The organism is Sphingobacterium pedocola (assembly GCF_015209965.1).
In the GTDB taxonomy this organism is placed as follows: domain Bacteria; phylum Bacteroidota; class Bacteroidia; order Sphingobacteriales; family Sphingobacteriaceae; genus Sphingobacterium; species Sphingobacterium pedocola.
The window spans coordinates 247,824-305,494 of the sequence record NZ_MU158691.1 but is presented as its reverse complement, the minus strand read 5'-3'; the positions used below and the strand labels follow the sequence as shown (position 1 = coordinate 305,494).

Genomic DNA, 57,671 nt, shown 5'->3' with positions numbered 1-57,671 from the left:
TCGACATTGATTAGCCCGATCAAGAATTTATTGAACTCAGTATTCTTCGTATTGGCATACAAAACCCCTCGTGCTGTTCCCGTAGCAACCATGGCTAAATGCTTTCCAAAACCGCAAGGCAAAATCAACTTATTTTTTTGCAGCAAAGTACCGAACGCTTCTTCTTTAATTTCAAAATAACAGGTTATCTCTTGTTTTATTAAGGGGAGCTCATCTTTATTCAATAGAAACTCCATCGATACCGCAATCACTTTGTTGTCCGTATCGCCACCGAAGCCAAAGCCAACTTGTTGTTGAATGAGTGCATCGACCGTGAGCGTATCTTCAAAGACAGAAAACTGATTTTCCTCTATTTTTACAATTTTGAAAGGAATAGGTAATTTCTTTTTACTCATATTAATTGGCTATAGCGTACGGGTTTTCATAAACTCTATTCTCGTTCATTGTGATACGAGGCACTAAGCGCTTTTGGGTAACGGAAACATCATACACTTCTGAATATGTAAACCTCACCTCTTCAACAAGCTTTTGATCTTTCTTAGTGGCAACAGCAATTAATTCCACACCCAATACCTCACTTAAATTCACCAGGGTCTCAATTGTAAAATTCTCATTTCCTTTGACCCATTTGTTCACCTGCTGGGGAGATACGCCCATTTTTTCTGCTAAATCTTTTTGTTTCCACCCCAACGCATCCAATCGTTCTAAAATCTCAAAAGCGATCAGGTTAGACAGCTTGCTATACTTTTTATTCGTAAGTCTTGCCTTGGCTCTTTCTACCGTTTTGGTCTCTTCTTTAGAAACCAAAGTCAGAAATTTTTCTTTGTTGGTCATCTTAATCTTCGTTTAGAAATTCAAAAAATGAATCCTCATCAAAAATGTCATTATTTTTCAAATAGTCCTTCGCACGGTTCAATTTATTCAATTCTTCTCTCGTGTGCGCTCTATCTTCCATCAAATGATGTAATGGTAATTTTATCGCTCCTCCCGTGATTACAAACGTACCTTCTTCTATTTTGACCGCATATAGGCGTAGACTATGCTGCCTACCCTTTTGCAGTGACAAAACTTTTAATTGAAACTCGCTATTATGTAATGGCCGAAAGAAATTTGATAAAGACTCATCATCAGATTCTGTTATTTTTATAAGTTGTTCATCGATATGGATCGCATCCTCACGAATATATTCGACAAATTGCCTCTTATTTCTGTTTGTCGGGATATCAGCTTCATTTTCAATTAAAAAACCCCTTATATATTCTGTATCCGTCCATAAGTTCAATAACCTATCATACTCATTATCCTCCTCTCCATCATACTGGAAGGCGAATAATCGATATGCAAATATATTGACAATTTTCATTAAATCAACTTATAGGCTTATTTTTTATTAAATCTTTACAATTCCGAGATATTAAACATTTGCTTTAAAAGTTTTTTCAAAGGCTATTGATTTGTTTCCGAATCCATACGGGTGCATATACTACTTGATTTTGCATCACTTTCTCATCTAGCTTTTTTACGGCTTGCTTGACGGTCTCTAAAAAATCTTCTGTAACATCCTGTTGTCCTTTCTCCTTAAAGGCCTGCACAATAAGATGCAATAACTCGTCCTTTATGGCAAAGCTTTTGGGAACAGTTCGTTTAAATTTGATGGTTCGATTTCCTATTTTCACTTCACGTTGCGAGCCATCAGTAAGAAAAACCGCCTTTAATGGTACTTGTGTCGTAAGCCCCAGTAAATACAGCGTCATTACACCTGTTGGAGCGATACGAGCTTTATCTCTTTTAGTAATTTCCTTTGCAACCTCTCCTATATTAGGATGTATCGTACCGAGCAAAGGATCTTTTTTTGGTTTGATGTAAATACCATGAGCCAGTCTTTCAATAACACCATCATTCTCTAGACGGAAAAGCGTCAGCCGGATATTTTCCGGTGTAGCAAAATCTTAAAGTCGTCAGCGAAAAATAACTCACCACGAACGATTTTAAAATTTTGTTTTCTATCTTATTTTTAGCTATTTCCGGCATTTATAAAGTCATGATGTTGTAACAAATTTAGCAAATATTTGTTACAACAAAAATGGTATTGGAGATTAAAGTTGTTAAGTGAAATTATTTCATGAGCTCGTTGCACTCGGTTTGGATACTCGTCAAGCACACTTATCTTTGTAGATGTGCACATCTGCAAAGATAAGTGTGCTTTATTTGACATACATCTGCAACTGACCAATGTCTTGATGCGTGAGTTTATGGGTTTTGATTTCAACAAAAGACGTTCGTACAAACTACTGTAAATCTGCCTTTCCAATTGACGTACTGTCCAATTATTTTTTATTGTTTCAGCAATATAAAACTCTCTTTTGTCCTGATTATCAAGCCTGATGAGTAATTTATATTGGCTCCAGTTCAATTGCGAATACAGTGTATTCGCAATTGGAAAAACACGATAGAATTGTCGGAACAACTCAATTTGCCGCCTCGAATATCCACTTCCAAACTCGGGCTGCAGTTGTTCTGAAAGGTATTTGATAAGAACATATTTAGTATGTATTAGTTTTTATAGATGCCCTATTTTCACGAAGCTCTTGCAGAATCAAAGCGTCCAATGTGATACGATAATATTCGGCGAGCTTGGCCAACAATACTATGGAAGGCTCTGCAAGACCATATTCATACTTAGAATAGCGGGAACGCGTAATACCAAGATCGTTCGCAAGCTCCTGTTGGGATCTCCCTTTGCGTGCGCGCAGATACTTCATATTTTCAGACAGATACAACATTGTTCCAATTTTGAACTACAATATTACTAATTAATTTAGTATTTAAACCTAGCTTTGATAAAATTTAACACGGGAGGCTATAGATGGAACGCGCAATTGTACATATGGACCTGGATACATTTTTCGTATCCTGCGAACGGCTCAACAACGATAAACTGAAGGGGATACCCGTCATCGTGGGCGGTGGGGAACGTGGCGTGGTGGCTTCCTGCTCGTATGAGGCACGCTTCTACGGGGTACGCTCGGCCATGCCCATCAAGATGGCGCTGCGCCTATGCCCCGAAGCCCGCGTGGTAAAGGGCGATATGGAGATGTACTCCCGCCTGTCGCAGACTGTAACGCAGGTGATCGAAGAAAAGGCACCTGTAGTCGAGAAGGCTAGCATCGATGAGCATTACCTCGACATCTCCGGAATGGACAAATTCTTCGGCGCTTACAAATGGACGGAGGAACTTTCGCAGTCCATCACCCACCATACGGGCCTGCCGATCAGCTTTGCCCTCTCCGTAAACAAGACCGTGGCCAAGATCGGTACGGGTGAGGCCAAGCCAACGGGCAGGAAAGAGATCCGGCAGGAGATGGTGAAACCTTTCCTGAGCCCCCTATCGATCAAAAAGATACCCATGCTGGGCGATACGACCTTTCAGCTGCTCTCGCGCATCGGGATCCGCCAGATCTATACCCTCGCGGAGATGCCCGTGGAGGTGCTGCAGCAGATGATCGGCAAGAACGGCATCGATATCTGGAAGAAGGCTAACGGCATAGACCATAGCCCGGTGGAACCTTATACGGAGCGTAAATCGATCTCGACCGAACATACCTTCGGACAGGATACGATCGATATGGCCAAACTGCGTGGACTGATAACGGGGATGGTGGAGAAGCTGGCCTACCAGCTCCGCAGCGAGCAGTGGCTGACCTGCACGGTGGTGCTCAAGATACGCTATTCGAACTTTGACACCGAGAGCCGGCAGTGCCGTATTCCCTACACCTCGGCCGACCATACGCTCTCGCGCAGCGTAATGGAGCTTTTCGACAAACTGTACAACCGCCGCATGCGAATACGGCTGGTGGGTGTGCGCTTTACCAACCTGGTGCGGGGCAGCCTGCAGATCAACCTGTTTGAGGATACGCAGGAAATGGTATCGCTGTACCAGGCGATGGACCGTATCAAAAACCGCTTCGGATACGATAAGGTGGGCAAAGCGTCGGGATTCAGGCTTTCACCGAAAAAGGAGAAATAGCCCATGTACCTGAACTGCCACTCGTTTCATAGCCTGCGCTACGGCACCCTATCACTGGAGACACTTGTTGCCCGCGCGCGGGCGCTGGATATCGCCGCGCTCGCCCTGACGGATATCAATACGGTAACGGGAATATACGACTTTACACGGGCCTGCCTCAAAGCGGGGATAAAACCGATCGTGGGCATGGAGATCCGCAACGATGACCGCCTGCTGTACATCGGCCTGGCGAAAAAGCAATCGGGTATCGGCGAACTGTGCAGGCTGCTTACCGCCCGTAACTGCGACGGTATAGCGCTGCCTACCATAGCGCCCGACTTTGCGGAGGTAACGGTGATCTATCCGCTCCCTAATGTGCCGCCGGAGCTGAAAGCGCACGAGTATGTGGGGGTACGCCCCTCGGAGGTAAACCTGCTGATACGGCCGGAATGGAAGCGGTACTTGGAGCGGATGCTGATCCTGAGTCCAGTGACGATTTCCAATAAAACAGAGCACAACCTGCACCGCATTCTGCGGGCCATAGACCGCAATGTGATCCTCTCCAGACTTGAACCGCAGGACGTATGTGCTATAGGGGAAACGATGGAACCGGTCGACAAACTGCTGGAGGTATACCGCGATTATCCGCAGCTGATCGCCAATACGGTGATGGTGATGGAGGGCTGTAATTTTGAATTTGACTTTACCACGCCCAAAAACAAAAAATACTATACGGATAGCCGGCAGGGGGACGCTACATTCCTGACGGGCCTCGCAAGGGCGGGACTGAAAAAGCGCTACGGCGAAAACCATGTGGCCGCCCGCGAGCGGATGGAAAAGGAACTGAAGGTGATCGATGAGCTGGGATTCAGCGGTTATTTTCTGATTACCTGGGACATCATCCGCTACAGCAACAGCATGGGTTTTATGCATATCGGCCGCGGCAGTGGTGCCAACAGCATCATCGCCTACTGCCTGGGGATTACGGATATCTGCCCGCTGGAACTGGACCTCTACTTTGAACGCTTCCTGAACCTGAACCGCAAGACACCGCCGGACTTTGACATCGACTGGAGCTGGCAGGACCGGGATACCATACTGGAGTATATCTTTGACCGCTACGGCAGGGACCACGTGGCGTTCTGTGGTACGAATGTGGAATTTAAGTACCGCTCGATATTCCGCGAGGTAGGCAAGGTATTCGGACTGCCCAAGGAGGAGCTGGATGCTCTGGCGACGCAGTCGGTCGATATGCACGACGACAGCGCGGTAGTGAAGCTGGTGCACAAATACGGCAGGATGCTGGAGAAATATCCGAACCAGCGGAGCATGCACTCCTGCGGGATCCTGATCTCGGAGGAGCCGATTACGGATTACTCGGCGCTGGAGATGCCGCCAAAGGGATTCCCGATCGTGCAGTTTGACATGCATGTTGCCGAGGAGATCGGACTGGAGAAATTTGATATCCTGAGCCAGCGCGGTATCGGCAGCATCAACGATGCAGCGAAGCTGATCCGTAAGAACCGGGGCATACAGGTGGATATACGGGATACGGCCCTATCCAAGAATGAGGCTCGCTGCAATGAATTTCTGAGCCGTGGGCAGACGATCGGCTGCTTCTACATCGAATCGCCGGCGATGCGCGGCCTGCTGCGCCGCCTGAAATGTGCGGACTACCCGACGCTGGTGGCGGCTTCTTCGATCATCCGCCCGGGGGTTGCCCAGTCGGGCATGATGAAGGAGTACATCTTCCGCCACAACTGCCCCGACAGCTTTGAATATTTTCATGAGGTGTTTGAGGAGCACCTGGGGGATACGTACGGCATCATGGTGTACCAGGAGGATGTGATCAAGATTGCCATGCACTTCGGTGGCCTCTCTGCTGCCGACGGGGATGTGCTGCGCCGAGCGATGAGTGGCAAGGGACGCTCGCTGGCGGCCCTGCAGCGGGTGAAGGATAATTTCTTTGCTTCCTGCGCGGCTATTGGACATCCCGAGGGGCTGAGCCGTGAGGTGTACCGGCAGATTGAATCGTTTGCGGGCTATTCGTTCTGCAAGGCGCACTCGGCTTCCTATGCCGTGGAAAGCTACCAGAGCTTGTACCTCAAGGTACACTACCCGATTGAATTTATGGTGGCGGTGATCAATAACCAGGGTGGATTTTACCGCACGGAGGTGTATGTGCACGAGGCGCGGATGTCGGGGGCCAGGGTTACGACGCCCTGTGTGAATAACAGCGACTACGAGACGACGGTAGACGGGGATGAGGTTTTTCTGGGCTTTATGCACCTGCAGAGCCTGGAATCGCGCCTGGCACGGCTTATCCCGGAGGAACGGGCGCAACATGGTGCTTTCTGCTCGCTGGAGGATTTCATACAGCGGATCCCCATCGGTATCGAGGGGGTGCAGATCCTGATCTTTATCGGTGCCTTCCGCTTTACGGGAAAAAGCAAAAATGAACTGCTGGTGCAGGCACGGCTACTGCTTGTGAATTTTAGGCCGCAGGACAGAAACCTGATGCTGATACGGGAGCCGGCAAAGGAGTATAAGCTGCCTGTGCTGGAGCGGTCGGCTTTTGAAGATGCCTTTGACGAGATCGAACTGCTCAGCTTTCCGGTGTCGTGCAGTCCGTTTGACCTGCTGCAGACGCGGTACCGCGGTGATGTGATGGCACGGGACCTGACGGCGCACCACAAACGGCAGGTGAAGATGCTGGCCTATCTGATATCGCGCAAACACGTGCCCACCAAAAGGGGTACGATGTTCTTCGGTACGTGGATCGACGTAAATGGCGACTACTTTGATACGGCACACTTCCCCGACTCGCTCCAACATTCTCCTTTTAAGGGCGGTGGCTGCTACCTGCTGCTGGGTACCGTGGAGGTGGACTACCACTTCCCTACCCTTACCATCCATAAGATGGCGAAGCTGCCGTTTATCCCCGACCCGCGCTATGCGCACGATAAGAAGCATGCCTTTGATGTACACCGGCAGATCCGCGAGGATGTAAGCATGACCGACCGCGCCCCCTACCCCCAGGAGCACGAGATCGGATTGCCGAGAAGGAAAATGGGTGGGTGAAACTTATTGGCATGAATTGATGTTAGTTATGTACTAAAGATGGATTATAATTTACAACGCTTTCTGGATGCGCAAAACCAGATGTATATGAGGGCTTTGTCCGAAATAAAAAGGGGCAGAAAGGAATCGCACTGGATGTGGTTTATATTTCCACAGCTCAAAGGTCTTGGGCAGAGTGATACGGCGAAATACTATGCCATATCGGGCTTGCGTGAAGCGGCAGCCTTCCTGAAACACCCCGTGCTGGGAAAGCACCTTATTGAAAGCTCTGAATTACTGCTCACTCTCCGTGGTAAATCGGCTATTGAAATATTTGGACATCCTGATGATCTTAAACTCTGTTCGTCGATGACATTATTTGCCAACGTGGAAAACAGCCCTATAGTTTTTGATTCGGTAATCGACCGTTATTTTGGTGGTGTACAGGATGAGGCGACGCTGAGGCTGTTGAAAAAACTGTGAAAGGTGCTCTTTAATATGGATCATACTCTATAAGCCCCTATTCTGCTTGCAAAAAAGCGTCCTGAAAAATCAAAAAGCAGACGATGGAACAGTATCATAAAAAAGGAAACGCTAGTGGATATAATTTCCATAGATTTCTACCCGAAACAATTTGTATTGTTTATTCTGATCTCTGACAAAAAGGAGTTCATAAGTTTTACCAGGTCTTCGTGTAGTCAGTTCTAAAACGGGGAATCTCCTGAAAAACTGATCTGAAGAAACCAACTCCTGAAAGTCCTTCAGAAAAGTATTGGTCAGATCACGGGGAAAACGATCATATCTGATGTCAAGACTATCCAAATTTATCGCTTTCGTAATCAGCTCCCTCATGGAAGAATACGCTGAAGAGGAAAGAAACTCGGTTTTGCCTATGCTCATATCATCTACCCATAAAGTATCCAACAACAATTTTCCGAGTTGGCCATTCTTTTTCAAATACGATTTAAATTCCTCTTTTAAATTAATGAACGATAAATATTTTCCATCTACCGTTTTTATGTTCACACGATGAGGCAAAGGGACTTCGGCTTCTATTTTTGAGTAGAAGTCGATATCCTGATTTATTTTTTTTATTTCAAGTAGATCGTCCACCAATACGACTCCATTGGTATCCAACAGGAACTTTTTACCACCAACCCAATTCCAATATTCCGAACCTGGCTGTATAGGTTCGCTTTTCGCATCCTTCTTTCCGATCAACATGCCATTTTTAACGGATGACAATTGATTATACTCGCTGGGTACCCGTATATTTCCTTTCCAGTCGTATAGACCTTCCCGTTCCGTATTACGGTCAGGATATCCACCTACCGAAAACCGAATAAACCCATCCGACTCTACATCATATGAGAAATCAAATGCCCATAAACTATCCCGACCAAATTTTTTACCATTTTTGTTTAAATAGAACATTCCTATAGCTGTATCCAGACTACTTACAGCGCCAACAGTATAAATCACTGGAGGACAAAAGATCGGATTGTATACAGGCGGCAAAACGGTATCTCCACTTTCATCGATATAGCCTATTCTTTCCCCATCATCTGACGAGAAACTTCGAATATATTCATTCCACGTTATGGGGAGTTCCTTAACTGGAGTGCCACAACCTAACAAAAGTAATAATAAGCTTAATAAAAGTAGTTTAGAAAAGTTCATCATATATAATTGTACTAAATATAAGGTAAAAAAAAACAAATATTCCGTATCTTTTAAGAATTTACAGCTCAACATGCTCAAGAAACGAACTGCCATAATACTTATAGGACCGAATCGTATTGCTAGCGTAACACGGCGCGGTTAGCTTTATTTCAAAGGCTTTAAGTATTCTTTCGCTATTCATTCTCGTATAACAGCCGCATCACTATAATTACTTCGCTATTCATAACAAAAAACACAGCTAATCAACATCATTTCAGAACATTACAAAAATATAAAAACACAAAAAACGAAACACGTCTATAGGGATGGTTTAGCGAACCCACGGTAAGGAGCTCAGCGAAGCTAAATATTCTGTATATTAGTTCGCTATTACAGCTGCTACAAGCAAGCCTAAAAGACGACACTACAAGAAATGGAAATTTGGCAATACATAGAAATTTTAAGACGACCTAACAAGACTTGGCTTTTTTCAAAGGACAATACGGACGAGAAGATTAACGCCTTGACAAAAATTGCCAATAATGGTTATCCAGGCCTTATATACAGTATAACAGAATTTCTAAAAGACAACAACAAAGAAATAAGGGGAACTACTTGCAGGACAATTATTCACTTATTTAAAAAAATTGACAGCAGAAAGGGATATTACGACACTCTCAAACATTGTAGTATTTCAAAAAGTGACATTGACTTTTATGAAGCAAATTTTCCGAAGGAACAATATATAGAGTTGTTAGCAATTAGTTCATTAAACGGAAGTGGATACGTAAGAGAAAAAGCAGTTAAAAAACTTTCACAAGTTGACAGTTCAAGAGCTGTACAATTCCTAATATATCGTTTAGCTGATTGGGTTTTGCCAGTTCGACAAGCTGCACGAAATGGAATTGACAACTACAAGAAAACCAACTACATTGACAGCTTAATCGAAAATTTACCAATTTTTGAGTGGCTCCAAAAAGTTGAGCGGACAGACCTACGTCCAATTTACCAAGATATTGTTAACTTCATTGCTTTTACAAACAGGGCATATGTAATTGAAAACTTCAAAAAATACCCAGATAAACTTAGAATTTTATTAGCAAAACATATTTCAAGTTCGCTCGCCGACAATTCACAAGAATTAAAACTGTTATTAAACGACAAACATTTTTTGATTAGGAACTTAACAATAAACCATTTTGACAAACTTGGACAAGCGCAAATAGAACAATTATTGAATGACAAATCAGCGAATGTTCGACTTCAAACACTTTATTGCTTAAAAGAGCAAAACGGTTTTGAAACAACTGCAAAGAAATTTTTAGCGGACAATTCAGCTACAATAAGACATTTTGCAAGGTTCACGCTCAAACAATCAAACAGTGACTTTGCTAAATTTTACAATGACAACTTACATGAAAACAAACAAATCATTGGGTCATTAAGCGGACTTGCTGAAACTGACGGTAAAAATTATTCGGAAACAGTTAAGTCATATCTGAAAGATAATAAAATAAGAATTAAAAAGACAGCGTTTTTAGCTCTTTGCAAACTTGATGAAGAAGATGCTTATGACTTTGCATTTGCGAACCTTGACAGCAAATATCTTGGTCTTAGAAACGTAATCATTGAATTTCTATCGAACATTCCGCGACAAGAGGTATTGACTAAGGCAAAAAGCATATACGAAACAGGCAATTATGACTTGAAAAAATCAATGCTCAAACTCTTTAACAAAGTTGGCGGTTGGACAGCAATTCCCGACTTAATGATTGGAACTATTGACGAAAATGAAAATATAAGACAATTGGCATTTGGCTATTTACAAATTTGGAGAACAAGAGCAGTAAGACTATTTTCTACACCGAAACAAGTTGAAATTGAAAGAGCAAAACAGATTTTCAATTTCGTAAACGAGATACAGGAAGACAAACAATATTTTAAAACAAACCCAGTAGATGGACTTGATTTTTATTTCAAATGACATCGAGCCAGCTTGTAACAGCCGTTTTGCAAAAGCCGGCGGGTCGTGCCTCTATGACAGTGAAGTGCTGAAAATCCCCGCATTCGGCAAACCCCGAACCGGTTATGTGTAACCGTAAGACGATCCAGTAGACAATGACATTAAAACAAAATCAAATATTATGAGCTTTTTTAAAAGATTATTTGGCAAACACGACAAACCTACACCAAGAGAATTTACAGAACAAGAACACGAGCTTGATTATGAACAAAAATCAAAGGGACTTGAAAATGTGCTTGGAAAAATGCACGACTTGGTCGGCCACGCAATAATTCCCTTTGCAGTTGGTGGAGCAGTAGATATGTATTATTTTCCAAACCATATCAAAGGAACAGGTTTTGCAACAATGGAACTTTTAGAACCTGATGGGACAGGGCCATTACCCAACAGACTCGGGACATATGAACTTATAGCATTCACAAAACACCACTACCACAACAGTGAAGAAAGTCAGACACCATTCAATCTGATAGAAAGGAAAATTTGTGGCATTTTCACAACAATTGGTTTTTTTTCAAAGGAAGCAGTTTTAAATCCTAATGAGACTTGTGAAGTTCCAAACGGTATAGGTGAAGAAAATTCTTGTTTAGTATTTGACCTTTATCAACCAGACGATAAAGAATTTAGAATTGGCGACAGAAAGCATCACTTGTTATTGTGCTTGCAGATTTTCAGAAGTGAAATGGATTTTGCGAGAGAAAACGGAAGTGAAGAACTTTTCAAAAAACTAAAACAAGCAGGATACTATCCGTACAGTGACTTAGACAGGCAATCAGTTGCATAAATAAGATGAATAGAACGACCCCACGATGAAAGAACTTATTCCGACAATAAATGAAATTGTTAAGTATGGACTTCAACCAAACTTGACAGTAACTGACAAAGAAAAATTGTTGGAACGACACATAGTTAAAATTTACAACCTATATTTTGACATAGACTATAATTTTGACGAAGCAGAATATCCAGACTTTGACAAATCAAAACTTCCTGACATTCGACTTAATGTTTCAAGTAATTTTAAAGACTTCGGTTTCTACAAAACTATAATTGCCATTTACGATATTGACAACTTAAAAAACAATGCAATCGGTGACGCAATTGACGATCTGTCTGACATTATTATCGACTTATTAGAAATTAAATGGAGAATTGAAAACAACAGTTTAGCGGACGGACTTTGGTATTTCCAACTTATTTTTTACGGACATACTCAACAACACATTCTTGATTTGTTGAACTATTTGAAACAGAAGAATGGATAAAATGCCGCACATAATAAGCGCCTTGCCTAAATAGCTACGCTTTTGTATCTTCGGTACAGCTACGCTAGTTAGCTTCGCTGATTCTTTCGGAATTTGCAAAGTCGCCCGAGCGTCACCACCAATAGTAAAAGACAGTACAAAAAATGAGATTACAACGATACATAGTTTTACTGACCTTATTCGCATTTACATCTTGCATGACCAACAGATTAATATTTGAAGGTAAAGAGTTTAATGGATTTGACAAACTAGACATTAAAACGGCAATAAAGTTAGAAAAACAGAAACATTCAAAAGACATTACTACTGACTATTTAATTGGAATTGGAGAAGGAATTTATCCCAACAAAAACAAATATATTTTAGCGATACCAAAAACATATGAAAACAAAGAGAAACCGAATTTTAAACTTGAAACAGAATATTTTTATGCCGTAAATGACAGTTTGGTAAAAGTAATCCTTTATCAATGGGACGACTTACAAAAAATGAATGCTGACATTCTTATAGAAGAAAATTACACAAAAAAGTTCAAAGCGTTTCAGACCAAATTTGATAATTTAATATCTAGACTGACTAAGGAATTTGGAAAACCTATCTCAAAAAATATTGAACAAGGAAAAATCAATGACAAGACTTTCAGAGATGACTTAAAATTTAAACGGGCGGACGGAATGAATGCGTATTTATTTATGTTTGGGAACGACAACAACGGATACAGACAAATAAGACTTGCAATTTATAAAGACTAAAAAACTATGATAACAAGAAGCACTTGCGTCAGGCGGGCTGACGTCCAAACTTTGGGCTTTATGCTACCAATGAACTTTCGTAATAAATTAAAACTTTGTGCTCCGAAACGCGCCCGAACGCAAAGCCCCAAAACGTTATGCTACAGCTTAAAACGACACCGAATATGAATTGGGAAGAATTGAAAGTTTACAGACCTTTGAAAAAGGAAGAATTAAAAACAGCCTATAAAGACTTTACGAAAATTATAGCTTTTAGTTAAAAAAAAGCGTTCCGATTCAGAACGCTTATATATTTTGGAGGACATAGCTATTTCAGCAACGGATTTCCCCGAGACACTTAAAAACTATTTCAAGTTCCCGACCTCCTCGATAGTAAGTGCCTAGAGTTTCTCGATTTCTTCCGCAGAAAGTTCCGTAAAACGGATTATCTGCTCTAGAGGAAGTCCATCATTCTTCATTGTTCGAGCAGATTCAATAGCTTTTTTGCGCTCGCCTTCAGCAAGTGCTTCCTTTTTAGCCTGGGCTAAATTTAACACATGCGCCTCTTCTAATGCCCGCTGCTTCTCTTCTAATGCTTGCCTTTGTACCTCCAGTGCCTGCCTATCTTCCTCTTGTGCCTGCCGGACGGCTTCAGCATCCCATTTGCGCTTTAAACTGATATCATACATATATCGCTCCTCCTTTGTCAATTTTGCGTAGCTCGCCAGCTGGAAAAACCGCTGGAAAACGCCCGAATTCAGTATCCGGGGTAGCGTCTTTAACCTGGACATATTCTTGAGCATAAAGAATACCTTGTCCAGCTCGCTCTCCAACTCTGCTTCGCCTTTTACAAAGTTAATGAGTTCCATGTAAATAAACCCTAATCCTTCGTAAAATATTTCCCCCGAGTCTCTATCGCACAGGCAGATATCGTGTAAATGACCCCTACTGCTGCTATCGGGCATATGGAAACCGTCCATCAGTACAATGGTGTACACTTCTGGAAGGGAGTATGCCCAGCCTCTGCGGTCGCCATGGGGCGCTTTGTCCGAAATAACCTTGCTCGCATAATATAGCATCCGCTTCTTGAGATTCGAATGCCGGCTGGTCTGCATTTCGATAATGATCTCCTGCCCCGCACTGGTCTCGACCATCAGATCGAAGATAACTGTACCGATATCTTCTGCCGAGCCGACCCGCTCGGTATCACGGTAGGTAAGGTCGACAATGACCTTGCGGCCCCGGAAGATGATATTGAGAAAATTGATAAGATTAATCTTATCGCCAAACAACCGTTTGAACCCCTCATCGGTAGTAGGATCAATGAACACGGGATTTTCTAGCTCTTTCATAATTAAATAGTGTTTACGTTAACATAAATAAATGATAAAGCAAACATCTAAAAAACTAAAAATATTAGCCGTATTATAAACGACTATAGTCGTTTATAAGCGTTTGAAAACGGGTATAACGTATCTACGGCTTAAAAAAGTGTAAAGATAGGTATGAATTAAGATCAGGGTGCGCCTAAATAATTTTATTCTTAAACTTTAATTATTTATAATAAAACATTAAAATTTAGTTCTTTTATTATAAATATTAATATATATTTGTGTGGTAGTAATATATATTGACATGAAACTTTCAGACATCAAAGTCATAAAATGGCTTAACCGCTTGGCGACAGTAGTCGCCGTATTTTATTTAATTTTTTTGGCTGTGCATGTGTTTACATCGAATGCTCCCCGAGCTAGCAACAGTCTTAAAGGTTATAACATGTATAACGTTAGTGCCGAGTATAAGGATAGCAAATCCCCAAATACGCTGAAAAAATGGTTTAATGACAGGGTCGTAGTGCAGCCCACCAGCAAAGCCTTAGTTCATTTGAGATTCAAATCTATGAGCGAATTAATCTCAGGATCTGCTATATTATATCAACTTGCTCAATTGACTTATTGGCTCATTATCGGATTTTTAATCTTGTGTATAAAAATGCTTTTTAGCTCCTTTAGCAAAGACAAGGTATTTACGAAAAGAAACGCGTCATTAATCTTATGGGGATCGACTGCATTGATCGCATTACCGATGGTAAGATGGATGGCCCAAGAGCTTTTTATTAATTGTATTAAAACAATGAATCTCAACGATTCGGGATATGCACTGACAAATGGCGCAAGTGTAATTGCTGCGGAAACTCTGATCGGACTGGCCCTACTAGCATTTGGATTAACCTTCAAAGCCGGTGTAGACATGAAGAAGGAAAATGAATCTTTTATTTAACTGATATGCCGATAATTATCAATTTGGACGTCATGTTAGCCAAACGTAAAATGTCGTTAACTGAATTATCCGACAAAGTAGGGCTAACTATAGTCAACCTTTCAATTTTGAAAACAGGAAAGGCCAAGGGAGTTAGATTTGATACCTTAGAAGCGATATGCAGAGTTTTAGATTGCAAACCGGGTGATATTCTTGACATAGATTAGCTGTAAAAATTATGCACCGGCATGGTCTGTGCGCACAAGCAAGTAGACAGAATCAAGAAAATTTACCTTAACTGCCTACTTCGCCAAGCAGCAAAACGTAATATCAGCTTAAAAGATGACACCGATAAAAATGACAGATACGCAAAGACACAAAATTGAAATCGCCAAAGATGGCTTTACGACAGTTGACGACGTCTATTCTGACAAAGAGATAGAACACATCTTGTCGATGATCGACCAAGCCGACAATAATAAACGGACTTTTAGAAAATCGACTGAACTTTTTGCAATAAGACAGCTCCTAAAAGAAATTCCCGAGATAACAAATTCGGTGTTCAACGACAGTTTAAAAAATGTAGTTAGCCAGATATTTGGAGACAATTACTTTGTTGTTAAGAGCATATATTTTGATAAACCAGAAACTTCAAATTGGTATGTTTCTTACCATCAAGACCTGACAATTTCGGTTGACAAAAAAGTAGAACTCGAAAATTTTGGACCTTGGACAACAAAACAGGGCCAATATGCTGTGCAACCACCAATAGACGTAATAGAGAACATCTACACAATCCGGATCCATCTTGACGATACGGACGAAAATAACGGTGCATTAAGAGTAATTCCGAGATCTCATTTAAAGAAAATTTACAGACCTGAAAATATAGACTGGGATACAGAAACGGAAACGGCTTGCAACGTAAAAAGAGGTGGTATAATGATTATGAAACCATTAATTTTACATAGCTCAAGCAGGACAACGAATAACAGGAAGAGACGTGTAATACATATAGAATTTTCAAATCAGGAATTACCAACAGAACTGAAATGGTCTGAGCGGATGAACTTTAAATGAAATCACAGAAGATAAACTAGTATTATATAAAGATGAATCCGGTTATCATTGGACAGATGATATGGAAAAGAAGAAACAACCAAATACTATTTTTTTCAGTTGGAAATAAAATGTAAATTTATGATCAGCAGCGTATGAAAATATTCTATACTATTTGTATCCTTATCATCTCTGTTTCCTGCCATCAGGATAGCAGAGAAACTAGATTTAACCAAACTGAGCCATCAAATGTGGAAAAGAAAATGTTGCCGGCAGATAAATTAGAGAATCCGCAAACTGATCTCGAAGATCTTCATGATTGGCAGCAGGGATTTGGGCTGACTCACGACCCCGACATAGATTCTATTTGGTTTAAGCCGGTTAGCTATTACCTGAATGATATAAACTGCGCTGACTTGGCCAAACAATTTTACTACGGGAAGCTCCGGCCAATGGATAATCAAGTTACAGAGGAGCTTTTACATCTAGTAACTTCTAACAATAATAAATTAAGACCCTTTTACCGGTGGTGTTTGAATAAGACAATCGTTATACAGGACGGTGCATTGGGAGAATATACCGGCCAACCTGCCCGTAAATATGCTGAAAGGTTTCCGAAGGAATTTTTCGAATATATGGATATTGATGTAACAGGCGAAAAATACCACATGTGGGTTGCAGCAATTGGATATAGCGGCTTCTATAGAGGTGACGATTTTGAAAATCCGGGCGAAGTAGCAAAAGACCTAATTAACACAATGAACGGAAGTTGCAGAAATTGTAGTACAGAACTACTAAACCGAATTAAAAAAATTGGACATGACTGCTTCATGGACCGGCAGCACGACACCCGATAAATGAACTTCTGTATCTTCAATTCGGAGCCGGTACGCTATAATTACCCACGAAATCATTGAGATAAGAATGTTCATATTTGTCGGTCATTTTAAACGATAGCACGTAACACAAAATAATAATGAATGCACCGAAATTAGAAAAAGGTAAATGTTCAATCCTCATCGCTGAATATGCCACAGGTCACGTTTTTAAAAAGGACTTAACACTATTCCGAAAAGGCGATAGCGCAGGAGATATTTATCAATTGTTTGACAATTTTTATGATGCAGAAAATTTTGTCCTAAACTTTATAAAGAGTAAACCCGAATTTGAATGTTCAATCTATGACCATGACGGAGAACATTTGAAAACTTACGACATTACAGGAGAACGAAAATTTACTAAAAATGGTTAGGAATAATGCAGAATTAGTAGACAAATGGACCTTACGGTTTGACGAGGTTTCAAATAATGTGTATAAAATTGAACTTACCATAAAACATTCAATTCCCCCTAGTACCTATTGATTTCAAAGTTTCAAATATCTTTTCTCGCTGTAGAAGCCACATGCCTAACTTCTCTTCGGCTACGCCTGAAACTAATTGATAAGTAAACTTGATATTACTTTCATCGTTCGTTTCGGTATTCAAATACCTTAATTCGACGCGATCTTTATGTATGGCTGAACTAAGCTCTGTAATATGAGATGATATAAAAAATATAGAACTCTTCATGTTTTCAAAATGTTCAATAAGTGTAAGTGTTGCCTGATACGCATCGTTATAGTTAGTTCCCTTAAACGCTTCGTCTAAAATAATGACCATCCGCTGCTTTTCTGACAGGGTATCCGCTATTTTCTTAATACGCAGTACTTCACTAAAAAAATGACTATGACCAGCGATTATATCATCTGCAAGGTTAATCGTTGTCAACAAACCATCAAAAAATTGCGTATTCATTCTCGATGCGGGCACGGGGAAGCCAAGGTGGGCCAGATACACGCAGGTGCCTACTGTTTTTAAAAGGGTAGATTTTCCGGTCATATTTGCTCCTGTCAAGAACCAGATATTTTTTTCCCGCCGTATGGCTATATCATTTTTTATTGGGTTATCGATAAAGAGATTATAGAGCCCTTCTATTTGCAACATCATATCCGGTTCATTCTCATGGTGGAAGGTCGGAAAAATCATTTGCCGTTGTATAAAAGATATCGAAATCCCTCTCAGTGCATCCAATTCGTAAAGAATGGCAAAAATTGATTTTACTTGGCTCTTTTTTAAATTCCTAAATTTATAATCATATTTTATGAGAGAACTAAGCGGAATGTCTTCGATGGATATCTTTTTTAACTCGTCGAAATCGAGGCCTTCCGTTAACCTGAGAACATCTTCTCTGAATTGGTTGAGCATACCAACGGGCCTCGCCTGTTTGACCGCAGATTCAAGAAGTTCTGATAAATATCTGATCAACATGGCGATCTCGCACACAGAACGTCTAATTGTCTGACGTATTCTTTTGTTACTGAGCGAAAACATATTTGCAGACAACTTTTCTAAGTAATACGAGAAATAGTTTTCTGAATAGGGTTCATTAGGTAGACTTAGGTATCGTTCCAGGTCATCCATCATAAATTTATCAAAAGGAAAGTCTACATCTGCTTCGGCCAGATATATTATGGCTTCCTGACGATTCCGGATTTCTTCAATGCTCTTTAACGGGTTGAGAAAATATCTATACACGGTATACCGTCCTTCCACTGTTACTGTATGGTCAAAAAAATTCCACAGTCCGTTATCGCTGCGCTCAATAGCATTTAAATCGGAGAGTGTTTGTTGATCAATTAGAAACATATTCCAACGGAAGTATCGGATTATAAATCAGTTTTTTTAATTTTCGATCTAATTTAAGTATTATTTCTTAACCTACAAATGCGCTCTTCTTTACCTGATGATCCGGCCTTTCTTTTATAACTTGGTCGACAATTTTTGACGTTCTCTCCAAGGTCTTGTAAATGCTTTTATCTGCTTCCGAATAGTTTTCCGTTGAATGTGTGGGTACAACAGCTGCAAAAAGGTTTCATATGTACTGCTTCCAGGTTCGGATTTGTTATTTGTAAAAATCCTTCTCGATCTACATATAATCCAGAAAAATAGGTAGACTCTTCGGTACGGACGTAATCTTCTCCTCCTCGCGCCAGTATATGCAAATCGCTGGCGCGTGGACTTTGTCCCGCGCCTAATTAATATAGAAGGTTATTGAACAACAACAGCCACCTGAAAAAATCCAGATGGCTGTATTAAAATATAATGTCTAACCAACTATTTTAGGTTTTCAATTTCCTCAATGGACAGCTTTGTAAAATTCGCAATCTGCTCGATAGGGACACCCTCTTTTTTCATCTCAAGTGCTGTTTCAATAGCCTTTTCGCGCTCACATTTGGCAATACCTTCGGCAAGAGCCTTCTTCTTTGAGTAGGCAATCGCTAAAAATTACTACTTAAAGCTCCTGCGCTGTAGGACGGAAAATAACTTCGTTAATATCTACATCTTCTGGCTGGCTGATTGCAAAAGCAACCACTCGAGCAAAGGATTCGGGACTGATACCTACTTCTCCCACGTAATCTTTGTTTGCCTGCTGAATATCTACCTCGGAAATATGTTCCAGCAATTCTGTTTTTACAGCACCCGGAGATACAATCGTAGTACGAATATTATAAGGTTTCACTTCCATACGCAAACCTTCTGTGAGTGCGCGTACAGCAAATTTTGTTGCAGAATAAACTGCAGAACCACCAAATATTTTATGGCCTGCAACGGAAGAGGTGTTGATGATTTGACCAAACTTCTGCTCTTTCATATATGGTAGCACAGCGGCAATACCATTGAGTACGCCTTTAATATTTACATCAATCATCGTATTCCATTCCTCCACATTAATTCTATCCATTGGCGACAAAGGCATTATACCCGCGTTATTAAGTATTACATCTACACGTCCAAATTGCTGAACAGCGGTATCAACGAGTTTCTTTATCTGCTCAAGATTGGTTACATCTGCTGTCACCGCAAGTGCTTTCCCGCCTGCTTCCTGAATATCTTTTGCTAGCTTTTCAATTCTGTCGGATCTTCTTGCGCCAAGCACAACTGTTGCTCCGAGTGTTGCCAGATGTTTCGCGGCTGCTTCACCCATACCACTGCTTGCGCCTGTAATGATTATAACTTTATCTTTGATATTATTTTCCATTTATTTTATTTTAATTATTTTCAAATTTTACAAATACATTTCCTTTACCCAAAGCAGCAGCAAGTCCCGATGGATTATCAACAGATCCCAGTTTTGTATAGTGGTATGTGGTGTTGAAATTTTTATAAAAAACTACCAGTGTATTGTTTCCGTAAAGCATTAAATCGCCCACTTTAATATCTCCGCCAACCGACGCCTTTGTTGGTAACGGACTTGGTAAATCATAATACTTTTCATTTCCATTCAGCTCTGTCATATCAATGGTAAGCGGCAGCATTCCTTTGAACGCATTTGCACTAGGGTTATCGTATAAAGTTGCTGTAAAAACTGCTGTGCCGATGGTGATTTTCATTTTGGTTGCTGTTGGGTTATTATTTCTACTGCCATTATTTTGAGGCGGTGTTGTTTCATTGCCTTTACCACAACTTGCTGTACAACAAGAAAAAGTAAATAGAATAGCAATAAGTATTATTAAAGATTTCATACTATTTGGTTTTAAAAATTAAAATGTGGAGGCATCAATTACATATCGGTACCTCGCTTCTTTATTGACTACTTTGTCCCAAGCATCATTTATTTGCGAAGCATTGATGATTTCTATTTGCGGATAGATTTTGTTTTCGGCACAATAATCCATCACTTCCTGTGTTTCGGGAATACCACCAATCAAAGAGCCGTTAAAATTCACTCTATTGAAAATCATATTGAAATTATTGATGGTCAATTCGCCGTTAATTGGTTGTCCCACTTGGGTAAAGTATCCGTATTTTTTCACGCAATCAATGTAAGGCGACATTTCATAAGCATAAGGAACTGTGGATATCATAAAATCGAGTTTTCCTTTGTACGGCTTTAAATCTTCAGCCGATTTTATCACGATTGCCTCTTTCGCACCAAAACCTTTGATATCCTTTATTTTTGATGGCGAAGTGGTAAAGGCATACACTTCCGCACCTTTAAAAACGGCTAATTTCACAGCCATATGTCCTAAACCACCAATGCCAATTACACCAATCTTATCACCTTTTTTGAAATTAACCTTCATCATTGGCGAATAGGTGGTAATTCCCGCACAAAGCAATGGTGCCGCATATTTCAACTCAATATTTTTCGGTATTTTAATGGCAAAATGTTCGGTTACCACGATGTTGTTGGAATAACCACCTTGCGTAATTCCGCTTGGCGATGAGGCTTCCGGCGTGCCGTAAGTGCCAACCATTCCGCCAGTTTCGCAGTGATGTTCCTCACCACTTTTACAACTATCGCATTGCATGCAGCTGTTCACCATGCAGCCAACACCAGCCTGATCGCCCACTTTAAATTTGGTAACATTTTTACCAACGGCGGTAATTATACCGGCAATTTCGTGTCCGGCAACCTGCGGATATTTTTGCTGACCCCAATGTCCTTTTATGGTATGGATGTCGGAATGGCAAATACCCGAATATTTTATTTCGATTAAAACATCGTTATCCCCCACAGGTCTTCTCTCAAAGTTCCAGGGAACCATTTGTCCTGCAACATCTTTTCCGGCATATCCTCTTGATTTTATATTTTTGCTCATAACTGTTTTATTATTTGTTAGTGCGAAAATTTGCAATGGTCTGGCTAGCACAAAACCGGCACCTGCAATTGCCGTTTGCTGAATAAATTTTCTTCTGGATCTATTGTTATCATTTGACATTTTATCGATGATTTAGGAGTGAATTTCTTTAATAATTTTCGCAGGAATTCCACCAACAATTGTATTGTCGGGAACATCTTTGGAAACGACTGCTCCCGCTGCGACTACTGCATTTTCACCAATGGTTACACCTTGTAAAATGGTTACATTGGCACCAATCCATGCATTATTCTTTATGCGGATAGGTTTTGGAATTAAAGAATGTCGATCTTCAATTGAGGTTGGATGTCCTTCGGATAATAAACTAACTTTCGGAGCAATAAAAACATTGTCTTCAATGGTAATTCCGCCCAAATCCAAAAACACACAATCGAAGTTGATGAATACATTTTTACCAATTTTGGTATGCTTACCGTAATTGATGTGCAAAGGTGTAAATAGGTTAACAGTTCCGTCAATTTCTGAACCTATAATTTGGCTTAAAAGGCTTCTGATTTCTTCTGGTTCCGTTGCATTATTCATTTGGACCAAAAGCTTTTTTGTTGCAAAAGAAGCTTCCATCATTTGATGGGCGTCCGGATCGTTTGGTGAAACGGTTTCCCCTTTGCGTAACCTCTCGAATATATCTTCTGTGTTCATTCCCATAATTTTATAAGAACAAAGATAAAAGGATTAAAAAGGTGTTATATTACATTTATTTCGCAAGTAATGTCAAATATTACTTATTATCAATTAATTGTTCTATTTTTACTTGATATGGCAGCAAATCAAAAATGATATGGCAGAAAATCAAAAAGTTATACTCTACAAAACGGCTTCAAGGGCTCAGTTTCCTAAAGATTTTCAAAGCCGGTTTCATACCCATATTTATTGTCAAAGTGGAAGTGTGAAATTTACCTTCAATGGTCAGCAACATCAAAGTAAGAAAGGAGAATTTATCTTTTGGTTGGCAGGTCTTATTGTTTCGGAATTGTCTTTTTCAGCGAATTTCAAAGCAACAATTTTGTTTGTGGAAAGCAATTTATTGACAATGAATTTACCGAGTGCCACGACGAGCATAGACAGCATTATACATTCTAAAGAATATCCCATCTTGCATCCGGATAAAAAAGACAAAGAGAAAATCCTGAAAAATTTTAAGTTGCTATACGATATGTCGCAGGAAACCAACCATCGGTTTTATGAGGAAGCACTTAAACTCCAAATGCAACTTTTTCTTTTGGAGATGTGGCACATTTTTGAAGACGAGCTCGACAGAAAAAAAAGAAGTTTGCAAAGCGGAACCTTGTACGAACAGTTTATACAATTGGTACAGGAACATTGCATGACACAGCGGGAAGTCCGGTTTTACAGTGATAAGCTGAATATTACACCTAAATACCTTAATTATATTTGCAAGGTCAATACTGCAATAACAGCATCTGAATGGATACAGCGTAACTCAAAAGAGCGGATCATTATACTATTGCAAAATAAGAACCTTAATATCTCCGAAATAGCCGATGAAATGGATTTTTCGAGCCGTTCGTTCTTTACCCGCTATGTGAAAAAATTGCTTGGCGTAACACCAAAGGAATATCGGGAGCGAATTTGATAAATTCGTTATAACTTAATCTGTTAGTTCAACTTACATAGACGCCTTCAGCAATAATACTTTGAACAAGAGCGACAAGAGCGAGTTAGATTTGAAGATCGATGTATAGCCTAAGCAGGAATACTTAGAACTGTACGTTACACCGAAATTGAACCCTGTCAATACATCTTCATCGAATTGAAAACCTTTATCATGTTCTTCACCCGAAATATTAATATCCCATTCTACAAAAACCGAGAACCTGCATAACACTATTCTACTGGTATATGCAAAAGCCGCATCGTGCTATATCACAAGTTTTTATTACATTTACTGGTACTTTTTTACACGATGCAGATATTGAGAGTGTTTGGCGAACCGAAGGCCGAAAGCCGAGATCTATGGAGTAGAACGAATTGCGTGAGAGAAGTAGTTACCGGCAATGTTAGACGACTCTACACGACCAATAGACCTAACAATTATAATAACATTTTGAATGAATAAAATCATAAACAATCTAATAAATCATTCATCAGAAAAACCAAAGACGCTTTTCCTTACAGACAGTTTAGGAGCAATTTTGACAGCATTTTTCCTGTTTGTAATAATGCGACTGTTTAACGAATATTTTGGAATGCCTAAAACAGTATTGACTTACCTTTCTGTAATAGTAATTTGGTTTTGTATTTATTCCTCCGCTTGTTTTTTATTTTTAAAAGGGCGTTGGACACCGTTCATTAGACTCATTGGTATTGCAAACTTGGTTTATTGCGTGCTGACAGTCGGACTACTAATTAAGCACTACCCGTTACTGACAATAATTGGGACAACATATTTTTTGATTGAAATAGTAATTATTTGCTGACTTAGCTATGTTGAACTTAATGTGGCAACCAAAATAAAAAGAAGGGCCTTCTCTCCCCTTCTACTTTCGTCTACGCTTCCTAAAACAATTTCGTGATTATGAGACAAATTGAAATTAGCAGATCTTTTGATGCTGTGCGCTTAGTTTTCAGTCTTACCTGCCCAATACATCACTGAGTTTTTTTAAAAGAGTTGTATGTTTTTCAGGTTTTTTCCCCTTCAGATCTAACAATAGCTGAACCTTTCTTTTTATCGATGGAAATTCACCAAATGGATACCGATCCCAGATTGGAGATGTATCCTTGAATGCGAGAAGGAAATCTCTATCGCTGTCATCAAGTACAGCGGTTATTTGTTTCACAAGCTGGGCCTTTACCGATTCATAGTCCTCATAGCTGAACCCTTCTTCCGTCATCCCTAGAAATTGCTTTTCCAATGCGGATTTTTGATCGATGAAATTTGGAGCGAGCAATTCCGATATCGGTCTTTTTGCTCCCAGCAGACAGAATATGAATCCCGTCTTGATCTCTTCGGTAAATCCCTCGTTGGCCAGCAGATACTTAACGTCAAAAAGGTCTCTAGGATGCTGACGGTCCAATGCGGCACAGATCTTCCCACCATATAACTGACCCAATGGAACAACGGCAATCTCGCAAAAGGCATTGTACTCTTCTTGTGCCTTTTCACAAAGCACCCGGACTTCTGGCGGAGCATAAGCTCCCCGACCCATTTTGCTCACCTCTACCTTGATACTTGCCGATGCTGTAGCGATGTCGAGTTTAGAGGCTTCTTCCCTTAAAGTAGCCTTGGTTCCCGGTATACTTTTTTCGATATCTACACCTATCCTTTTCAATGCCGCGTTGATATTTCCAAGGGAGGTATCCCAATCCTCGATAGGGAGATAGGTAAGATCAATATCTACCGACAGTCGCGGCATATTCCTGATGAACAGATTGATTGCAGTTCCTCCGTGTAACGCAAAGCACTGTTCTTTTGATACCAGCGGAAGCACATCTAATAACAGCTTGACCTGACTTTTATATATTTTCTCCATTGTCCATTAGTTCTTTTGGTACGGTGATATCATATTTTTGTACATAGGATCCTTTTTTTACCAAACTTCTGGTTCCCGAGCCAAGGTCGATTACCTCCAAGTTTAGATATTTTAGCCATGCATGTCCAGCTTTTTCGGCCATAAAAAGGAATAGGCGCTTCACCTTTACCGAACTGCAGTTTTCCAGTAGCGACTGTACAAGTTTTGGTCTAAGTCCGCTCATGCCTTCCAGCAGTTCATAACATTCGACAAGATCGTGGCCGTCTGAAACATATAGACATTCCAGTAGTGCCCGGGCAAGTCCCGATATTTTTATCGTGAAATTTCCTTTGGAAAAATCCTCCATTCCCATATCCTTCGGCAAAAAGCCCGATGCACGGTAATCGATCTTTACTCCCCAATCAAACTCGCTAAACCACTTTGGAAGCCTCTCATCCTGCATCCCGAATAATATCAACTCGCTGATACCCATCTGTAGATAGTGCGACCTTCCCAAAAGCGCGATTGCTGACTTTCCCCCGATGTGTACCGATAGCCCTAGCTGGTTTTGCAGCGTATAGACTGCACCTTCTACCGACACTTGATCGCCAATACGTTTGACGGCTCCATTACCTACCGACTCCAGCCACCCGTTTTCCCGATAGCGTTGCTGTAGCGCATAGCTATATCCGTTACGTATGAGCCATACGCTGGTGAAGATAGTCCCATAAGGCTGTGAATGCAGAAGTAAATTTATTTTTGACGAATTTTTAATACTCACAGTATCAAAAATACGAAAAATATAAAGAAAAACAATATGATATTTAAAAAACATTAAATAACTATACTGTAAGTATATGAAAGTATAAAATTTTAAAATTACAAATTCGTAAGGGAAATCAGAAACCATCAAGGTGGAGGTTCTTCATAACATGAAAATGATCGCTGATATTGAAGAAATAGATGGTATTAAATTGGTATCCGAACTTGATATTGCGCTATTCAAAATGATGTCGGCCTCGAATCGCGCTACCCAGAAAGATATATATGATCTGGATCTCCTATCTGAAAATTTCTCTTTGCCATATCTATTTGAACAACTCGATAAAAAACGTTCTTTGTTCTCAGAAAAGGAGCATCAAAATATTTTTGACCTCGATGGAGAAATTAATCCATTAGACGAAGCCGATAACGACATTGCAGAAAAAATTCACATTTTGCCATGTTTTTGCTTTTAGCAGTAACATGTTCCCGTTACATTCCTGTTGAAATAGAGATAAGATAATGCTCCGATTACTATGGTTTGTGCAAATCGCTGGCGCGTGGACTTTGTCCCGCGCCCTTTCTTTTTGCCACTAGGTAACACTCCGAAGAGGACCTATATTGCTCGGTCTGGTACCAGTATAATTGCGCCTATAAAGATAAATTCATCCAAGGCCTGACTATCCGCAATACCGATATTGAACTTTTGACAGCTTCCAACTGTAAAATTTTCAGCGAAAGTGAAATTTTGTCCCTTCACGGGCCGTGTATTTGCTCTGGCATGCCTGTTGCTGTGCAATTAACGAGCATATGTTCATTGGTTTAATTAATATTAAAAGTTTATTCATCAAATTTTAGGAGGAAACACTATGACATTAGTTAAATTTAATCCCGAGAAAAAGAACAACGCATTAATGCCAGGCTTTAATGATGTTTTGGATTCCATCTTTAATGACACCTTTTTTTCAGACCGCATGGTAACACGGGTGCCCGCTGCAAATATCAGTGAAACAGCAGACCATTACCTTGTGGAAATGGCCGCTCCGGGTCTAAAAAAAGAAGATTTCCAACTCAATCTGGAAAGGAATTTACTAAGCATTTCTGCAGAAAAACGTAATGAAGACAGAGAGGAACGTGGGAATTTTACCAAGCGCGAGTATAGCTACAGTTCTTTTGTGCGCTCTTTTACCTTGCCAGAAAGCGCCGATGAAAACGGCATACAGGCGACTTATAATGATGGTATATTAGCTATCCTTATCCCAAAAAGAGAAGAAGCGAAGACAATACGCCGTCAAATTGAGATCAAATAATCTGTAAAAATGTTAGTCGCTAAGAGCTACCTAGGGGTAGCTCTATTTTTTTAATTCTGATGTATGGAAACTCATTTTGAAATCTCATTGAATAAAGACGCTCAAAGGTTTAGAAACCTATGCCAGTTTCTATTTGGGAACCGACCAACGTTTCGCCGCACGCCTTTTTAATATGATGCAGGGAGAACGTGAAATCATAGTAAAACGCTTGAAAAATTTGTGCTTGAACAACAATTAGACAATATCACGCTCATAGTTCACGACTTTGGCGGCTCTACCGGATTGAATTTTGCCATTCAACATCCCGAAAAAGTTACCTCAATTTTTCACCCAAGTTTATTTGCCAAAATCATTTGGCGAACAAAAACTTTCAAATCGTTTACTAAAACAATATACCAAGCCGTTTGCCGACAACACAGCGAAACGGTGCGTTAGCGTTTGCTTAATCATTGATGAAGGACCAAGACTGCTTCCAGGAGCTTTGGAACAAAAAACAAACCATTTCAACTAAGCCGACATTATTTATGTGGGGAATGAAAGACCTGGTGATTAAACCACATTATTTAGATAAATTTGTTTCAGGGTTTAAAAATTCAGAGATAGTCAGACTTGAAACAAGTGGACATTTTCCTCAAGAAGAACAACCAAAAGTGATAACTACACTGATAATTAACTTACTGACAGACAGAAATACAAATTGAATGGGATGAGATTTGATTGACAAAATCACCCTCACAAATCCCCCAAACGACAATAAATAAGAATATGGACAAAACAGAAATTACCAGAGAAAATGTCATTGAAGCGGAAAACAAACTTTTTTCGGCTCAACTTGTAAGTAATGTGGACATTCTTGACCAACTATTGCACGATGATTTGCTTGCAGTTGCACCGACAGGACAAATTGTAACTAAAGAAATGGACTTGAACTCGCATAAAACGAAAACAATGATTATTGAAGACGCTTCAACAGAAATTGACGACATTAAAATAACGGGCGACACCGCACTTTCAATCGTTACAATGACAGCGAAAGGAAAAGTGATGGGAGCACCATTAGAAGGAAAATTTAGATATTTTAGAGTTTGGAAACGCTTTGACGACACATTGAAAGTTATTGGAGCAAGTTTTATGCAATTACCTTGATTAAAAGTGGACAAACAACACGGCCGCTAATAACTAGGTTTCGTTGGGCTCGAAGAGCCAAGCTGCAGCCCCAGTTCCTGAAGCATCCGGTTATAGTTATTCATAAAGTACTTGGTTAACCTGTACTGCTCGGTATCTTCATAGCCGACCTGCTGTAATCCATCTTCGGTAACCTGATAGATGTCGGCATTGGGATAAGCCAGCAGGATCGGCGAGTGCGTAGCGATGATAAATTGTGACCTGGCGTTAACCAGTTCCCGGATCCGCGTGAGCATATTCATCTGGCTGACGATCGACAGTGCAGACTCCGGCTCATCAAAGATACCCGTGAATTCGCTGATTTTTCGTTTCAAGCTTCCGGCTCCGTAGCCGATCCCCGTAAATACTTTTGGCGCAATTCGAGTATAATTAATGCGTCAAAAGGAAGCTAGAAAAGTTGTCATTCTGAGACTTGTCGAATAAAATTTATAATGCAAACACCTGAAACTAGGTGATCGATATACGATATTCCAGCGGTGTAATTTGTGTATTTTTTTTAAATAGCCGATTTAATGATTGTGGCTGAGAAAAGCCTAAACGTTCTGCTATTTCTGCTACAGAAAGGTTTGTACTTGCTAAAAGTTGTTTCGCAACATCGATGACTTTAACTTCAATTCTTTCCTGTGCGGTCTGGCCGGAAACTATTTGGGAAATATCGTTGAGATAGCAACTTGTTAGCTGAAGTTTTCGAGCAAAAACAGGTAGACTCGGTAATCTACCGGTGTTTTTTTCATTTGGTTTAAAGGTGTGGATTAGTAACTCCTGATATTCGCGATCTATTGCACGGATCTCCTCTAACCTGTCATTGAACCAGCGTTGATAAAACCTATTCATATGCTGTAGAAGCAATTCGACATAGGAAAATAAAATATCGGCACTCATGCCGTCGGCATCATTTTTTGACTCTTCAGCAATTAAATGGATTAGAGCTTTTACTATATCCTGTTCTTCGTCTTTCAACAACAATGATTCCGTTGTCGAATAATCGAGAAATCCAAAACGTTTAAATCGGCTTTTTAGATTGTTACCTTTGAATAGCACCGGATGGAATGAAAAATATTGACCATGGTCTATGATATCTTTACATCCTTCTAGCCTTGAGTCATTCTGATTAAAAAATAACAACATACTTTTGTTGTATGGCGTATTTTCTTTCACAGCTCCAAAAAGTACCACAACAAATCCGTTATTCAATAACATTCGCGCATCTTGTAAAAAAAAATCCATCTGGCTAAAAGTCGCAAAACAGAAAGATTTATGTTGCGTTTCGCTAGGGAGCACTTTAGGTTCTAAATCATTCTTTGTATTGTTGTTGATATTTTGGTATATATTTTTTCGCATAGTTGAAAGGTAGATTACTATCTAAACTCGTATCTACTCCAAAAGTTTTATGTTTCTGGTAAAAATATCGTTAACAACTGGCGTAAATATACAGATAATGATACCAATACGAATCTAAAGATGGATCAACTATAAGTGGTATACAATCCGTTCTTGAGATTCGAATGCTGGTGGGTCTCGACCATCAGATCACTGTCCATACTCGGCATAAGATAGCTGTTTGGAAGCCCTAATAACATCTCCTATTTTTATAACGCATCGGGTGTTTTTATGTTAATAAATTATTAATCAGATTAACAAATCATTATATCTGATAATTGGAATAGCAAAATCTTTCATTTGGGTTACTATACTCATAGAGGACGACAAATCGTGTCTTCGATGCATATGGAAAAGAAACTATCGGATATACTAAACAAGTATCACAGCAATAAATGTACCCCAGAAGAAATCCAAAGTTTGGAGACTTGGTTTGAAGAAATTGCAAGAGGCCAACCGGGGGAGGAACCCGATCAGCAGACGATAGAAAACATGCTGGCTAAAATAAAGCGTTCGCCTCGATTCAATGCGTCAGCACAGGCAAAACCAGCATTGTTGAAAACCTTGGCACGCCGGTATAGGGTTGCTGCCGCTTCATTGGTTTTCCTATTGGTCTCCGTTGCTGTCGTATACCAGCACAGCAGAAGGTCCTCCGAACACACTGACAGGGTAACCAGCAACGACATTCTGCCGGGAGGCGACAAGGCAATTCTAACACTGGCCGATGGGACCAGCATTGAACTGAATGACCAACAGGAGGGATTGATATCCAAACAGGATGGTATCGCGATATCAAAAAATGGACAGGGTATGCTTGTGTATGTGACCGAAGCTCCTGAGCGCACTGCTCGATATGCGACCAACACCTTAACTACGCCTAGGGGCGGGAGTTATCAAATTATCCTACCAGATGGATCCAAAGCCTGGCTAAATGCTGCTTCTTCTCTCTCCTACCCATTGGTTTTCAGTAAACACGAGCGCCGGGTGAGGATGACCGGTGAGGTCTATTTTGAGATTGCCAAGTCTTCCATCAAACAGTCTGATGGAGAAAAAGAACCGGTGCCATTCTTAGTGGAAACAGACAAACAGACCATACAGGTACTGGGTACTCAATTTAACGTAAATAGCTACACCAGCTACCCTACCGAGCGAACGACATTGGTAGAAGGCAAAGTAAAGGTAATATACCGCGCGACGGGGGAATACAAATTCTTAAGCCCCAATATGCAAGCGCAGGTTGCAGACAAAATCCAGGTCGTGAAGACCGATGTAACCCGAAACGTGGCGTGGAAAAACGGCGACTTCATATTCCGTAATGAACCGTTGGCCGACATCCTTCAGGAAGTGATGCGTTGGTATGATGTGGATATCGTCTGCCCAGAACACTTGGGTAAAATACGATTCAACGGCATGGTATCCCGCGAAAAGCCCCTTTCGGCCATCATCCAAATGATCGCATCTACGGACAAAGTGGAATTGGAAGTAAAAGAAAGGAGGATAACGGTGAGGTAATAAAACGAAAGATAACCCAAATGAGTAGACTTTATTAAAAAAGCAGAGGATGTTAGAGCACCCCCTGCCACTGTGTCAAAAGTTTACTAAAACACTGTTCAATCAATATTTCAATCTTTTAACGATAACAAAAATATGAATTTTTATCAAATCATGCGTGTTATGAAAATAACGATGCTATTGACCTTGTTTTGCCTGATACATGTGAGTGCCGCGACATATGGGCAACACCTGTCTATCAAGAAAAACAACGTATCCATACAGGAGATTCTCGAGGATGTGCGCCGCCAAGCAAACTATGATTTCTTCTACGATGCAAATTTATTTGCCGATGCCAAGGTAATCAGCCTGGATATCGAGAATGCAGATATCAACCAAGTATTGACTCGATGCTTCCATGGATTGCCGTACACCTACACAATTTCAAACAAAATCGTAACCATTAAAAAAGATAACAGCAAACGGCATCATAAAACTGTAACGGCAGTAACGCCTCCAAAACAAACGGCACGTATATCCGGAAAGATCGCCGATGAAAAAGGAACCCCATTGGAGGGGGCTACCATCACGGTGTTGGAGACAAAAAAAACCGTGCAGTCTGACCGTCGTGGCGAATACGAAATACTGGTGGCTCCAGGTACATACACCATCCGTGTCAGTTACATTTCGTACGAAATCCAACAAATCGACCGCGTGAAGGTTACAGGCAGCGATCAACGCAAGGTAGTCGATGTTACCCTCAAAAACACAATGGACGCCTTGGAAGAGGTAGTCGTCACATCGTTGGGACTGACGAGCAAAAAGCGACGGATAGGCACATCGATCCAAGAGATTAAAGGGGAAGACATAAACACAGCAAAAAGTGGAAATGCATTGACGGCACTGCAGGGAAAGGTAGCTGGTATGAATATGACTATGACATCGGGCGGTATGGCCAGTTCATCACGCATTGTATTGCGTGGCGAATCCTCGCTGAATATTAACAGAAACACGGCGTTGGTAGTCGTTGATGGTGTACCAATAAACAACAACATCGGCACCGGCAGTAGCAGTGATCTCTCGGTGGACTATGGAAGCGGAGGCGCCGAAATCAATCCCGACGATATCGAATCGATTAGCGTACTCAAGGGAGCTAATGCAGCTGCATTATATGGATCCAGGGCTGCAAATGGCGCAATCATCATCACAACAAAAAGCGCATCCTCTTCGAAAGCCATGGGTGTAAGCGTTAATTCTAATACGGCATTCGATCAAGTGCTCAAACTTCCAGACTTCCAAAATAGCTATGGCGGCGGAACCGGTAGCGGGCTGGATTATTATTCCTATGGAGATGGACCGGACGGGCCCAATACCAGCAATTCAGGACATAACTGGGGTGCCCCCTTCGACGGGCAGCACTTCATCCAGTTTGGCTCACCTATGGATGAGAACGGCAATAGGACTCCGATCCCTTGGCAAGCCCGGCCGAATAACGTGCGGGATTTCTACCAACTGGGCCGGACGCTTATCAATAGCGTATCGGTATCCAAATCGGGAGAGTTGGGTCACTTTCGTGCCTCTTACAACAACTACGACCAAACGGGGATCATGCCCAATACCGAGCTAAAACGTAACCAATTTAATTTGAACTCCAATGTCAACATCTCTTCCAAGGTGTCGGTAAAGGCAAACATGAACTACATCAATAGCCATAGCGACAATTTGCCTATCGTCGGATATGGCGGGTCATCGCCCACTTACAATTTTATTTGGTTTGAGCGAAATGCGGATATCAATTGGTTTAGGAACTATTGGATACCGGGACAAGAAGACGTGAAGCAAGACTACTACTTCACCTGGGGAGACAATCCGTACTTCACGATGTATGAACAGTTAAACGGGATGAAACGCAATCGCCTTTTTGGCAACGCAGCCGTAGATTACCAAATCCTACCGCAGCTCAAAGCGATGGTTCGTACCGGCATCGACTACTCCGGCGAAATGCGTAGCTCCCAGCGCCCCTTCAGTTCGGCAGTCAATACTAAAGGGTTGTACCGTCGGCAAGACCTGATGTACTTTGAGCGCAATTCGGATTTCTTACTCACGTACCAAGGCAACGAAATAGGAGGATTCAATTGGTCTGCTAATGCCGGGGGAAACAATCTTCAGATCAACACCGGGCAAAATACGGCGACAGCCAATGGCCTGATCATACCGGGTGTATACAACTTGGGCAATGCCAGCAACAGGCCTGCATTAAGCGAGGCAAACACAGTAAAAAATATCAACAGCTTGTATGCCTTTGCCGACCTGGACTATAAAAACCAGATATTCGTGCAGTTGACCGGACGAAACGACTGGTCGAGCACACTGCCTGCAGGAAACAACTCCTATTTCTATCCGTCGATATCGGCAAGTGGTATACTGTCGGATATGCTGGGCATCGAATCCCGATGGATGAACTTCTGGAAACTAAGGAGTTCATTTGCCCAGGTAGGCAGTGATACCGACCCCTACCAGACGGCTGCCTATTACGAATACAGCACGCTGCCTGGTGCGGTAGGCCTCCCGGCAACCATGCCCAATACCAATCTCAAACCCGAAATAACCTCTTCTTTTGAGGTGGGCACCGAATTCAGGATGTTTGCCAACAGGCTGCATGTGGATTTTACCTGGTATACCTCACAAAGTAAAAACCAAATCTTGCGCAGTCCGCTATCCGTCAGCACTGGGTATACGGACAAGATCATGAATGCCGGGAAGATAAACAACCGCGGGTGGGAAGCGTTGATGACCGTGACCCCCGTCAAAAACAAGCTCATTTGGGACATTACCCTGACTGCCTCCTCAAACCGAAGCAAAGTAATTGAACTTGCCGATGGCGTGGAAAGTTATATCATGGCGTCTGCTCAGGGTGCTACCGTGGAAGCTCGCGTTGGTGGCAGGATGGGTGACATCTATGGCATCGGGCTTCAGCGCAATGAAGCAGGCCAGATCATATACCGGGGAGGTGTACCCGTATTCACCAGCAACACGATGAAGATCGGAAATTATAATCCCGACCTTATTGCCGGCATAAAGAATAATCTAGCCTACAAAACCTGGTCTTTGGGCTTTCTGTTTGACGGACGATTGGGTGGTACGATCTATTCTTTTACCCACGTAACGGGAACGGAAGCAGGCAGTTTATCTAATACGCTACCGGGCCGCGAGGAAGGCATCGTTGGAGACGGCGTCGTCCTTAATAGCGATGGCACGTACTCGCCCAATACCGAGCGGGTATCAGCCTATACCTACTACCGGGGCTATTATCGGCGGCCCAATGTGGAATCCAATTCATTCGACGCTTCCTTCATCAAATTGCGTGAATTGACGCTTGGCTACACACTGCCTACCGAAGTAGTCAAAAAAACACCATTCAAATCGGTGCAACTGAACCTAGTAGGCAGAAACTTGCTTTTATTTTCGAAAGCTCCCCATATCGATCCCGAAACCTCATTCGTATCCGGTGGCACGATTGTACCTGGCGTAGAAAACGCACAGATCCCATCGACACGGAGTTTCGGACTGGACATCAAAATAGCACTCTAAAAAAAAAGACATGAACATTAAAATAGCCTTTATATGCGGGATCATCCTCTTATTCACCGGGGGGTGCCAAAAAATTGACAATACAAACCCCAATGTCCCGTCAAAGGTCAACCCGGGTGTCGTATTACCGCAAGTCATGTACAGCATCTCGAACACGCTTACCCACAGCGCTTTTGAAATCAACAACGAGTTGATCCAATACACTTGTATGAACAATACATTCACAGAGGTACAGCGATTCAAGTTACAACCATCTAATTCAAATCAGCTTTGGAACCTATACAACAGACTGCGGGATCTCAATGACATCAACAGGATGGTCGAGAACGGCACGGGACACAGCAACTACCGGGCAATTTCAGGCTTGATCAGGGTCTTCATCCTATCGATGATTACCGATACCTTTGGCCATGTACCTTACACCGAGGCGGGTAAAGCGGCTACCGATAATACCTTCACCCCGAAGTATGATTCGCAGGAAGACATTTACCTCGGACTGATCGAAGAGATACTGCAATATACGCAACTCATCGATGTCAATGCGACACTGGATTTCGGGGGAGACCTCATCTACGGCGGCGACATGATGAAATGGAAAAAATTTGGCAATAGTCTACTTCTCCGTATGCTTATGCGAACTGTGGAGAAACAAACGTCAAAATCCAGCGAGCTGATCGGCCTTATTTTATCTGATCCGGCGCAGTACCCCGTCATGGAAGGTAATGGAGACAACTTCATCTACCGCTACTCGGGCAGCTTTCCCGACGTATTCCCGCTCGCACCGAGCTTTGTCCGTGATTTTGACTTTAAGTACAAGTCGGTAAGTGCGTTTGTCGTGGATTCATTGACTAAATTTGGTGATACCAGACTTTTCCAATTTGCACGGCCAACCAACGCATCGGCTAATACGGCCTTCCCGGTATACGTAGGCCTACCCAATGCGCTCCCCGTTACCGAATCTGCAAACTACAACGGCGGATATAATTTTCAATCCTATCTAGGGACGCGCTTCCAGACAGATGATGAGCCGGCCATCTGGATGACTTGTGCAGAAGTATTTTTCCTGAAGGCCGAAGCTGCTGCCAGGGGCTTTTATACCGGAGACGCCAAACAGTCCTATGACGAGGGTATCAAAAGCTCATTCGACTATTGGGGCGCCCCATTTGAGACGGACTATCTGGCGCATCCGAGCGTCGCTTATGACGGAGGATTGGAAAAGATCTACCTGCAGAAGTACTTTAGCCTGTTCTTTACCGGTATCGAAGCATGGTGTGAATACAGAAGGACTGGCCATCCCCGCCTGGTACCCGGACCCACCAATGTCAACGATGGGAAAATACCATCCAGATTGCCCTACCCGATATCGGAACAATCACTCAACCAACAACAGTACCAGGAAGCCTCGCAGCGTATGGGAGGAGACAACATGAACAGTAAAATGTGGTGGCAAAAATAAAAATTAGCATGATGAATATGAGAAAAATAGGATTGAGCATCATCGGCACTTGCTGGTTGATGATCACTTACGGACAGACTGCAATGGACAGTCTGTCCATTGCCAACAGCGTCTTGCCCCACTTCACAAATTGGTCTGTACAGGAGGTGGTGCCGGGCGGAAGGATCGACGCGATACGGCAACTGGATGAACACACGATCGCCTTAGCTACCCGAGGTGCACAAAAAGGCAAGCTTTACATCAGTGACGACCAAGGGCAACATTGGCGTTTTCTAGCCAAGCCGACCGAAAACGACATCACCTGCATTGCCGAAACGGGCGACAAACAAGCGTTTTATATCTTGACGAGTCAGGCAGAGGTATACAGAACCCTGGATGGTGGGCAATCTTGGAAGCTATTGAAACAGCTGACGACCAATAAAAATACGGAAAACTACGCGGCCGCCTATGCGATCATGTACACGGCCCACGGCACACTGCTGGTCACCGACACCAATTCGGACGGCGGCCATATCTACCGTTCCACGGACAAGGGCGACACCTGGACAGATCTGGGGGCTGTGTCCAAGAACGCGTTGTACAGACTGGAAAAAGTAGGGAATGGCATCGTCGTCAATGGATGGGATGGTACCGTGTACAAGAGCATAGACGATGGCATGACCTGGAACAGGTTGGAAAAACTGACTGACGCGGCATTGTTCGCCACGGAATACTTGGGGATGGCTCGCTTGCTGCAGGCCGACCAAGACGGCTACATCTACCGCAGCAGCAACCTCGGATACACATGGGAGAAATCCGGTCAATTAGATGGCGCGGCAGATGACTTCGTCAATATCGGATACGGTGCTGCGTATTATGGCACCTATACCAGCGAAAAAAACGTGTACCTCACCTTAAACTATGGTCGCAGCTGGTGGAACCTCGGCGCCCTGCCCACGGTCGAAGGAGATTGGCTGGATCACGGTATACGGGTAGAGACGACAGACTCGGTCATTACCTTGTCTGCCACCAACAAAGGTTTTGTACTGCGTTCGTCCTTTGCTAAAGACTTTCTTCATCATACCCTCCAACAGGTACAGGGTGTACAGGAAGAAATAGCCGCCAAGCATAAAATCCCCTTACAGCAAGCTACCCTGGGCATGGTTAGCCATGTGAAAGAAATCAATGAGCCCGAGGACATCGTGATCCATAACAAATTTGCGTACATCCCCTGCCGGGATGGAAACAATGTAGCCATTATCGACTACCGGAATCCGGATACCCCCGTATTGGCCCACAGCTTACGGGATCAGGATATTCTTGATGCTTTTAGTGTCGCCATCAAGGACCATTACCTGTATGTGCTATCGATGACCAACTGCCGGATAAGCACCTATGACATCTCCGACCCGTATCATCCCGTAAAACTATCGGCCATCACGGTAGGCGGTGAAGGTAGTTTTTTGGAGCACTACCAGTCAAATTATACGCGTCTTAGGAAGATATGGATCGATGGGGACTATGCCTACGTAACCCATAGCTCGGAAAGCAAGGTTTACATATTGGATATCCATAATCCGGCGAAACCGGCCATTCTAAGTTCATTCCACACGGGAGACGGGGCTTTTGCCGCACTGACCAAAGGAAATGTGCTTTATTTGGCGGGCTACGGCCCCGGCTCATCGCTCATCACGGTAGATATCCGGGACAAACACAATCCTGTCATCACGGATCGGGTGTATGACCCCGTGTTGCTACGAGGCACTTGCGCGCTCGCTATAGATGGAAACCATCTTTTTGTGGTAGCATATAATGCCAGTACCTTCTGGTCATTTGACATTTCCGACCCATTGCACCCCAAGGCACGTTCACATATCAGCGACACGGATATGCAGGGACCGGGCAGGATTGCCATTTGGAAGAAAAAGGCGTTTGTTTTGAACTCTTCCAATCACTCTGTAGCGATAATAGATATTTCCAAACCAGACAACCCAAGCGTGGCCCGCTACTTCCAAGATCCCCTGCTGCGTAGGGTATACGGGATAGCGATAGATGGGGATATGCTTTTATTAGCAAGTAGGGAAGCCAATAATTTTATCGTCCTCGATCTTAAAAATACTGGAATGTAATCGCTGATTTTCGCTGCTCTACGCTTGTAGTAGCAACATCGGCTAATATACTAGGTGCAAAACCCGAAGCCGACAGTCTTCGGGTTTTGTATTAAACAACTCGCCACACCACAGTTGAAGCCGTTATCAGGCATTTTCCGCGCAACCATCAAACGTTGCCTTGCAAAGCTCAGCAAAACTGGGGCGCGTTGGGTTGCATGTTACTGGTTTTTGTCATCCACGGCTTCTTCAGTCTCATGTCCCCCTTCACACAGGATTAACACAAACATAACAATTTCTATAGACCGAAGTCCCTAACTTTGGCTGTTAGGAACTCCAACCTAAGCAATTGATAGTATAATATGCAATTCGGCAGCGAAGTGGTACAAACGACAGACAAGGAACTCTGGGATTCTTTAAAGCGAGGGGAAACGCATGCATTTGACCACATGTACCAACGTTATGTCCGTCGATTGTACAAAGAAATCAGCAAACGCATTAATGATCAATCGGTGGTGGCCGACCTCATCCATGACATCTTCTTATCGCTTTGGGAAAAACGGGAGATCCTCCAGCCCCAGGGAGAAATCTATCCCTACCTACATGGAATGGCCATCAACAGGGTATTGAATTATTATCGAAAGAACAAACACCAACCGCATTTCGTAACCATCTGGGATAACCTGTCTGAAGAAATTGCAGATCTCGATGAGTTGTCACTGGCATTCAGGCAAGCGCACAATGAGGAATTGGAATCGTTACTGGATCTGGCAATCTCCGATCTGCCTCCCCGTATGAAACAGGTCTATGCGTTGCGCTATGAAAGCAATAAAACCGTATCCGAGATAGCGAATACGCTTTCCACCTCACCCCATACCATATACAATCAACTCAAGATCATTCGCAAACGCTTTGTAAAGGCCCTGAAAAACACATCCTACTTCCTATTTTTATAACGTACCGGGCATTCTTGTTATGTTAAACAGACTTGCTCCTCTGCGGATCTTCAAAACAAACTCACCAGTTGATATTACCAGATCGTTTCAAAATATTCACAAACAATTTCCATCTCTTCATTCGGATATTCTCCCAGTTCTTCCATTTCACGTTTATAATAATCCAAATGTACTTTTTTCCAATAATCTAAACTTTTATCTCCCTCTCCTTCTGTGTAAGCGTATTCAGGTGTAATATTCTTGAATTTTACTATTTCAACTTTTGTTGTTTTAATGATTGCTCTAGGTTCTCCCTCCCAATTTGTTACAATTGCTATATCTCCTACTCGTGGAAGTTCTTCATTATTTTTTTCAAACCACCAGACAGATGGAGAAGTAGCTCGCTTTATTTTCTGAACAACCAATTCAACACATGCATCAGCATCTTCTTTGTTATCGCAAAAATAGAATGATTGCGGTTGCTTGATATTACGATATTCGGGATTGCTACTTTGAAATTTTTTCCAATATTCGACCATTTGATTTATTATGATTTGAAATCCTTTTTTTGTTTTTACAAAAGTGAAGCAACCCTCCATACCTTCTATTTTAGCTGTTGATTCTACTATTTTAATAAAAACACCTCTATTTATATCCTCATCGTGTATGAATGAATCCGACGATACGGCATGTTATAATGCAAAACGGGCTAAAACATATGTCAAAAAAAATCCCCACCAAAACCGCGAATTCTTAATAAAAAACAACTAGCGAGCTCCAAACTCGTACCCAATACTAATCGAGCTAACTCGATTCTGGAAAGTTGCATCCAAATTTGACATATTTATAAACATAGCATTAATAACTGTGTAATGGAAACAAATGTAGGCAAATACGGCTTAAAATTATATACATCGCCTTCATTTTTAGAAGGATTGAAATTGATAATGGAACTAAAAACAGGAGACTACCAGTATAATTGTTCCTATAAAGATAAAGATGTTGCACAAAACTTATAACATAAGTCGCGCTCGAATCTGTATCGTTATATAAATCTACTTAATGTTCAATTTCTTTAACCGTTCTTTTGCTAAAGGAATGACATCATCATCATCTTCATAATTAGCAATCACACTTTCCAACGTACTCTTTGCCTGGAGTTTATTGCCTTTGACAGCATAGGTATCTGCAAGCAGGAGGAAGCTCTTGGCCACCCAGTAATCATGCGCCCCCATATTGTTGATCACATCAAAGGCTGTTTCCTGTGCTTTGTCGTATTCCTTGTTTTCATACTGCAGTTGCCCGGTGCGGTACCGTGCCTCTGCACCGACTGCCGTTTGGCTCTTGAGCGCCGCCAGATTGAGTTCCTTCGAGGCTGAAGACACATTTCCTTCCTGTAGCATGGCTCGCCCACTGTACAAGTGAGCTTTGGCAATGTCTTCCTCAGATGACCGGTTGTAGTTCTTTATCAACGTCACATACTTGGCCACCTGCTCCAAGTCACCGATTTGGAAATAACAAATCATCAGGTTAGTTACTGCATAGTTATAGTTTTCTTTAAATTCTGAATTAAGCTCCAGTTTTTTGAGATGCACGATGGCCTCGTTGTATTTCTCCAACTCTAGATATAATGCAGCTACCGTTAGCAAGGTGCTTTCAGTATACTTGCTCGTCCAATCGTTCAGGATGATATTTAAGTCGTGTAGCGCTTCTTTTGGATGTCCGGTCCGGTATAAACTCACCCCGCGAATATAACGAGCATGTTTTTCCTTTATGGGTTTCGGAAATTTATCAAAGTATGCATTGATCGCTTCCACAGCCCCTTCATATGCTCCCTTGTTAAATAGAGAGTAGGCTACCTGGAAAGTGAAGTTATCCTGATCGGCGGCACTCAGATCACTGACATCGGCGTTGGTCGCGTAATGAATATAACCGGATGCATCTCCTTGATCCAGGTAAATGTTTTCAATGGAACGCAATGCTTGTCTCGCTTCATCTGTTGTTGCATGTTGTTCCACTACCTTCCGGAAGGAAGCCTTCGCTTCTTCGGTCTCACCTTTGTTGTATTGGACAAGCCCGATGGTAATCAACGCCCGAGGTACATAGCTGCTTCGGGGGTATTTTTTGACCATCTTCTGTAGCCCTTCGATGGCGGTATCGTAATCTCCCATTGTGAAATACGTGTATGGGACCTCAAAGGCCACGTCATCCGCATAGTTCGAACCGGGGAATTGCTCCACAACAGACTGCAGCGTGCTGATCTTGGTTTCATTGTCGTCCTGCAATCCAAACATAATACCGCGCTGAAACAACGCGTAGTCTTGATTATGAGCTTTACTGTTGATCAACTGATCAAAGTATTGGTTGGCCCGGCCATAATTGCGCAAGGACAAATACGAGTCACCTAAACGTGCGATCACGTCATGCCGTACATTTTCCTCTATCGAACTTCCATCGGTAGCCAAAAAGCGTTCAAAATAATCAGCAGCCAAACTAAAGCTGTTGTTGCGAAAAGCGGCATAAGCCAGGCCATAGTGCGCATAACTGTATACATCGGTATTTCTTGCAGCGGGCATCTGGAGAAATCGGAAAAAGTTTTCCACCGCCTCCTTGTATTTGCGTACTTCATACATCGCCTCTGCTTTCCAATACGTGGCCAAAGCTGCCATTTCTGGATCGATCGGAAATTTTTCAGATCTCATGAACATGGATATGCTATTTTCGAAAGCACGCTCATTATAGAACTCCAAAGCACGATAATACGTCGCTTTTTGATAGGTTACATCAGTTTCGCGGCTCCGTTTGTTTAACGATTCTAGCATACTTACTCCCGCATGAAAATTACTCGTACCCAACAAAACATCTATGGATAATGTTTCCGCACTCTCCTGTTTCTTACCATCACGATTAATATCCACATGTTTCTTTGCGATATAGTCTTGAAGTATTTCTAAGCCAACTTGGGCGGAGTCTAGTTCATATAAGACTTTGGCGTAGTTATACAACGCAATTATTTTCAATTCCGGATCGAGATCCATTTTCGTCGCTTTGAGAAAAGCATTTCGAGCACGTTGTTTATCGCCGGTCTCTATAGCAATATTGCCCAAAGTAATTATAGCGCCCTGATAATAGGCATCCGATTTTTCCAAATTTTCCAAAATAGAGGTCGCTCTTGGGTACTCCCCTGCACGGTAAGCTAGATAACTAATTCGGTAATTGTCGATATTGTCGCGTGAAGCATTGGGATTCCGGTTAAGAAGTTCATCATTGTAGGCTTGTTTGAAACCGTTTAGTGAAAAATATGTGGCAGCGGCCACCTGTTGTAGCTCATTCTCGATCGCTTCTCTGTTGATACGCATATCTGGACTCCGACGGGCCTTTACGGCATCGGCCAATATAGGTCGGTAATCACGTACGACATCAATGGAATCCACAACTTGAGTTTCCTGTGCATACCCCATAATCAGCAACGCTGAAAAGACCACGGTAAGCAGGTATTTGAGGTAGTTATAGCCGGTGCTTTCTTTCAATATCATTGCTCGTCCCTATTTCTAAATTTATCCAAAACGTTCCTTCGCTGAAGAGATAATATTATAATCTTCTCCTAAATAGCTACAGCCAAAATTAAAGAATTCCGTTCAATTACGTGAATTGTAAGCAAAAATGGATCCTAAAAACAACTAGGCGATAAAAATAGGGCACCTCTCCCTCGCTCTATCATTCTAAGGGGGCCTATCTATCGGTAAAAAGTTTAAATTTGAGGTTAAATGTCGGCTTCCCAAGATTACGTAGTATTAATTTGGGGAGCTGACATCTGATCTGGAATATATTCCGGGAGTGCACAACTATTTTTAAATTCTATTGTTGTAAGATATCGAAATTGAGGTAAACCAAACTTTAACAAAATTGCAGTTAAATCTTGATTATAATTTTCATTTTCACAAATATGGCTTGGCAATTTCATCAGCCACAGCAAGGTTTTCAGCACGTTTACTGATATCAGATTGTTGTAATGCCGCTTTCAACTTTTCTCTATCCAAATCTTGGCAATAGGCAGGTTCTCCGGGTTGTTGTCTCCACGATTCAGAAAGCAAACCTCCGTCTATGGCGTCGAAGCCGATTTCATCAACAAGTTGCATCACAATTTGTTTTTGGTCCTGATCATTGCCAGCCACAGATAATGCAACTCTATTGGAACTTTCCGCTGGAACAGCTTTGTCGGCTAAACTTGGTGCGACAATATTATTAAAAGCTTTAACCACAGCGTGCCCGATCACTTTCGCTGTCCATTCACTGTCCGTCAATCCGTTTTTGATATCTGTAATTTTTCCGTCGCGGGAAGGATAGTAATTTCCGGCATCCACAATAACAGCTTCCGAAACCGACAAAATTTCAACCGGTAGCTTTAACATTGCCTTTTGCGGAATGGCGATTATGATAAGGTCCTTTGCACGAGCAGCTGCTTCTACCGTTGCTGGACTCGCGCCGGTTTTTGCAGCAACTTCGGTTAACGTTTCTGGTCCTCGTGAATTTGCAATCGCGACATGGTGACCTAATTTTGTTAAATATCCGGCTAATATACTACCAATATTTCCGGATCCAATTATTCCAATTTCCATTATATATATGTTTTAGATGTTACGATTAGAGTTCGATCTAAATGCGGGGATCAACTCCATACTGATCCGGAGCGCCTAGATGTTCACGCAAAGTTTTGCCTGCATACTCCTTGTGAAAAAGTCCTCTCTCTTGCAAGATAGGTATAACCTCGTCTACAAAGGCATCAATTCCGTCCGAATTCACGTCGGGCGAAACCCAGAATCCGTCAGCGGCACCTGCTTCGAACCAAGCTTGCATATGGTCGGCAGCTTCGACACCCGGACCAACAATTACGGGATGATAATCTATCACGCCGTGGGCAAGAATATCACGAACACTCCAACCTTCTTGTGCAATTTTTAATGCATGAGCAGAACGAGGGTCGTACCGAGACGGGCGGGCATTTTCCAGCAATGTTTTCGAAATCGGGTCCTCGAGACGAGAAGCATCAAGCGGAACGCCCAGCATTTGTTGCAAATAGCTGATTCTTTTCGTGAATGAACCGCGCCCTAACAGAATTCGGCGATCGAGTGCCGTGCGCCTGTCTTTTGCAATGGTGGTCATCAATCCGGGAATATAGTTGATTTCGTCGGGATTACGGCCGAAACGTCTGGCCGCCTCTCTAAACGCATTGCGCTGATCACGAGCATCTTCAATAGTAAATGCCGCTCCAATAACCACATTGGCAAAACGTCCTGCCAATTCGTGGGTATTGGGACTGCCACCTGCATGAAAAATAATGGGCTGACCTTGCTCCGACGGCGGAATATAAAGTGGACCTCTCGAGCCGACAAATTTACCTTGTAGATTGATTGATATAATCTCCTCTCTTTTGGCAAACTGCCCGCTTTCCGTGTTATGTACCCATGCGTCTTTGCCCCAACTGCCCCAAAGGGATTGAATGAGTTGGATAACTTCGTGTGCACGACCGTAACGGTCTTCGCTCGACGGAATTCTTCTTCCATAGTTAGCAGCGACATCATCACCGCTCGATGTGATGGCATTCCATCCCGCTCTGCCGTGGCTCATAATATCCAACGCTTTGAACTGCCTTGCCAAATTGAAAGGTTCATTAAATGTAGTCGATCCTGTTGCGACCAATCCAATATATTGAGTTTCTCTTGCCACTGCAGCAAGTGTCATCATCACATCGAGGTTAAAGGCTGGCGACTCTGATTCTATGTCTGCCAAGATAGCACCAGGACCATCTGGCAAAAATATAAACTGAAATTTACCACGTTCCGCTGCTTGAGCTTGTTTTACACGTGCATCAAAACTCGTGTAGCTTTTGGGATCCACTCCCGGCATACGCCAAGCTCCCGGCTGTGAACCGTATCCGTTTCCGAGATGAAGACCGATGAGCATCTGTTTTCGTATAGGGGTAATTTTATCTTCTAAAGCGTTCATCATTCTACGTTTAAGATTAAATGTATAGCGCACGACTTAAACGTAAGCCGAAATCAGCATCTGGATTAGCTTCAGCACTGCTCATACGTTCCATAATGGCTGCAACGGCCAAATCCCTTCTTGCTGGCAGGCGCGCTCTTTCTGCGGTATCAATCAGAGATGCTATTTGAGCCGCCGTAAGGTCTGTACAATAAATGGGGGCGCCTGGTTGCTGTCTCCAGGAGTCAGCTAATAGACCTGTATCGTAAGCATCAAATCCAGTCTCTTCAATCAATTTCTTAGTAATATTTCTATCAGTTCCACGGTCAGCGGCAAATGGAATGGCTATACGATCCGAGTCTCCGGAAGATTTTCCATTTTTTTTCAGTGATTGGGAACCAATGGCATTCCACGCTTTGGCAATCGGCCGTCCTAGTTGTTCTGTTACCCATAAACTTTCTACTAACCCACCTTCTATACGGTTAATTTTAAGGTCTCTTGCTGGATAATAATTAGACGTATCAATTACGGTGACGTTCTCTGGTACCGATGCGAATAAAGGGGCTATATCCGGTATACGGTTTAAGGGAATGGACAAAATGATTACCTCATTATCCTCTATAGCCTGCTGAGCGGTAACAGCTTTTGCACCCGTAGCTAGTACATCGGGATCCATTTTTTCTGGCGAACGTGTGTTAGCAACGGATACATTGTGTCCTGCCGACCCTAATTTTAAAGCCAATGTTTTCCCGATATATCCCACGCCAATAATTCCTATTTTCATATTGTCTATTTTTTTACTGATTTGTGTTGCAAAATTAAAAGAAAAACACTTTACTTTGTATAGTAGTTTCCTAAAGGAAAGTGTGTTTTTTAAAAACGATTTTAATATGGCTACTAAAAACCTTACTTATCCTGCTTGGACACTGTAAAACCGGTACGTGATGCGTTGGATGTTATAAATGGAAAATGGAAATTGCCGATCATCATCTCTGTGGGTGTGGGCAATGAACGTTTTAGCGATATTCAGGAAAGTATTCCCGGTATTACACCAAAGGCGATGGCTAAGGAATTGAAGGATTTGGAGCAACATAAGCTCATTCAGCGGATTGTGACCAATGATTATCCGGTAAAAATCACTTACAGATGGACACCTTATGCAAATACGTTGATACCTATCATTAACGCACTAAAAGAGTGGGAAATAAAACATCGGCAGGAGGTGTTTAAAAAGTAAACATTTCAAAAGATGTGAAAGACTACCTAATGTAAATCTGATATCCGCTTGCGATTTTAATATCGCTAATGTAACTTGCTTGCTCGAGAAATATATAATAAACATTGCAAATGACAAAAAACTCATCCAGACGTTCCTTCCTTCGTTCGGCGGCTATAGCTGCAGTCGCTGGCGGCCTACCACTTCAAACAGCTAAATCATCGGACGTCAAAGATGCGGCCTGTTTCTCTAACCAGGCAAAGGGCATGACCATTTTATTTCAAGGAGACTCGATCACCGACGGGAAGCGCGGAAGAAATGCCGATCCTAATCATATCATGGGCCACGGATATGCATTTTCGATTTCAAGTCGCTGGGGCGCAGATTTTCCGTCAAGTGATTTGCTATTTTACAACAGAGGAATCAGCGGCAACACGATTACTCAATTGCAAAGCCGCTGGCAAACAGATTGCCTTGACCTGCATCCTGACGTACTAAGTATTTTAATTGGGATAAATGATGCCGCCAAGTTCGTAGAGAACCCTCCTGCAGAAACAGAAGAAATTTACGTTCAGGCATTTGAGGATTGCTACCGTAATTTGTTAGAGCAGGTGCGTAAACACGATTCCAATACCCTAATTGTACTAGGCTTACCATTTTTAGCGCCAGTTGGAAAGATCAAGGAACATTGGAATTCTTATCAGCCCATGGTCGCCAAACTAAGTGACCGGGTGCGAAATCTCGCCGTAGAGTTTGATGCTGTAGTCGTCGATTTTCAGCGGGTGTTTGACGAGGCAACAAAAAAGGCGCCAGATGCGTACTGGATATGGGATGGTATCCATCCAACAGTTCCCGGGCACGAATTAATGGCCAGAGAGTGGATTACGCAGGTAAGTAAACGCCTGAAATTTCTAAAAATATACAGTTAGTCGGACGCGCATTACCCGTTGTTTGCCCAGATCCAGCAATTTATAGCTAGGGGAAATATACTGTCCTTGGCAACAGAAATCCCAACATTTCCTCCCGTCTTCATAAGCGTTATTATCGTTTACTCTTCTAAGCCCTTAGCTTCCTTCTATAATAATCGGACTCTGTGCGAATAAACTATCGAGCGACAAAAGACACATATAAAAGATATATATATAAAGGAGTATAATCTAGTCCTCTCTATTTTTTACCGGACATAGAGCCCTTGATTGCTGTATAGTTTCTTGCCAAGTATTTCTTGAATCGTTAAAATCTCCTCCAAAATTATGATGGACATTATATGTTTTCGTATTTACTTTCCGATACAATTTTGATTTCGCTCTATTCATTTAAACCAGCTTTTTCTTTTTCTAAGCGCTTCAAGTTGTTTTAGATTTTCTATAAATTAAATATATGAATTCATCTACTTTAAATTGATGACTACTTTCCCCTTGGCACGCCCACTCTCCACGTATTCCAGCGCCTCATTAGTTTGCTCAAAAGGGAATGCCTTATCTACCACAGGCTTGATTTCTCCTTTTTCAATTAGTTTGGAAATTTCTTCCAACTGCTTTCCATCAGCTCTCATAAACAAAAAGGAATACTCCAGCCCCAGTTTCCTGGCTTTTCTCCGAATACCCGAGCTGATCAGTGATAGAATAATCGTCACAAACCAGGGAGCGCCAATTGCTTTGGCAAAATCCGGCGTTGGTGGACCCGAGATCGAAATCGCCTTGCCTCCGGGTTTTAAGATCCGTAATGATTTTTCAAGTGTCTTTGTATCCTGGCTGTTCAGCACAACATCGTAATCTTTCAGGATAGTTTCAAAATCTTCCTTTTTGTAATCAATCAGCACATCCGCCCCCAACTCTTTCAGCATGGGAAAGCTCTTTTCACTTGCTGTTGTAGCAACAGTTGCCCCGAGATGTTTCGCCAGTTGTATGGCAATTGTCCCTACACCTCCGGAGCCTGCCTGGATGAAAACTTTCTGTCCCTTTTTGAGATTTGCTTTTTCCACCAGGGCTTGCCAGGCAGTAAGTGAAACCAAAGGGATGGACGCGGCTTCTTCCATAGCAAGGTTCTTTGGCTTTAAGGCTAAATCTTTTTCATTGATCGCGATAAACTGCGCAAATGTACCAATGCTGAAATCTGATGGACGGGAATAAACCTCATCACCTACCTTGAACTGCTTTACATTTTTTCCAACATCGGTAATTACCCCCGCTGCATCATGCCCTAAAATAAGTGGCAATTTGTATGGCAGGATAAATTTGAATTCACCGGCCTTGATCTTGGAATCCAGCAGATTTAAGCCCGATGCATAAATTTCTACCAATACTTCGTCTTCCTTCAGGGCGGGAACAGGCACATCAGTAAGTGCAACCCCCACCTTTTTACCGTATTTGTTTATTGTAAATGCTTTCATTTAACAGCTGTTATGGTTTTAATGTTACATTAGTATTCTTCGGATTGATCAGCCCAAAGGTAAATTTAGGAAAAAAACGGTTGAAGATATATATCAGCTTTGAATCACCTACCCGAATGGTATATTTATCTTTCTCAAGTCCCGTTATCAATCCCTTAACCAGTTGCTCGGTACTTATCTTTTTTTCATCTCTATCGGCCACCATATCCGTATCCACCAAAGGTGGCAACAGTTCAAAAACCTTTACATTAGCTCCTATAATTTTTAGGTGTTCCCTTAACGATTTGGTATAAAATGCCAACGCGCTTTTTGAAGCCGAATAGGTAGCCTCTAGCAATGAAGGCACCATGCTCAGAATTGAGGTGGTATTGATGATAGCACTTTCCCTCCTTGATTTTAGCATCTCCATAAAAAGGTCGTTAAGACGGATAACGCCAAGGTAGTTCACGTCCATTTCATACGCAGCTCCTTTGAAGTGCGCCTCATTTGCAATGCCTAAATTCTGGGGAGGAACACCGACACCTGCATTATTATACAGTATGTCGATGCCTCCAAGTTCTTTGACCTTTTCGAAAAGTAGCAAAGCTTCTTCCTTGCTTTCAACATCACTTTGAATGGCAATTAGCGTTGGGAATGCTTTTTTTACCGCGTCCAGCTTATCTTGATTTCTTCCCGTAATGATCACTTTTGCGCCAATTTCCAAAAATTGTTTTGCAGCTTCAAGCCCTATGCCCGATCCTCCACCTGTGATCAGTATTGTTTTATCTTTTAAATTCATCGTTGTTTGCTATTAATGAGGTGCCTGTTCTGTAATTGGAATAACCAGTTCGTGGATTTGTTTAGTATCGCCCACTGGAACTTCAAATTGATTTTTTTCCAGCGCAGCAAACAATTCATCTGCTACTTCTAATGCTGGAATTCCGTTTGCTCCTCCAATCTCCGCCGAAAATTCGGTATTGACCAAAGGCGGATAGAGTTCGTAAATATTTAGGTTTTTATTTCCAGAAAAAGTATCTCTTAATCCCTGCGTATAACTATGTAGTGCAGCTTTACTTGCCGAATAAGTTGGTAAATATTTATTCGATCGAAATACTGCTATCGAAGAAACATTTACGATAGCGGCATCTTCCTGTTGTAAAAGCAACGGTAAAGTAAGCGTGGTAAAATCAATAACACTGATGTAATTGGTATTGATTTCTTCGAAAGCCTTTTCTGCAGCATTATTATTCACGTCACTCAAATCATTCATAAAAGCGGCTCCAGCGTTATTAATGATGATGTTTAGCCCTGGATGATTATTTTTCAATTCTTCAGCGATTTTTAACCGTTCTGTCTTTATTGATAAATCACCTTGTATGGCAACTGCATTGTCCAATTCTTTTAAGGCACCTTGAAGACGTTCTTCACTGCGTCCGTTGATGATAACCTTGTTTCCTGCCGCATTTAGTTTTTTAGCGATAGCTAGACCTATTCCGGCACTTCCACCACTGATGAATACTGTATTTCCAGTTGTTTCCATGATTATTTCTTTAATTTAGGACTTATTTGTTATCATTTAATACAGGATAATCTGTATATCCTTTTTCTCCAGGGGTATAAAAAGTAGTCTGATCGGGTTGATTTAGCGCTGCGTCTGTCTTGAAACGTTCTACCAAATCTGGATTGGCAATAAATGGAACACCAAAAGACACCAAATTAGCATCTCCGTCATTCAGTACCTGATTTGCCGTTTTCTTGGTAAAAGCCCTGTTGATAATAATGGTGCCCTTATAGATTTCACGGAAGTGCTTGGCAACTTTCTGGATCGCATCTGGAATTGCCGAAACGTCTGTAAAAGGCTCTATCAAATGGATATAAGCCAAACCATATTCATTCAACCTGTTTACGATGTAGTTATATAGCACTTTGGTTTCATCATCTACCAAAACACCCATAATCCCATTTAGAGACGGATTTAAGCGAACTGCAACGCGTTTCATATCAACAACCTCTTTTAATTCATCAAGAATATCGAATAAAATTCTTGCACGGTTTTCAACAGAACCACCATATTCATCTTCCCTGTGATTGCTATTTTTACTAAAGAACTGCTGTAGTAAATAACCGTTAGCACCATGCAGTTCAACACCATCAAAGCCAGCCTCAAAAGCATTAAGGGCTGCCTGCTTAAAATCCGCTACTGTTCTTTTGATATCTTTAATCGTCATTGGTTGTGGCGCTTCTGATGGTTTAAATCCTTTTGCTGTGTATACTTGCTGTTCAGGATTAAAACCTGAAGGTGCCAATGGCTTTTTACCATCGTGAAGATCAGGATGCGAATATGCTCCGGTGTGCCAAAGTTGCGCGAATATTTTTCCGCCTTCGCCATGCACTGCTTCTGTAGTTAGCTTCCATCCATTTATCTGATCTTGACTATAAATACCAGGCACATTTACTACGCCAACCGCCTCTTTACTGATAAATGTTCCTTCAGTGATGATCAGTCCGGCGCTTGCACGTTGTTTGTAATACAGTGCCGTAAGTTCAGTAGCGACATTCCCAGGGTTAGCAGAGCGGCTCCTCGTCATTGGTGCCATTACAATTCGGTTTTTTAATGTCAGCCCCTTTTGGCTATAGGGTTCAAAAATTATTGCTGTTTCCATTGTATCTATAATTTAATTACGTAAATTTGCTTGCGTTTTGCAAGTACAAATATATAAACAACTTTTGATTTGCAAGTGTTTTTATTAATTATTTTAGAATGGATATAAAAAAAAGATCAGATTGCCCGATTAGTAGCTCGTTGGATATATGGGGAGACAAATGGTCATTACTTATTGTTAGGGACTTAATGTTTTCTAAACAGTGTACCTATGGCGATTTCCTAAAATCGGATGAAAAAATAGCGACCAATATACTGGCGTCTAGATTACAAATGTTAGAAACAAATGGGGTAATTACCAAACAAGACCATCCGGATAGCAAAGCTAAAGTGTTATACAAACTGACCCAAAAAGGTATTGATTTGCTCCCCTTAATGATCGAAATAAACTTATGGGCTGATAAATATTTTACACTACCGCAAGAAAGAAAAGCAGTCATTGCTGAAATAGAAAAAGACAAGGAGGCATTTATAAAGAAGCAAATAGTGGATTTTTTAGATGATGATATACCAGTATCGCCAATCATAAAGTAAATCATTTGAATTACGTTATGGCATTATGAACTTTGCTTTACTGCCACAACGTCTATCAGGGCTCGAAATGATAGCGGCATTATGACAGCAACACGGACAAGAATAACGAGATAAAAAATGCAGAAAAAAAAGATTTTAAAGAACTGTGAAAATGGACATAAGTTCTATAAACGTTCTGACTGTCCAATTTGTCCCTTTTGTGAAGAAGAAAGAAAGCCAAAAGATAATTTTCTTTCATTACTTGGGGCACCAGCGAGACGTGCACTGGAAAATAATGGGATCTCAACTCTGGAGCAACTTTCAAACTTCAGTGAAAAGGAAGTTTTAAACTTTCACGGAATGGGGAAAAGTACGATTCCAAAACTTCAAAAATTATTGTCCGAAAGAAATATGACTTTTAACAGGAAGAAATAGTTTTAAAGTGATGAAAGAGACTGTAAAATAAACTGTGTCAAGAATAATAAAGAGAAGTATTATTTTTGACATAGTAATTATGAGTATTAAGGAAAACGATTTTGATTTTGAGTCCATGAAGGACAAAGCGCTGGAACAGTTACGCAGCGGAGCATCACTTTATGGCAAGAACGGCGCTTTTGCACCTTTGATGAAGAAGTTTTTAGAAGCGGCGTTAGAAGCTGAGATGGAGGGCCATATGGACGAAGTTGAGCGCTCCAGCGGTAACCGGCGTAACGGCAAGTCCAGCAAGCAGATTCGCACCTCCGATGGCACGATCGATATCGACACTCCCCGTGATCGTCGATCTAACTTCGAACCCCAGCTCATTAAGAAACGTGAGACGATTCTAGCCGAGAGCCTGGAGAAGAAGATTTTAGGCATGTATGGCCTTGGTATGAGCCTGCGGGATATATCGAACCACATCAAGGAGATGTACGATACAGACATCAGTCACAGTACGCTTTCTTCCATTACCGATAAGATCATTCCCGAGGTCAAGGAATGGCAGTCAAGAAGCCTTGATTCCCTTTATACGATTGTCTGGATGGATGCGATGCACTACAAGGTGAAAGAAGACCATCGTTTTGTATCGCGGGCTGTATACAATATTCTTGGCGTTGACCGAAACGGTCACAAGCATCTGTTAGGGATGTATGTTTCGGAGAATGAGGGTGCTAACTTTTGGCTAAGCGTACTGACCGATTTACAGAACCGGGGCGTAGAGGATATCTTAATTGCCTGTATCGATAACCTAAAAGGATTTTCAGAAGCGATACAGAGTGTTTTTCCGGATACCGAAGTACAGACCTGTGTAGTGCACCAGATCCGTAACAGCCTCAAGTATGTGGCTAGTAAGGACCAAAAGGAGTTTATGAATGATCTAAAACCTGTCTACCGTGCCGATACATTGGATCTTGCCGGACTGCGGATGGATGAACTTCAGGACAAATGGGGGGAAAAATACCCAGTGGTCATCGACTCCTGGCGGCGTAACTGGGAACGTTTGACCACTTATTTCCGTTACGACAAATCCATCCGAAAATTAATCTATACGACCAATACGATCGAGGGATTCCATCGCCAAGTCCGTAAGGTCACTAAAACCAAAGGTGCCTTCACCTCGGACATGGCGTTATTGAAACTGATCTATTTAGCACATAAAAACATTAAGAAGAAATGGACGATGCCACTGGCCAATTGGGGAACAACGGCACAAAAATTAGCTATTTGGTTTCCCGGAAGAATGGTGTTAGATTTGCAATAAGCAAAATGGTTCAATTACCACCCCGCGGGGTGGTAATTGAACCATTGACACAGTTTGTTTTACACTCCCTGATGAAACAAACAAAAACGAATATTTTCACGGAATAATATGCTTTCACTGGGATCTTCTAACAGATCTTATCTTTGTGATGGCCACTGTGACATGAGAAAGGCGGAGCAGAATTGATGTGAGAATTAAAGAAATGGTTTCATTTCATCTTCGATCTGTCTTCGTAATTCCATTAGTCTTATCGCATAACGCTCCTGGCGCTTTTCTTCTTCAGTTTCTGGTATCCAACGTGGGACCTGTATCTTTTTCCCCCTGTCGTCCACCGCGACGAATACAATTATACAGTGTGTTTTCTTTTCAAAATTTTTACTTTTTAGGTTGCGTGCGAATACGTTTATAGAAATATGCATACTGGAGGAACCAGTATAAATCACATTTGCCTCCACCTTGACGATATCGCCAATTCTAATGGGTTGGTAAAATCTGATTCCTCCAACATATACTGTTACAGAATAACTGCTACTCCAGGTACTGGCACAAGCATATCCAGCTTGGTCTATCCATTTCATTACGCTACCTCCATGCACATTCCCACCATAATTCACGTCAGATGGCTCTGAGATAAACTGAAAAGTTATGGGTTTGTTATCCATTAATATAAAATTAATTTGTTAAGAGTAAGATTAATATTTCCATAGAAATCTACTAAACAGTAATTCGCAGGTTTATTATTCTGAAGCAACTATATTAAGCTTCCCACAAGAAAAATTATAATAGGTATACAGCTTAATCGAAATCAAGGAAATCAGATAAAAAAGACTTTTTCTTTTTAGGAGGATATCTAGAGTCGTGCCTCGTTTGCTGATGTCTGTCTTCACTGCGGTCATCTCCGTAGCTGCGACGATCACGGTCATCATATTGATGTTGGTTGACTTCGCTAGGGCTACTGGAACCTGTCTGGTTTGCGGAGAATTCCAATAACTTATCTAATTCGCCTTTATCTAACCAAATTCCTCTGCAATTCGGGCAATAATCAATTTCTACACGACTTCTTTCAGTCATCAATAATGTTTCGTTACAATTCGGACATTTCATATAGGGGTGTTTAATTATTGTATAAAGCTACTAAGCTAACTATACTGCATTAAAAAAAAGTATTTTTCTTTATTTTTAGTGTTTTTTAACGATATTCTTGGCGAGCATTAGAGCAACGGCGCTCGTGCTTGGTAAAAAAAATCTTCGCGCCTGTATATGCAAATCGCTGACGCGTGGATTTTGTCCCCTGCCTATTTAATATATGAGACTGCTCTATATCTCGCTATTTTTGGGAAAAATAAACGCATATATTTGGGCAATCAACAACTGAAGAAATACGTTAGCCGTACCGAATCCCGTCTTGCGGCATAAATAAGCAACAGGTGCTGTTGCAGGGATTGACTTAGCAATAAGGTATTCTATCGCAAAAAAAAGGAAGGTCACTATCCCATCCGCTGGATCTGCAATAAAGATGTCTTTGAAATTGGACTCTGTACGAATAAACTATCGAGCAGCAAAAAGACACATATAAAAGTGAAATAATATTTCATAACTGATTCTATTGTAGATTTAAAAGATCCTCCACAGGATCATACATATAAAGATAATGGCTTTTGAGAGAACTCGAAGTAAATACTCATAATGTATCAGATTAGAATATTCCGTTATATTATACCGATCGTGATAAAACACATTTTTTACGTAGCCGTTGAATGCCTATGGAAATAAACCCGTGCATCATCTGTCGTTTGTACAGATTATGCAGTTTATAGCCGAGGGAGATTCCATGCGAAAAGTACGCAACAGCAACTTCGTAAAGCGGGTGACCGGCCACCGCTTCGCTTACTATAAGTGAATACTAAACAACGAGTTGTATCATCGCCAGGCAGACACCATCGCGCACAATGAGGACAGCACGCTGAATGAATATATTGCTGTTTTAGCGGGCTTCACTATTCCCTTTTGCTACACGTTATTTGCTATTCATCATTATTATCTCTTGCCTTATCTGGATAAAAATGAAATGCCAAAAGCTATCCATATCGTACTGTCCATACTGGTTAATCTTCTATGTATCGTATTTTTTTCCAGCTTAATGGAAATAATGCTCGATGGATTTAGCACTAAAAGGTATCCGTCGTTCAATGGTTTTAACATATTTTAATATCATCAACAAAAACAGCAAAAGCAGATCGTTGGACTACGAAAAGAACTTGGACAAACTTCCTCGGATCTAAAACTTCTGCAGTCTCAGATCAACCCTCATTTTCTGTTTAACGCGATGAATACGCTATATGGCATTGCCTTAAGGGAGAATGCCGATAGAACAGCGGTGGGTATTCAAAAACTCGGTGACATGATGCGTTTCATGCTACACGAAAATCAACAGGATAGCATATTACTAATTCGCGAAATTGAATACCTCAAGGAATACATTGAACTGCAAAAACTAAGAATAGCAGACCTCCCCTCTATACAGATTACAACAAATTTACCGGAAGATCAGCTCGACACTTACTATATCGCTCCTATGTTCCTAATACCGTTTGTAGAGAATGCGTTCAAGCATGGTATCAGCCTGAATAAATTGTCGTGGATTCGGATACAGCTGTTTATCGAAAACGATATTTTGAAACTGAGTATATATAACAGTATCCACAGAGGCCAAGAAAATGATCCTGAAAGGGATAACCCTGGAATTGGATTGGAAAACGTAAAAAGCAGACTTGATTTACTTTATCCCGATGATCACCAGCTCCATATCGAAGAAACAAATGCCGAATTTTTTATATTTTTAACACTACATATCAGACAAAAGAAATAGCCGCGCACTTTAAATAAAAAACTGATGATCAAAGCCATTGCCATTGACGACGAACCTATTGCACTGGAAATTATAAGTACACTAGCAGAAAAAGTTCCTTTTGTAGAGCTTGAAGCGACATTTTTCAATGCGCTCGAAGCATTGGAGTATCTGAACAATAATAAGATTGATCTATTATTTTTAGACATCAAAATGCCTGATATTTCAGGTATTGAATTTTACAACAGCTTGGTCCGAAAACCATTATTGGTATTTACTACTGCATATTCCGAGCACGCCGTGACAGGCTTTGAATTGGAAGCTACAGACTATTTGTTAAAACCATTTACATTTACCAGACTTTTGAAAGCGTGCAATAAAGCTCCAGCAACACTGCAAAATTACAGAAACAATGTTCCATCCTTTATCCTCATCAAAGATGGATATGACGTCGTAAAGATCCTGCTGGAAGAGATTCTCTTTGTCGAAGCAACGGGTAACTATATGAAGTATGTGCTGACGGATAAAGAAATTCTTACACGCTCGACGATTAAAGAAACGATAGAATCATTGCCCAAAGAATTATTTGTCCAGGTGCATCGTTCTTTTGTTATTAATACATCTAAAATTGAAAAAATAGAACGTCATCAGATTAGAATACTCCGCTATATAATACCGGTAGGTGGATCCTATAGCAATAGGATAAAAACACATTTTCTTACATAGTAATTTTCGCAGTGAACAGCTTGTAGTTGAAGTTAGCCTGGCGCATAGCAGCGATGGTTAGAAAATTGAAATAACAAGGCGTTAATTCGTTTAAAATGCAGAGATACAGTAAAGAGGAATTAGAAGAACCCAAATTTGTAATTTATTCAACAATCGGCCAATGTGAAAGTCGC

Annotated in this window: 59 protein-coding genes (1 of these 59 only partly in view); 30 read left to right on the top strand and 29 right to left on the bottom strand. The window is 41.6% G+C overall.

The genetic code is table 11. The annotated features are described in order from the left end of the window. The 6 genes from C4F40_RS17250 to C4F40_RS17225 form a co-directional block, all read right to left on the bottom strand. On the bottom strand, positions 1 to 395 hold the 5' portion of the coding sequence (locus C4F40_RS17250; protein WP_196940662.1) for a hypothetical protein. It extends 37 nt beyond the left edge of the window; 395 of the gene's 432 nt are visible here — the first part of the coding sequence; the start codon lies at positions 393 to 395; its stop codon lies beyond the left edge, outside the window. A 1-nt stretch (position 396) separates the two neighbouring features. Next, positions 397 to 834, bottom strand: coding sequence for a helix-turn-helix transcriptional regulator (locus tag C4F40_RS17245; RefSeq protein WP_196940661.1), 438 nt, complete (start codon positions 832 to 834; stop codon positions 397 to 399). Position 835: 1 nt separating this feature from the next. Continuing rightward, a complete protein-coding gene (locus C4F40_RS17240; RefSeq protein ID WP_196940660.1) occupies positions 836 to 1,363 on the bottom strand; it encodes a hypothetical protein in 528 nt (175 codons plus the stop codon). A 76-nt stretch (positions 1,364 to 1,439) separates the two neighbouring features. Further along, a complete protein-coding gene (locus tag C4F40_RS17235) occupies positions 1,440 to 1,889 on the bottom strand; it encodes a DUF6088 family protein (RefSeq protein WP_231390127.1) in 450 nt (149 codons plus the stop codon). A 125-nt stretch (positions 1,890 to 2,014) separates the two neighbouring features. Then, entirely contained in the window at positions 2,015 to 2,533 is a 519-nt protein-coding gene (locus C4F40_RS21630) for a DUF1016 N-terminal domain-containing protein (protein WP_262894834.1), read from the bottom strand. A gap of 10 nt (positions 2,534 to 2,543) precedes the next feature. Further along, on the bottom strand, positions 2,544 to 2,762 hold the full coding sequence (locus tag C4F40_RS17225) for a helix-turn-helix domain-containing protein (RefSeq protein ID WP_196940658.1): 219 nt from the start codon (positions 2,760 to 2,762) through the stop codon (positions 2,544 to 2,546). Between the two features lie 104 nt (positions 2,763 to 2,866). Between C4F40_RS17225 and dinB the strand changes: the two genes are divergently transcribed. From dinB to C4F40_RS17210, 3 genes are read left to right on the top strand one after another with little or no spacing between them, the layout of a single operon-like run. Then, positions 2,867 to 4,027 carry a DNA polymerase IV gene (gene dinB, locus C4F40_RS17220; RefSeq protein WP_196940657.1) on the top strand — a complete coding sequence of 387 codons (1,161 nt, stop codon included), beginning with the start codon at positions 2,867 to 2,869 and terminating at the stop codon, positions 4,025 to 4,027. Between the two features lie 3 nt (positions 4,028 to 4,030). Beyond that, complete coding sequence (locus C4F40_RS17215; RefSeq protein WP_196940656.1) at positions 4,031 to 7,087, top strand: DNA polymerase III subunit alpha; 3,057 nt, start codon at positions 4,031 to 4,033, stop codon at positions 7,085 to 7,087. A gap of 39 nt (positions 7,088 to 7,126) precedes the next feature. After that, entirely contained in the window at positions 7,127 to 7,549 is a 423-nt protein-coding gene (locus C4F40_RS17210; protein ID WP_196940655.1) for a DUF1810 domain-containing protein, read from the top strand. Positions 7,550 to 7,660: 111 nt separating this feature from the next. Here the strand turns inward: C4F40_RS17210 and C4F40_RS17205 are convergent, their stop codons facing one another. Continuing rightward, positions 7,661 to 8,749, bottom strand: a complete 1,089-nt coding sequence (locus C4F40_RS17205; protein ID WP_196940654.1) for a hypothetical protein — start codon at positions 8,747 to 8,749, stop codon at positions 7,661 to 7,663. A 412-nt stretch (positions 8,750 to 9,161) separates the two neighbouring features. Between C4F40_RS17205 and C4F40_RS17200 the strand changes: the two genes are divergently transcribed. The 4 genes from C4F40_RS17200 (at position 9,162) to C4F40_RS17185 (ending at position 12,768) form a co-directional block, all read left to right on the top strand. Continuing rightward, positions 9,162 to 10,712: a hypothetical protein gene (locus C4F40_RS17200; RefSeq protein ID WP_196940653.1), complete on the top strand. Its 1,551-nt coding sequence runs from the start codon at positions 9,162 to 9,164 to the stop codon at positions 10,710 to 10,712. A gap of 160 nt (positions 10,713 to 10,872) precedes the next feature. After that, positions 10,873 to 11,535 (top strand): suppressor of fused domain protein, encoded by a 663-nt coding sequence (locus C4F40_RS17195; protein ID WP_196940652.1) that lies wholly within the window; start codon positions 10,873 to 10,875, stop codon positions 11,533 to 11,535. A 25-nt stretch (positions 11,536 to 11,560) separates the two neighbouring features. Next, positions 11,561 to 12,016 (top strand): hypothetical protein, encoded by a 456-nt coding sequence (locus C4F40_RS17190; protein WP_196940651.1) that lies wholly within the window; start codon positions 11,561 to 11,563, stop codon positions 12,014 to 12,016. Positions 12,017 to 12,213: 197 nt separating this feature from the next. Next, positions 12,214 to 12,768: a hypothetical protein gene (locus tag C4F40_RS17185; protein WP_196940650.1), complete on the top strand. Its 555-nt coding sequence runs from the start codon at positions 12,214 to 12,216 to the stop codon at positions 12,766 to 12,768. A gap of 380 nt (positions 12,769 to 13,148) precedes the next feature. On the opposite strand, the gene C4F40_RS17180 is transcribed toward C4F40_RS17185, so the two are convergent. Beyond that, a complete protein-coding gene (locus C4F40_RS17180; RefSeq protein ID WP_196940649.1) occupies positions 13,149 to 14,099 on the bottom strand; it encodes an Rpn family recombination-promoting nuclease/putative transposase in 951 nt (316 codons plus the stop codon). 283 nt (positions 14,100 to 14,382) lie between these two features. Between C4F40_RS17180 and C4F40_RS17175 the strand changes: the two genes are divergently transcribed. The 5 genes from C4F40_RS17175 (at position 14,383) to C4F40_RS17155 (ending at position 17,317) form a co-directional block, all read left to right on the top strand. Beyond that, complete coding sequence (locus tag C4F40_RS17175) at positions 14,383 to 15,027, top strand: DUF2975 domain-containing protein (RefSeq protein WP_196940648.1); 645 nt, start codon at positions 14,383 to 14,385, stop codon at positions 15,025 to 15,027. Positions 15,028 to 15,032: 5 nt separating this feature from the next. Further along, a complete protein-coding gene (locus tag C4F40_RS17170) occupies positions 15,033 to 15,233 on the top strand; it encodes a helix-turn-helix domain-containing protein (RefSeq protein WP_196940647.1) in 201 nt (66 codons plus the stop codon). A 115-nt stretch (positions 15,234 to 15,348) separates the two neighbouring features. Then, positions 15,349 to 16,086, top strand: coding sequence for a phytanoyl-CoA dioxygenase family protein (locus C4F40_RS17165; protein WP_196940646.1), 738 nt, complete (start codon positions 15,349 to 15,351; stop codon positions 16,084 to 16,086). A 134-nt stretch (positions 16,087 to 16,220) separates the two neighbouring features. Beyond that, complete coding sequence (locus tag C4F40_RS17160) at positions 16,221 to 16,922, top strand: hypothetical protein (RefSeq protein WP_196940645.1); 702 nt, start codon at positions 16,221 to 16,223, stop codon at positions 16,920 to 16,922. Positions 16,923 to 17,041: 119 nt separating this feature from the next. Further along, the gene (locus tag C4F40_RS17155; RefSeq protein ID WP_196940644.1) at positions 17,042 to 17,317 is read left to right on the top strand and encodes a hypothetical protein; all 276 of its coding nucleotides are present in this window, start codon (positions 17,042 to 17,044) and stop codon (positions 17,315 to 17,317) included. Between the two features lie 88 nt (positions 17,318 to 17,405). Here the strand turns inward: C4F40_RS17155 and C4F40_RS17150 are convergent, their stop codons facing one another. From C4F40_RS17150 to C4F40_RS17130, 5 genes are all read right to left on the bottom strand, one after another. After that, the gene (locus C4F40_RS17150; protein ID WP_196940643.1) at positions 17,406 to 18,752 is read right to left on the bottom strand and encodes a MutS-related protein; all 1,347 of its coding nucleotides are present in this window, start codon (positions 18,750 to 18,752) and stop codon (positions 17,406 to 17,408) included. A 646-nt stretch (positions 18,753 to 19,398) separates the two neighbouring features. Continuing rightward, complete coding sequence (locus C4F40_RS17145) at positions 19,399 to 20,145, bottom strand: SDR family oxidoreductase (protein ID WP_196940642.1); 747 nt, start codon at positions 20,143 to 20,145, stop codon at positions 19,399 to 19,401. Positions 20,146 to 20,155: 10 nt separating this feature from the next. Next, on the bottom strand, positions 20,156 to 20,629 hold the full coding sequence (locus C4F40_RS17140) for a cyclophilin-like fold protein (RefSeq protein ID WP_196940641.1): 474 nt from the start codon (positions 20,627 to 20,629) through the stop codon (positions 20,156 to 20,158). Between the two features lie 18 nt (positions 20,630 to 20,647). Further along, the gene (locus C4F40_RS17135; protein WP_196940640.1) at positions 20,648 to 21,709 is read right to left on the bottom strand and encodes an NAD(P)-dependent alcohol dehydrogenase; all 1,062 of its coding nucleotides are present in this window, start codon (positions 21,707 to 21,709) and stop codon (positions 20,648 to 20,650) included. 132 nt (positions 21,710 to 21,841) lie between these two features. Beyond that, positions 21,842 to 22,408, bottom strand: a complete 567-nt coding sequence (locus C4F40_RS17130; protein ID WP_231390109.1) for a DapH/DapD/GlmU-related protein — start codon at positions 22,406 to 22,408, stop codon at positions 21,842 to 21,844. A gap of 139 nt (positions 22,409 to 22,547) precedes the next feature. Here C4F40_RS17130 and C4F40_RS17125 point away from each other — a divergent pair, with 139 nt between their 5' ends. Beyond that, positions 22,548 to 23,363 (top strand): AraC family transcriptional regulator, encoded by an 816-nt coding sequence (locus C4F40_RS17125; protein ID WP_196940638.1) that lies wholly within the window; start codon positions 22,548 to 22,550, stop codon positions 23,361 to 23,363. Between the two features lie 33 nt (positions 23,364 to 23,396). Here the strand turns inward: C4F40_RS17125 and C4F40_RS17120 are convergent, their stop codons facing one another. The 3 genes from C4F40_RS17120 to C4F40_RS17110 all read right to left on the bottom strand — a co-directional run bounded on the left by C4F40_RS17120 (position 23,397) and on the right by C4F40_RS17110 (position 26,020). After that, positions 23,397 to 23,615, bottom strand: coding sequence for a hypothetical protein (locus C4F40_RS17120; RefSeq protein WP_196940637.1), 219 nt, complete (start codon positions 23,613 to 23,615; stop codon positions 23,397 to 23,399). A gap of 745 nt (positions 23,616 to 24,360) precedes the next feature. Further along, positions 24,361 to 25,260, bottom strand: coding sequence for a nucleotidyl transferase AbiEii/AbiGii toxin family protein (locus C4F40_RS17115; protein ID WP_196940636.1), 900 nt, complete (start codon positions 25,258 to 25,260; stop codon positions 24,361 to 24,363). Beyond that, positions 25,244 to 26,020 (bottom strand): type IV toxin-antitoxin system AbiEi family antitoxin, encoded by a 777-nt coding sequence (locus C4F40_RS17110; RefSeq protein WP_231390108.1) that lies wholly within the window; start codon positions 26,018 to 26,020, stop codon positions 25,244 to 25,246. Before C4F40_RS17110 ends, C4F40_RS17115 begins: the two co-directional genes overlap by 17 nt. Before the next feature lie 151 nt (positions 26,021 to 26,171). On the opposite strand from C4F40_RS17110, the gene C4F40_RS17105 reads away from it, so the two are divergent. From C4F40_RS17105 to C4F40_RS17095, 4 genes are all read left to right on the top strand, one after another. Further along, positions 26,172 to 26,477, top strand: a complete 306-nt coding sequence (locus C4F40_RS17105; RefSeq protein ID WP_196940634.1) for a hypothetical protein — start codon at positions 26,172 to 26,174, stop codon at positions 26,475 to 26,477. A 393-nt stretch (positions 26,478 to 26,870) separates the two neighbouring features. Continuing rightward, positions 26,871 to 27,311: an Hsp20/alpha crystallin family protein gene (locus tag C4F40_RS17100; protein WP_196940633.1), complete on the top strand. Its 441-nt coding sequence runs from the start codon at positions 26,871 to 26,873 to the stop codon at positions 27,309 to 27,311. A 452-nt stretch (positions 27,312 to 27,763) separates the two neighbouring features. Next, a complete protein-coding gene (locus C4F40_RS21815; RefSeq protein ID WP_390881655.1) occupies positions 27,764 to 28,012 on the top strand; it encodes an alpha/beta fold hydrolase in 249 nt (82 codons plus the stop codon). 64 nt (positions 28,013 to 28,076) lie between these two features. Continuing rightward, entirely contained in the window at positions 28,077 to 28,457 is a 381-nt protein-coding gene (locus tag C4F40_RS17095) for a nuclear transport factor 2 family protein (protein ID WP_196940632.1), read from the top strand. A 26-nt stretch (positions 28,458 to 28,483) separates the two neighbouring features. Here the strand turns inward: C4F40_RS17095 and C4F40_RS17090 are convergent, their stop codons facing one another. Together C4F40_RS17090 and C4F40_RS17085 are read right to left on the bottom strand one after the other, a co-directional pair. Further along, positions 28,484 to 28,738 (bottom strand): hypothetical protein, encoded by a 255-nt coding sequence (locus C4F40_RS17090; RefSeq protein ID WP_196940631.1) that lies wholly within the window; start codon positions 28,736 to 28,738, stop codon positions 28,484 to 28,486. Between the two features lie 205 nt (positions 28,739 to 28,943). Next, complete coding sequence (locus C4F40_RS17085) at positions 28,944 to 29,837, bottom strand: helix-turn-helix domain-containing protein (RefSeq protein ID WP_196940630.1); 894 nt, start codon at positions 29,835 to 29,837, stop codon at positions 28,944 to 28,946. Positions 29,838 to 30,224: 387 nt separating this feature from the next. Here C4F40_RS17085 and C4F40_RS17080 point away from each other — a divergent pair, with 387 nt between their 5' ends. The 5 genes from C4F40_RS17080 to C4F40_RS17060 all read left to right on the top strand — a co-directional run bounded on the left by C4F40_RS17080 (position 30,225) and on the right by C4F40_RS17060 (position 39,457). Then, the gene (locus tag C4F40_RS17080) at positions 30,225 to 31,388 is read left to right on the top strand and encodes a FecR family protein (RefSeq protein WP_196940629.1); all 1,164 of its coding nucleotides are present in this window, start codon (positions 30,225 to 30,227) and stop codon (positions 31,386 to 31,388) included. A gap of 135 nt (positions 31,389 to 31,523) precedes the next feature. After that, positions 31,524 to 34,958: a SusC/RagA family TonB-linked outer membrane protein gene (locus C4F40_RS17075; RefSeq protein WP_196940628.1), complete on the top strand. Its 3,435-nt coding sequence runs from the start codon at positions 31,524 to 31,526 to the stop codon at positions 34,956 to 34,958. 10 nt (positions 34,959 to 34,968) lie between these two features. Further along, complete coding sequence (locus C4F40_RS17070) at positions 34,969 to 36,414, top strand: SusD/RagB family nutrient-binding outer membrane lipoprotein (RefSeq protein ID WP_196940627.1); 1,446 nt, start codon at positions 34,969 to 34,971, stop codon at positions 36,412 to 36,414. A gap of 17 nt (positions 36,415 to 36,431) precedes the next feature. After that, positions 36,432 to 38,522, top strand: a complete 2,091-nt coding sequence (locus tag C4F40_RS17065; protein ID WP_196940626.1) for a selenium-binding protein SBP56-related protein — start codon at positions 36,432 to 36,434, stop codon at positions 38,520 to 38,522. Positions 38,523 to 38,863: 341 nt separating this feature from the next. Beyond that, entirely contained in the window at positions 38,864 to 39,457 is a 594-nt protein-coding gene (locus tag C4F40_RS17060) for an RNA polymerase sigma factor (RefSeq protein WP_196940625.1), read from the top strand. 74 nt (positions 39,458 to 39,531) lie between these two features. On the opposite strand, the gene C4F40_RS17055 is transcribed toward C4F40_RS17060, so the two are convergent. The 5 genes from C4F40_RS17055 to C4F40_RS17035 all read right to left on the bottom strand — a co-directional run bounded on the left by C4F40_RS17055 (position 39,532) and on the right by C4F40_RS17035 (position 46,226). Next, the gene (locus C4F40_RS17055; RefSeq protein WP_196940624.1) at positions 39,532 to 40,035 is read right to left on the bottom strand and encodes an ASCH domain-containing protein; all 504 of its coding nucleotides are present in this window, start codon (positions 40,033 to 40,035) and stop codon (positions 39,532 to 39,534) included. Positions 40,036 to 40,491: 456 nt separating this feature from the next. Beyond that, complete coding sequence (locus C4F40_RS17050; RefSeq protein WP_196940623.1) at positions 40,492 to 42,972, bottom strand: tetratricopeptide repeat protein; 2,481 nt, start codon at positions 42,970 to 42,972, stop codon at positions 40,492 to 40,494. A gap of 402 nt (positions 42,973 to 43,374) precedes the next feature. Then, on the bottom strand, positions 43,375 to 44,055 hold the full coding sequence (locus C4F40_RS17045; protein WP_196940622.1) for an NADPH-dependent F420 reductase: 681 nt from the start codon (positions 44,053 to 44,055) through the stop codon (positions 43,375 to 43,377). A 37-nt stretch (positions 44,056 to 44,092) separates the two neighbouring features. Then, complete coding sequence (locus tag C4F40_RS17040) at positions 44,093 to 45,445, bottom strand: NtaA/DmoA family FMN-dependent monooxygenase (protein ID WP_196940621.1); 1,353 nt, start codon at positions 45,443 to 45,445, stop codon at positions 44,093 to 44,095. 13 nt (positions 45,446 to 45,458) lie between these two features. Continuing rightward, the gene (locus tag C4F40_RS17035) at positions 45,459 to 46,226 is read right to left on the bottom strand and encodes an NADPH-dependent F420 reductase (protein WP_262894833.1); all 768 of its coding nucleotides are present in this window, start codon (positions 46,224 to 46,226) and stop codon (positions 45,459 to 45,461) included. A gap of 114 nt (positions 46,227 to 46,340) precedes the next feature. Here C4F40_RS17035 and C4F40_RS17030 point away from each other — a divergent pair, with 114 nt between their 5' ends. Together C4F40_RS17030 and C4F40_RS17025 are read left to right on the top strand one after the other, a co-directional pair. Continuing rightward, positions 46,341 to 46,658, top strand: coding sequence for a winged helix-turn-helix transcriptional regulator (locus C4F40_RS17030; RefSeq protein ID WP_196940619.1), 318 nt, complete (start codon positions 46,341 to 46,343; stop codon positions 46,656 to 46,658). A gap of 110 nt (positions 46,659 to 46,768) precedes the next feature. After that, positions 46,769 to 47,566: an SGNH/GDSL hydrolase family protein gene (locus tag C4F40_RS17025; protein WP_196940618.1), complete on the top strand. Its 798-nt coding sequence runs from the start codon at positions 46,769 to 46,771 to the stop codon at positions 47,564 to 47,566. 461 nt (positions 47,567 to 48,027) lie between these two features. On the opposite strand, the gene C4F40_RS17020 is transcribed toward C4F40_RS17025, so the two are convergent. From C4F40_RS17020 to C4F40_RS17005, 4 genes are read right to left on the bottom strand one after another with little or no spacing between them, the layout of a single operon-like run. After that, the gene (locus C4F40_RS17020) at positions 48,028 to 49,029 is read right to left on the bottom strand and encodes an NADP-dependent oxidoreductase (protein ID WP_196940617.1); all 1,002 of its coding nucleotides are present in this window, start codon (positions 49,027 to 49,029) and stop codon (positions 48,028 to 48,030) included. A gap of 10 nt (positions 49,030 to 49,039) precedes the next feature. Then, positions 49,040 to 49,807 carry an SDR family oxidoreductase gene (locus tag C4F40_RS17015; protein WP_196940616.1) on the bottom strand — a complete coding sequence of 256 codons (768 nt, stop codon included), beginning with the start codon at positions 49,805 to 49,807 and terminating at the stop codon, positions 49,040 to 49,042. A 12-nt stretch (positions 49,808 to 49,819) separates the two neighbouring features. Next, a complete protein-coding gene (locus C4F40_RS17010; protein WP_196940615.1) occupies positions 49,820 to 50,548 on the bottom strand; it encodes an SDR family NAD(P)-dependent oxidoreductase in 729 nt (242 codons plus the stop codon). 22 nt (positions 50,549 to 50,570) lie between these two features. After that, positions 50,571 to 51,671 (bottom strand): alkene reductase, encoded by a 1,101-nt coding sequence (locus C4F40_RS17005; RefSeq protein ID WP_196940614.1) that lies wholly within the window; start codon positions 51,669 to 51,671, stop codon positions 50,571 to 50,573. Between the two features lie 98 nt (positions 51,672 to 51,769). On the opposite strand from C4F40_RS17005, the gene C4F40_RS17000 reads away from it, so the two are divergent. The 3 genes from C4F40_RS17000 to C4F40_RS16990 all read left to right on the top strand — a co-directional run bounded on the left by C4F40_RS17000 (position 51,770) and on the right by C4F40_RS16990 (position 53,924). Continuing rightward, complete coding sequence (locus C4F40_RS17000) at positions 51,770 to 52,204, top strand: winged helix-turn-helix transcriptional regulator (protein ID WP_196940613.1); 435 nt, start codon at positions 51,770 to 51,772, stop codon at positions 52,202 to 52,204. Positions 52,205 to 52,321: 117 nt separating this feature from the next. After that, positions 52,322 to 52,618, top strand: coding sequence for an RNA polymerase alpha subunit C-terminal domain-containing protein (locus tag C4F40_RS16995; RefSeq protein WP_196940612.1), 297 nt, complete (start codon positions 52,322 to 52,324; stop codon positions 52,616 to 52,618). Positions 52,619 to 52,697: 79 nt separating this feature from the next. Then, on the top strand, positions 52,698 to 53,924 hold the full coding sequence (locus tag C4F40_RS16990) for an IS256 family transposase (RefSeq protein WP_196937607.1): 1,227 nt from the start codon (positions 52,698 to 52,700) through the stop codon (positions 53,922 to 53,924). Between the two features lie 194 nt (positions 53,925 to 54,118). Here the strand turns inward: C4F40_RS16990 and C4F40_RS16985 are convergent, their stop codons facing one another. Together C4F40_RS16985 and C4F40_RS16980 are read right to left on the bottom strand one after the other, a co-directional pair. After that, on the bottom strand, positions 54,119 to 54,586 hold the full coding sequence (locus C4F40_RS16985) for an acyl-CoA thioesterase (protein ID WP_196940611.1): 468 nt from the start codon (positions 54,584 to 54,586) through the stop codon (positions 54,119 to 54,121). A 133-nt stretch (positions 54,587 to 54,719) separates the two neighbouring features. After that, complete coding sequence (locus C4F40_RS16980; RefSeq protein WP_196940610.1) at positions 54,720 to 55,028, bottom strand: TFIIB-type zinc ribbon-containing protein; 309 nt, start codon at positions 55,026 to 55,028, stop codon at positions 54,720 to 54,722. An 811-nt stretch (positions 55,029 to 55,839) separates the two neighbouring features. On the opposite strand from C4F40_RS16980, the gene C4F40_RS16975 reads away from it, so the two are divergent. Genes C4F40_RS16975 through C4F40_RS16965 form a run of 3 tightly spaced genes read left to right on the top strand, consistent with a single transcriptional unit; the run spans position 55,840 to position 57,498 of the window. Then, positions 55,840 to 56,133, top strand: a complete 294-nt coding sequence (locus tag C4F40_RS16975) for a hypothetical protein (protein WP_196940609.1) — start codon at positions 55,840 to 55,842, stop codon at positions 56,131 to 56,133. Positions 56,134 to 56,160: 27 nt separating this feature from the next. Then, a complete protein-coding gene (locus C4F40_RS16970; protein WP_196940874.1) occupies positions 56,161 to 56,793 on the top strand; it encodes a sensor histidine kinase in 633 nt (210 codons plus the stop codon). 24 nt (positions 56,794 to 56,817) lie between these two features. Continuing rightward, entirely contained in the window at positions 56,818 to 57,498 is a 681-nt protein-coding gene (locus tag C4F40_RS16965; protein ID WP_196940608.1) for a LytR/AlgR family response regulator transcription factor, read from the top strand. Positions 57,499 to 57,671: the final 173 nt, after the last annotated feature.

Excerpts from the sequence above, each read along its gene's own strand:
- C4F40_RS17245 (WP_196940661.1), bottom strand. The coding sequence starts at position 834 with ATGACCAACAAAGAAAAATTTCTGACTTTGGTTTCTAAAGAAGAGACC.
- C4F40_RS17240 (WP_196940660.1), bottom strand. The coding sequence starts at position 1,363 with ATGAAAATTGTCAATATATTTGCATATCGATTATTCGCCTTCCAGTAT.
- C4F40_RS17225 (WP_196940658.1), bottom strand. The coding sequence starts at position 2,762 with ATGAAGTATCTGCGCGCACGCAAAGGGAGATCCCAACAGGAGCTTGCG.
- dinB (WP_196940657.1), top strand. The coding sequence starts at position 2,867 with ATGGAACGCGCAATTGTACATATGGACCTGGATACATTTTTCGTATCC.
- C4F40_RS17215 (WP_196940656.1), top strand. The coding sequence starts at position 4,031 with ATGTACCTGAACTGCCACTCGTTTCATAGCCTGCGCTACGGCACCCTA.
- C4F40_RS17210 (WP_196940655.1), top strand. The coding sequence starts at position 7,127 with ATGGATTATAATTTACAACGCTTTCTGGATGCGCAAAACCAGATGTAT.
- C4F40_RS17205 (WP_196940654.1), bottom strand. The coding sequence starts at position 8,749 with ATGATGAACTTTTCTAAACTACTTTTATTAAGCTTATTATTACTTTTG.
- C4F40_RS17200 (WP_196940653.1), top strand. The coding sequence starts at position 9,162 with ATGGAAATTTGGCAATACATAGAAATTTTAAGACGACCTAACAAGACT.
- C4F40_RS17195 (WP_196940652.1), top strand. The coding sequence starts at position 10,873 with ATGAGCTTTTTTAAAAGATTATTTGGCAAACACGACAAACCTACACCA.
- C4F40_RS17190 (WP_196940651.1), top strand. The coding sequence starts at position 11,561 with ATGAAAGAACTTATTCCGACAATAAATGAAATTGTTAAGTATGGACTT.
- C4F40_RS17185 (WP_196940650.1), top strand. The coding sequence starts at position 12,214 with ATGACCAACAGATTAATATTTGAAGGTAAAGAGTTTAATGGATTTGAC.
- C4F40_RS17180 (WP_196940649.1), bottom strand. The coding sequence starts at position 14,099 with ATGAAAGAGCTAGAAAATCCCGTGTTCATTGATCCTACTACCGATGAG.
- C4F40_RS17175 (WP_196940648.1), top strand. The coding sequence starts at position 14,383 with ATGAAACTTTCAGACATCAAAGTCATAAAATGGCTTAACCGCTTGGCG.
- C4F40_RS17170 (WP_196940647.1), top strand. The coding sequence starts at position 15,033 with ATGCCGATAATTATCAATTTGGACGTCATGTTAGCCAAACGTAAAATG.
- C4F40_RS17165 (WP_196940646.1), top strand. The coding sequence starts at position 15,349 with ATGACACCGATAAAAATGACAGATACGCAAAGACACAAAATTGAAATC.
- C4F40_RS17160 (WP_196940645.1), top strand. The coding sequence starts at position 16,221 with ATGAAAATATTCTATACTATTTGTATCCTTATCATCTCTGTTTCCTGC.
- C4F40_RS17155 (WP_196940644.1), top strand. The coding sequence starts at position 17,042 with ATGAATGCACCGAAATTAGAAAAAGGTAAATGTTCAATCCTCATCGCT.
- C4F40_RS17150 (WP_196940643.1), bottom strand. The coding sequence starts at position 18,752 with ATGTTTCTAATTGATCAACAAACACTCTCCGATTTAAATGCTATTGAG.
- C4F40_RS17145 (WP_196940642.1), bottom strand. The coding sequence starts at position 20,145 with ATGGAAAATAATATCAAAGATAAAGTTATAATCATTACAGGCGCAAGC.
- C4F40_RS17140 (WP_196940641.1), bottom strand. The coding sequence starts at position 20,629 with ATGAAATCTTTAATAATACTTATTGCTATTCTATTTACTTTTTCTTGT.
- C4F40_RS17135 (WP_196940640.1), bottom strand. The coding sequence starts at position 21,709 with ATGAGCAAAAATATAAAATCAAGAGGATATGCCGGAAAAGATGTTGCA.
- C4F40_RS17130 (WP_231390109.1), bottom strand. The coding sequence starts at position 22,408 with ATGAACACAGAAGATATATTCGAGAGGTTACGCAAAGGGGAAACCGTT.
- C4F40_RS17125 (WP_196940638.1), top strand. The coding sequence starts at position 22,548 with ATGGCAGAAAATCAAAAAGTTATACTCTACAAAACGGCTTCAAGGGCT.
- C4F40_RS17115 (WP_196940636.1), bottom strand. The coding sequence starts at position 25,260 with ATGGAGAAAATATATAAAAGTCAGGTCAAGCTGTTATTAGATGTGCTT.
- C4F40_RS17105 (WP_196940634.1), top strand. The coding sequence starts at position 26,172 with ATGAAAATGATCGCTGATATTGAAGAAATAGATGGTATTAAATTGGTA.
- C4F40_RS17100 (WP_196940633.1), top strand. The coding sequence starts at position 26,871 with ATGACATTAGTTAAATTTAATCCCGAGAAAAAGAACAACGCATTAATG.
- C4F40_RS21815 (WP_390881655.1), top strand. The coding sequence starts at position 27,764 with ATGAAGGACCAAGACTGCTTCCAGGAGCTTTGGAACAAAAAACAAACC.
- C4F40_RS17095 (WP_196940632.1), top strand. The coding sequence starts at position 28,077 with ATGGACAAAACAGAAATTACCAGAGAAAATGTCATTGAAGCGGAAAAC.
- C4F40_RS17090 (WP_196940631.1), bottom strand. The coding sequence starts at position 28,738 with ATGAATATGCTCACGCGGATCCGGGAACTGGTTAACGCCAGGTCACAA.
- C4F40_RS17085 (WP_196940630.1), bottom strand. The coding sequence starts at position 29,837 with ATGCGAAAAAATATATACCAAAATATCAACAACAATACAAAGAATGAT.
- C4F40_RS17080 (WP_196940629.1), top strand. The coding sequence starts at position 30,225 with ATGGAAAAGAAACTATCGGATATACTAAACAAGTATCACAGCAATAAA.
- C4F40_RS17075 (WP_196940628.1), top strand. The coding sequence starts at position 31,524 with ATGAATTTTTATCAAATCATGCGTGTTATGAAAATAACGATGCTATTG.
- C4F40_RS17070 (WP_196940627.1), top strand. The coding sequence starts at position 34,969 with ATGAACATTAAAATAGCCTTTATATGCGGGATCATCCTCTTATTCACC.
- C4F40_RS17065 (WP_196940626.1), top strand. The coding sequence starts at position 36,432 with ATGAGAAAAATAGGATTGAGCATCATCGGCACTTGCTGGTTGATGATC.
- C4F40_RS17060 (WP_196940625.1), top strand. The coding sequence starts at position 38,864 with ATGCAATTCGGCAGCGAAGTGGTACAAACGACAGACAAGGAACTCTGG.
- C4F40_RS17055 (WP_196940624.1), bottom strand. The coding sequence starts at position 40,035 with ATGGAGGGTTGCTTCACTTTTGTAAAAACAAAAAAAGGATTTCAAATC.
- C4F40_RS17050 (WP_196940623.1), bottom strand. The coding sequence starts at position 42,972 with ATGATATTGAAAGAAAGCACCGGCTATAACTACCTCAAATACCTGCTT.
- C4F40_RS17045 (WP_196940622.1), bottom strand. The coding sequence starts at position 44,055 with ATGGAAATTGGAATAATTGGATCCGGAAATATTGGTAGTATATTAGCC.
- C4F40_RS17040 (WP_196940621.1), bottom strand. The coding sequence starts at position 45,445 with ATGATGAACGCTTTAGAAGATAAAATTACCCCTATACGAAAACAGATG.
- C4F40_RS17025 (WP_196940618.1), top strand. The coding sequence starts at position 46,769 with ATGACAAAAAACTCATCCAGACGTTCCTTCCTTCGTTCGGCGGCTATA.
- C4F40_RS17020 (WP_196940617.1), bottom strand. The coding sequence starts at position 49,029 with ATGAAAGCATTTACAATAAACAAATACGGTAAAAAGGTGGGGGTTGCA.
- C4F40_RS17015 (WP_196940616.1), bottom strand. The coding sequence starts at position 49,807 with ATGAATTTAAAAGATAAAACAATACTGATCACAGGTGGAGGATCGGGC.
- C4F40_RS17010 (WP_196940615.1), bottom strand. The coding sequence starts at position 50,548 with ATGGAAACAACTGGAAATACAGTATTCATCAGTGGTGGAAGTGCCGGA.
- C4F40_RS17005 (WP_196940614.1), bottom strand. The coding sequence starts at position 51,671 with ATGGAAACAGCAATAATTTTTGAACCCTATAGCCAAAAGGGGCTGACA.
- C4F40_RS17000 (WP_196940613.1), top strand. The coding sequence starts at position 51,770 with ATGGATATAAAAAAAAGATCAGATTGCCCGATTAGTAGCTCGTTGGAT.
- C4F40_RS16995 (WP_196940612.1), top strand. The coding sequence starts at position 52,322 with ATGCAGAAAAAAAAGATTTTAAAGAACTGTGAAAATGGACATAAGTTC.
- C4F40_RS16990 (WP_196937607.1), top strand. The coding sequence starts at position 52,698 with ATGAGTATTAAGGAAAACGATTTTGATTTTGAGTCCATGAAGGACAAA.
- C4F40_RS16985 (WP_196940611.1), bottom strand. The coding sequence starts at position 54,586 with ATGGATAACAAACCCATAACTTTTCAGTTTATCTCAGAGCCATCTGAC.
- C4F40_RS16980 (WP_196940610.1), bottom strand. The coding sequence starts at position 55,028 with ATGAAATGTCCGAATTGTAACGAAACATTATTGATGACTGAAAGAAGT.
- C4F40_RS16965 (WP_196940608.1), top strand. The coding sequence starts at position 56,818 with ATGATCAAAGCCATTGCCATTGACGACGAACCTATTGCACTGGAAATT.